Source organism: Suilimivivens sp. (assembly GCF_037359455.1).
Taxonomy (GTDB): domain Bacteria; phylum Bacillota; class Clostridia; order Lachnospirales; family Lachnospiraceae; genus Suilimivivens; species Suilimivivens aceti.
On record NZ_JAXXXI010000051.1, the window covers coordinates 57,672 to 110,322 of the forward strand.

At 44.4% G+C, this 52,651-nt stretch carries 45 protein-coding genes and 1 pseudogene (1 of these 46 running past the window's edge); 9 read left to right on the forward strand and 37 right to left on the reverse strand.

Annotated features, from left to right (window positions below):
* On the forward strand, positions 1-312 hold the 3' end of the coding sequence (locus WJQ40_RS10865; RefSeq protein WP_337540148.1) for a PD-(D/E)XK nuclease family transposase. 768 nt of this gene lie to the left of the window's left edge; 312 of the gene's 1,080 nt are visible here — the last part of the coding sequence; its start codon lies beyond the left edge, outside the window; the stop codon is at positions 310-312.
* 279 nt (positions 313-591) lie between these two features.
* Here the strand turns inward: WJQ40_RS10865 and WJQ40_RS10870 are convergent, their stop codons facing one another.
* Positions 592-3,072, reverse strand: coding sequence for a glycogen/starch/alpha-glucan phosphorylase (locus WJQ40_RS10870; RefSeq protein WP_337540150.1), 2,481 nt, complete (start codon positions 3,070-3,072; stop codon positions 592-594).
* A 183-nt stretch (positions 3,073-3,255) separates the two neighbouring features.
* Positions 3,256-6,411 (reverse strand): isoleucine--tRNA ligase, encoded by a 3,156-nt coding sequence (gene ileS, locus WJQ40_RS10875; RefSeq protein WP_337540154.1) that lies wholly within the window; start codon positions 6,409-6,411, stop codon positions 3,256-3,258.
* 528 nt (positions 6,412-6,939) lie between these two features.
* Here ileS and WJQ40_RS10880 point away from each other — a divergent pair.
* Together WJQ40_RS10880 and WJQ40_RS10885 are read left to right on the forward strand one after the other, a co-directional pair.
* Complete coding sequence (locus WJQ40_RS10880) at positions 6,940-8,187, forward strand: GNAT family N-acetyltransferase (protein ID WP_262575620.1); 1,248 nt, start codon at positions 6,940-6,942, stop codon at positions 8,185-8,187.
* Between the two features lie 25 nt (positions 8,188-8,212).
* The gene (locus WJQ40_RS10885; protein ID WP_337540157.1) at positions 8,213-9,661 is read left to right on the forward strand and encodes a nicotinate phosphoribosyltransferase; all 1,449 of its coding nucleotides are present in this window, start codon (positions 8,213-8,215) and stop codon (positions 9,659-9,661) included.
* A 17-nt stretch (positions 9,662-9,678) separates the two neighbouring features.
* Here WJQ40_RS10885 and WJQ40_RS10890 read toward each other — a convergent pair whose 3' ends face one another.
* The 7 genes from WJQ40_RS10890 to WJQ40_RS10920 form a co-directional block, all read right to left on the reverse strand.
* Positions 9,679-10,185, reverse strand: coding sequence for a M20/M25/M40 family metallo-hydrolase (locus tag WJQ40_RS10890; protein ID WP_337540159.1), 507 nt, complete (start codon positions 10,183-10,185; stop codon positions 9,679-9,681).
* Positions 10,158-10,829, reverse strand: coding sequence for an amidohydrolase (locus WJQ40_RS10895; protein WP_337540161.1), 672 nt, complete (start codon positions 10,827-10,829; stop codon positions 10,158-10,160). The genes WJQ40_RS10890 and WJQ40_RS10895 overlap by 28 nt, the downstream gene beginning before the upstream one ends.
* Positions 10,830-10,854: 25 nt before the next feature.
* Positions 10,855-11,757, reverse strand: coding sequence for an ABC transporter permease (locus tag WJQ40_RS10900; protein ID WP_262575623.1), 903 nt, complete (start codon positions 11,755-11,757; stop codon positions 10,855-10,857).
* A 10-nt stretch (positions 11,758-11,767) separates the two neighbouring features.
* The gene (locus WJQ40_RS10905; protein WP_118797272.1) at positions 11,768-12,715 is read right to left on the reverse strand and encodes an ABC transporter permease; all 948 of its coding nucleotides are present in this window, start codon (positions 12,713-12,715) and stop codon (positions 11,768-11,770) included.
* Positions 12,712-13,737, reverse strand: coding sequence for an ABC transporter ATP-binding protein (locus WJQ40_RS10910; RefSeq protein WP_262575624.1), 1,026 nt, complete (start codon positions 13,735-13,737; stop codon positions 12,712-12,714). Before WJQ40_RS10910 ends, WJQ40_RS10905 begins: the two co-directional genes overlap by 4 nt.
* The gene (locus tag WJQ40_RS10915) at positions 13,727-14,713 is read right to left on the reverse strand and encodes an ABC transporter ATP-binding protein (protein WP_337405228.1); all 987 of its coding nucleotides are present in this window, start codon (positions 14,711-14,713) and stop codon (positions 13,727-13,729) included. The genes WJQ40_RS10910 and WJQ40_RS10915 overlap by 11 nt, the downstream gene beginning before the upstream one ends.
* An 86-nt stretch (positions 14,714-14,799) precedes the next feature.
* Positions 14,800-16,482, reverse strand: coding sequence for an ABC transporter substrate-binding protein (locus WJQ40_RS10920; protein ID WP_337540164.1), 1,683 nt, complete (start codon positions 16,480-16,482; stop codon positions 14,800-14,802).
* A 164-nt stretch (positions 16,483-16,646) separates the two neighbouring features.
* On the opposite strand from WJQ40_RS10920, the gene WJQ40_RS10925 reads away from it, so the two are divergent.
* Entirely contained in the window at positions 16,647-17,255 is a 609-nt protein-coding gene (locus WJQ40_RS10925) for a peptidase C39 (RefSeq protein WP_337405232.1), read from the forward strand.
* Positions 17,256-17,292: 37 nt separating this feature from the next.
* On the opposite strand, the gene spoVT is transcribed toward WJQ40_RS10925, so the two are convergent.
* The 3 genes from spoVT to WJQ40_RS10940 all read right to left on the reverse strand — a co-directional run bounded on the left by spoVT (position 17,293) and on the right by WJQ40_RS10940 (position 19,171).
* On the reverse strand, positions 17,293-17,838 hold the full coding sequence (spoVT, locus tag WJQ40_RS10930; RefSeq protein WP_317246642.1) for a stage V sporulation protein T: 546 nt from the start codon (positions 17,836-17,838) through the stop codon (positions 17,293-17,295).
* Between the two features lie 117 nt (positions 17,839-17,955).
* Complete coding sequence (locus tag WJQ40_RS10935) at positions 17,956-18,735, reverse strand: sulfite exporter TauE/SafE family protein (protein ID WP_337540166.1); 780 nt, start codon at positions 18,733-18,735, stop codon at positions 17,956-17,958.
* 1 nt (position 18,736) lies between these two features.
* A complete protein-coding gene (locus WJQ40_RS10940; RefSeq protein ID WP_337540169.1) occupies positions 18,737-19,171 on the reverse strand; it encodes a helix-turn-helix domain-containing protein in 435 nt (144 codons plus the stop codon).
* A gap of 148 nt (positions 19,172-19,319) precedes the next feature.
* Between WJQ40_RS10940 and WJQ40_RS10945 the strand changes: the two genes are divergently transcribed.
* Positions 19,320-21,098 (forward strand): diguanylate cyclase, encoded by a 1,779-nt coding sequence (locus WJQ40_RS10945; RefSeq protein WP_337540172.1) that lies wholly within the window; start codon positions 19,320-19,322, stop codon positions 21,096-21,098.
* Positions 21,099-21,138: 40 nt separating this feature from the next.
* Here WJQ40_RS10945 and WJQ40_RS10950 read toward each other — a convergent pair whose 3' ends face one another.
* A complete protein-coding gene (locus WJQ40_RS10950; protein WP_337540173.1) occupies positions 21,139-22,269 on the reverse strand; it encodes a type II toxin-antitoxin system HipA family toxin in 1,131 nt (376 codons plus the stop codon).
* Positions 22,259-22,534: a helix-turn-helix domain-containing protein gene (locus WJQ40_RS10955; RefSeq protein WP_337540248.1), complete on the reverse strand. Its 276-nt coding sequence runs from the start codon at positions 22,532-22,534 to the stop codon at positions 22,259-22,261. Before WJQ40_RS10955 ends, WJQ40_RS10950 begins: the two co-directional genes overlap by 11 nt.
* A 231-nt stretch (positions 22,535-22,765) precedes the next feature.
* Between WJQ40_RS10955 and fliB the strand changes: the two genes are divergently transcribed.
* Positions 22,766-23,929 (forward strand): flagellin lysine-N-methylase, encoded by a 1,164-nt coding sequence (gene fliB / locus WJQ40_RS10960; RefSeq protein ID WP_337540174.1) that lies wholly within the window; start codon positions 22,766-22,768, stop codon positions 23,927-23,929.
* Here the strand turns inward: fliB and WJQ40_RS10965 are convergent.
* From WJQ40_RS10965 to WJQ40_RS10990, 6 genes are all read right to left on the reverse strand, one after another.
* Positions 23,924-25,438 (reverse strand): glycoside hydrolase family 32 protein, encoded by a 1,515-nt coding sequence (locus tag WJQ40_RS10965; protein WP_337540176.1) that lies wholly within the window; start codon positions 25,436-25,438, stop codon positions 23,924-23,926. The genes fliB and WJQ40_RS10965 overlap by 6 nt on opposite strands.
* A 1-nt stretch (position 25,439) precedes the next feature.
* Positions 25,440-26,300 carry an alpha/beta hydrolase gene (locus WJQ40_RS10970; protein WP_337540178.1) on the reverse strand — a complete coding sequence of 287 codons (861 nt, stop codon included), beginning with the start codon at positions 26,298-26,300 and terminating at the stop codon, positions 25,440-25,442.
* A gap of 9 nt (positions 26,301-26,309) precedes the next feature.
* Positions 26,310-27,146, reverse strand: coding sequence for a carbohydrate ABC transporter permease (locus WJQ40_RS10975; RefSeq protein ID WP_337540181.1), 837 nt, complete (start codon positions 27,144-27,146; stop codon positions 26,310-26,312).
* Positions 27,139-28,017: a sugar ABC transporter permease gene (locus tag WJQ40_RS10980; RefSeq protein ID WP_118797258.1), complete on the reverse strand. Its 879-nt coding sequence runs from the start codon at positions 28,015-28,017 to the stop codon at positions 27,139-27,141. The genes WJQ40_RS10975 and WJQ40_RS10980 overlap by 8 nt, the downstream gene beginning before the upstream one ends.
* 93 nt (positions 28,018-28,110) lie before the next feature.
* A complete protein-coding gene (locus WJQ40_RS10985; protein WP_262575640.1) occupies positions 28,111-29,448 on the reverse strand; it encodes a sugar ABC transporter substrate-binding protein in 1,338 nt (445 codons plus the stop codon).
* A 271-nt stretch (positions 29,449-29,719) separates the two neighbouring features.
* Complete coding sequence (locus WJQ40_RS10990; RefSeq protein WP_337540185.1) at positions 29,720-30,697, reverse strand: LacI family DNA-binding transcriptional regulator; 978 nt, start codon at positions 30,695-30,697, stop codon at positions 29,720-29,722.
* Positions 30,698-30,882: 185 nt separating this feature from the next.
* Between WJQ40_RS10990 and WJQ40_RS10995 the strand changes: the two genes are divergently transcribed.
* Positions 30,883-31,677, forward strand: coding sequence for a Cof-type HAD-IIB family hydrolase (locus WJQ40_RS10995; RefSeq protein ID WP_337540188.1), 795 nt, complete (start codon positions 30,883-30,885; stop codon positions 31,675-31,677).
* 67 nt (positions 31,678-31,744) lie between these two features.
* Here WJQ40_RS10995 and WJQ40_RS11000 read toward each other — a convergent pair whose 3' ends face one another.
* The 12 genes and pseudogenes from WJQ40_RS11000 to WJQ40_RS11055 form a co-directional block, all read right to left on the reverse strand.
* Positions 31,745-31,951, reverse strand: a complete 207-nt coding sequence (locus tag WJQ40_RS11000) for a type II toxin-antitoxin system Y4mF family antitoxin (RefSeq protein ID WP_337540191.1) — start codon at positions 31,949-31,951, stop codon at positions 31,745-31,747.
* Positions 31,952-32,062: 111 nt separating this feature from the next.
* Positions 32,063-33,985 (reverse strand): beta-L-arabinofuranosidase domain-containing protein, encoded by a 1,923-nt coding sequence (locus WJQ40_RS11005; RefSeq protein WP_337540193.1) that lies wholly within the window; start codon positions 33,983-33,985, stop codon positions 32,063-32,065.
* Between the two features lie 123 nt (positions 33,986-34,108).
* Positions 34,109-34,267 carry a hypothetical protein gene (locus WJQ40_RS11010; RefSeq protein WP_337540196.1) on the reverse strand — a complete coding sequence of 53 codons (159 nt, stop codon included), beginning with the start codon at positions 34,265-34,267 and terminating at the stop codon, positions 34,109-34,111.
* Between the two features lie 46 nt (positions 34,268-34,313).
* The gene (locus WJQ40_RS11015) at positions 34,314-35,141 is read right to left on the reverse strand and encodes a carbohydrate ABC transporter permease (protein ID WP_337540197.1); all 828 of its coding nucleotides are present in this window, start codon (positions 35,139-35,141) and stop codon (positions 34,314-34,316) included.
* On the reverse strand, positions 35,131-36,006 hold the full coding sequence (locus WJQ40_RS11020) for a sugar ABC transporter permease (RefSeq protein ID WP_337540199.1): 876 nt from the start codon (positions 36,004-36,006) through the stop codon (positions 35,131-35,133). Before WJQ40_RS11020 ends, WJQ40_RS11015 begins: the two co-directional genes overlap by 11 nt.
* Before the next feature lie 63 nt (positions 36,007-36,069).
* On the reverse strand, positions 36,070-37,389 hold the full coding sequence (locus tag WJQ40_RS11025) for an extracellular solute-binding protein (protein WP_337540202.1): 1,320 nt from the start codon (positions 37,387-37,389) through the stop codon (positions 36,070-36,072).
* A 23-nt stretch (positions 37,390-37,412) separates the two neighbouring features.
* Positions 37,413-39,524: a hypothetical protein gene (locus tag WJQ40_RS11030; RefSeq protein ID WP_337540205.1), complete on the reverse strand. Its 2,112-nt coding sequence runs from the start codon at positions 39,522-39,524 to the stop codon at positions 37,413-37,415.
* Positions 39,525-39,571: 47 nt separating this feature from the next.
* Positions 39,572-39,919: a hypothetical protein gene (locus WJQ40_RS11035; RefSeq protein WP_337540251.1), complete on the reverse strand. Its 348-nt coding sequence runs from the start codon at positions 39,917-39,919 to the stop codon at positions 39,572-39,574.
* A gap of 27 nt (positions 39,920-39,946) precedes the next feature.
* Positions 39,947-40,432 (reverse strand): annotated as a pseudogene (locus WJQ40_RS11040) (beta-L-arabinofuranosidase domain-containing protein); the annotation flags it as partial.
* Positions 40,433-40,488: 56 nt separating this feature from the next.
* Positions 40,489-41,514 (reverse strand): LacI family DNA-binding transcriptional regulator, encoded by a 1,026-nt coding sequence (locus WJQ40_RS11045; protein WP_337540217.1) that lies wholly within the window; start codon positions 41,512-41,514, stop codon positions 40,489-40,491.
* A 169-nt stretch (positions 41,515-41,683) separates the two neighbouring features.
* Entirely contained in the window at positions 41,684-42,643 is a 960-nt protein-coding gene (locus tag WJQ40_RS11050) for a radical SAM protein (RefSeq protein ID WP_337540228.1), read from the reverse strand.
* A 5-nt stretch (positions 42,644-42,648) separates the two neighbouring features.
* Positions 42,649-44,088 (reverse strand): DUF6056 family protein, encoded by a 1,440-nt coding sequence (locus tag WJQ40_RS11055; protein ID WP_337540230.1) that lies wholly within the window; start codon positions 44,086-44,088, stop codon positions 42,649-42,651.
* 146 nt (positions 44,089-44,234) lie between these two features.
* Between WJQ40_RS11055 and WJQ40_RS11060 the strand changes: the two genes are divergently transcribed.
* The gene (locus WJQ40_RS11060; RefSeq protein ID WP_262575654.1) at positions 44,235-45,146 is read left to right on the forward strand and encodes an alpha/beta hydrolase; all 912 of its coding nucleotides are present in this window, start codon (positions 44,235-44,237) and stop codon (positions 45,144-45,146) included.
* Positions 45,143-47,251 carry a methyl-accepting chemotaxis protein gene (locus WJQ40_RS11065; RefSeq protein ID WP_337540236.1) on the forward strand — a complete coding sequence of 703 codons (2,109 nt, stop codon included), beginning with the start codon at positions 45,143-45,145 and terminating at the stop codon, positions 47,249-47,251. Before WJQ40_RS11060 ends, WJQ40_RS11065 begins: the two co-directional genes overlap by 4 nt.
* A gap of 26 nt (positions 47,252-47,277) precedes the next feature.
* Here WJQ40_RS11065 and WJQ40_RS11070 read toward each other — a convergent pair whose 3' ends face one another.
* From WJQ40_RS11070 to WJQ40_RS11090, 5 genes are all read right to left on the reverse strand, one after another.
* Positions 47,278-47,778, reverse strand: a complete 501-nt coding sequence (locus WJQ40_RS11070) for a tRNA (cytidine(34)-2'-O)-methyltransferase (protein WP_262575656.1) — start codon at positions 47,776-47,778, stop codon at positions 47,278-47,280.
* A complete protein-coding gene (locus WJQ40_RS11075) occupies positions 47,778-49,205 on the reverse strand; it encodes a HAMP domain-containing sensor histidine kinase (RefSeq protein ID WP_118797242.1) in 1,428 nt (475 codons plus the stop codon). Before WJQ40_RS11075 ends, WJQ40_RS11070 begins: the two co-directional genes overlap by 1 nt.
* On the reverse strand, positions 49,205-49,903 hold the full coding sequence (locus WJQ40_RS11080) for a response regulator transcription factor (protein ID WP_118797241.1): 699 nt from the start codon (positions 49,901-49,903) through the stop codon (positions 49,205-49,207). The genes WJQ40_RS11075 and WJQ40_RS11080 overlap by 1 nt, the downstream gene beginning before the upstream one ends.
* A gap of 14 nt (positions 49,904-49,917) precedes the next feature.
* Positions 49,918-52,341 (reverse strand): endonuclease MutS2, encoded by a 2,424-nt coding sequence (locus tag WJQ40_RS11085; protein ID WP_337540240.1) that lies wholly within the window; start codon positions 52,339-52,341, stop codon positions 49,918-49,920.
* 128 nt (positions 52,342-52,469) lie between these two features.
* On the reverse strand, positions 52,470-52,651 hold a 182-nt coding region (locus WJQ40_RS11090; RefSeq protein WP_337540243.1), incomplete at its 5' end, for an AraC family transcriptional regulator.

Sequence of the window (52,651 nt, forward strand, 5' to 3'; positions counted from 1 at the left end):
TTCCCACAGTTTAAACCGATGTACGAGACACTATACCAGATGTGTCGGAATGTGGAGAATGTTATGGGTTTCTTTTCTGAGGAATTACGGGAAATGGACAGGAATACTGTCAGATATATGATCGACGAACTGCAGAAGGAAGTGGACTTACAGAAGGCTGCTATTGCTGAAAATGCCACTATCATTGCTGAAATGAATGCTTCCATTGCTGAAAAGGATTCCACCATCGCTGAAAAGGATTCCGCCATTGCTGCACTGCAGGCCAGGATCCGGGAGCTGGAATCCGGAAATTCTTCTGATCTTCCTTCTTAAGGTGCCTGTTTTGTCCAGTTCATAGGAATTTCCATCATATTTATTCAAAAAAATAATCTTTTTAGAAAATTTACACAATATATCCTTGACAATCTTCGACATTTTGTGCATTATATAATATAGTAATGTTAAAAATATATTTACATTTTGTATATTTTGCGTTATATATATTTGAAAATTCTCATTATGTGGGATCCCAGACTCTATGGGCTCTTCTGCATAACAAGCAAGCCCGGCAGGTACGTTCTGCCGGGCTCATGTCTTTTTTATCTGTCCTGATCATTTCTTAGGAAGTACTACCTTGTCCAGATGCCAGATATCATCTACATATTCCTGAATGGTTCTGTCGGAAGTAAACTTTCCACTGCATGCTACATTGAGGATGGCACTTCTTGCCCAACCCTTTTCATCTCTGTAAGCTGCTTCTACCTTCTTCTGTGCTTCTGCATAAGAACGGAAATCCTTCAGAATAAAGTAAGTATCTGCCTTGGCTGTGCTTAAGGTATTCAGCAGGGAGTTATACAGCGTTCTGAATCTGTCTGGATCCCCAGGTGCATAGGTTCCATTGATCAGCTGCATCAGTACCCTTCTGATGTCAGGGTCATTGTTAAAGATCTCTGTAGGATCATAACCACCATTGTTTTCATAATTGATAACTTCATCAGAAGAAAGTCCGAAGATAAAGGCATTTTCCTTTCCAACCTCTTCTACGATCTCCACATTGGCGCCATCCATGGTTCCCAGTGTCAGTGCTCCGTTCAGCATAAACTTCATATTACCGGTACCGGATGCCTCCTTGCTTGCCGTAGAGATCTGCTCGGATACATCTGCTGCTGCAAAGATGATCTCCGCATTGGATACTCTGTAGTTTTCAATGAAGACTACCTTGATCTTACCGTTGATCGCAGGATCATTGTTAACCACATCTGCAACAGAGTTGATCAGCTTAATAGTCATCTTGGCATTGTAATAGCCTGCTGCTGCCTTCGCACCAAAGATAAAGGTTCTCGGATAGAAGTCCATATCCGGATTATCCTTTAACTGGTTATAAAGATACATAACGTGCAGGATATTCAGAAGCTGACGCTTATACTCATGCAGTCTCTTTACCTGTACATCAAAGATGGAGCGGGGATCAACCTCGATACCATTGTGTTCCAGAATGTACTTCGCAAGACGTACCTTGTTCTGATATTTGATATTCATAAATTCCTGCTGCGACTTTTCATCGTCAGCAAAAACCTTCAGCTTGTTGATCTTCGGAAGGTCTGTGATCCAGTCATCTCCCACATGGGCAGTAACCCAGTCCGCAAGCAGCGGATTTGCATGAAGAAGGAAACGTCTCTGTGTAATACCGTTTGTCTTGTTATTAAACTTCTCAGGCATCATTTCGTAGAAATCCTTCAACTCCTGATGCTTCAGGATCTCTGTGTGCAGTCTTGCCACACCGTTAACAGAGTAGCCTGCTGCAATTGCAAGATGTGCCATCTTTACCTGTCCGTCATAGATGATTGCCATCTTGCGGATCTTTTCCTGATTACCGGGATACATCTCCTGGATCTTCAGGATAAATCTGCGGTTGATCTCCTCAATGATCTGATATACTCTGGGAAGGAGTCTTGAGAACAGCTCGATGGGCCATTTCTCAAGTGCTTCTGACATGATCGTATGGTTGGTATAAGCACAGGTCTTAGTCGTTACTTCCCATGCCTCATCCCACGTCAGATAATACTCATCCATCAGGATTCTCATCAGCTCTGCCACCGCTACCGTAGGATGGGTATCATTTAACTGGAAGGTAACCTTTTCATAGAACTTACGGATATCGTCGTGCTTACGCATATATTTGGAAACTGCTTCCTGCACAGATGCAGAAATAAAGAAATACTGCTGTTTCAGACGAAGCTCCTTACCAGCATAGTGGTTGTCGTTGGGATAAAGAACCTCAACAATGTTTCTTGCCAGATTCTCCTGCTCAACAGCCTTCTGATAATCACCCTTGTCAAAGGAATCCAGCTGGAAGCACTCCACTGCTTCAGCATCCCAGATACGAAGGGTATTTACAATGCCATTACCATAGCCAACGATTGGAAGATCATAAGGAATCGCCTTTACGCTCTGATAGCCTTCCTGTACAAAATTACTTCTTCCATTCTCATCAATGTGGACATTTACATAACCGCCAAACTTGACAATCTTGGCATATTCCGGTCTTCTCAGTTCAAAAGGGTTGCCATCAACAAGCCAGTTATCCGGAACCTCTACCTGATAGCCATCACGGATCTCCTGTTTGAACATACCATAACGATATCTGATACCACAGCCATATGCTGCATAACCAAGTGTTGCAAGTGAATCAAGAAAGCAGGCTGCCAGACGGCCAAGTCCACCGTTTCCAAGAGCTGCATCAGGCTCCTGATCTTCGATCACATTCAGATCCAGTCCCAGTTCATCAAGAGCTTCTTTTACTTCCTTCTGTGCCTGAAGATTGATGATATTATTTCCAAGGGCACGACCCATCAGAAATTCCATTGAAAGGTAATACACTGTCTTTGGATCCTGCTTCTCGTATTCCTCCTGGGTTCTCATCCAGTTATCTACTACCGCATCCTTGATCGCATAGGCCACTGCCTGAAATACCTGCTGGGGTGTTGCCTCTTCCAGTGTCTTTCTGTACAGTGTCTTGATATTGTACAGGACACTTCTCTTAAACAGGTCCTTATCAAAAGTAACTGATACCGGTACCGTCTTTTTTGCCATTTTCTTCTCCTCCACCTAAAATCACTTTTCCACCTTTTTACATACACAATCTGTATTATACTACAATCATATGCAAATCACAAGGGAAACCCCATGTTTCTGGCTCTTCCGTTCCGTAAAATATATGTAAAAATGCTCCTTCCATAGATGATTTTCCATAGAAGAAGCATTTTTCATTTTTATTTACTGCTTTTCAATGCTGATGGTTACCTTTTCACCATTGACATTCCACTCTTTGGAAACAGAAAGTTCCCTGCCGGATACAATATCCTCAGCCAGTACCTTGCCGCAGATCGCATCCTTATTCTTGGCTGCGATCTCAGAAAGCCTATCATTGCCATTTAAGGATACCAGAATATGATCCATAACTTCAAATCCGGATTCCTTACGCATGGTCTGGATCTTGCTGATCAGCTCGTATACAAATCCCTCTTCGATCAGCTCCGGTGTCAGGTTGGTATCAAGGACAACCGTTACATAATTGTCAGCCTCGGTTACAAAGCCTTCCTTCTGTGCCACATCAATGAGCAGATCCTCTTCTGCCAGGGAAATCTCTGTACCGTCTACCGTAAACTTCAGAGCACCCTCGCTCTTTAACTGCTTCATGGCTTCCGTTCCATCGATCTCTTCCAGATACTTTTTGATGCTGCCAAGCTGTTTGCCATACTTAGGGCCTACTGTACGGAGCTGAGGCTTAAAGCTGTAGCTTGTCAGGTCACTGACATCTTCCTTGAAAACTACTTCCTTGACATTCAGCTCATCCTCGATGATCGCCTTGAAATAATCATTCAGCTCATGGGCTGCCTTTACATACATGGTTCCGATCGGCTGACGGTTCTTGATGGCTCCCGCATTTCTTGCGGCACGGCCCATTACTACGATATCAAGAGCCTCTTCCATATTATCTTCCAGCTTCTTGTCGATCATGGCCTCATCTGCCACAGGGAAATCACACAGATGGATACTTTCCGGTGCGTTCTTATCAATGCTGCATACCATGTTCTGATAGATTTCTTCTGTCATGAACGGGATCATGGGTGCTGCACACTTACAGATCTCAACAAGTGCTGTATACAGTGTCATGTAGGCATTGATCTTATCCTGTTCCATGCCCTTTGCCCAGAAACGGTCTCTGCAGCGGCGCACATACCAGTTACTCATCTCATCCACAAAGTTATCCAGTACTCTGGCAGCCTCAGGGATCCTGTAATGATCCAGATGATCATCTACCTCCTTGATCGCTGTATTTAACTTGGACAGCAGCCACTTGTCCATAACAGGGAGCTTATCATACTCCAGTGTATATTTCGTAGCATCAAAGTTATCAATATTTGCATACAGGATAAAGAATGCGTAGGTATTCCAGAGGGTTCCGAGGAATTTACGCTGTCCTTCCATAACAGCCTTGCCGTGGAAACGGTTCGGAAGCCATGGTGCGGAGTTGATATAGAAATACCAGCGGATCGCATCAGCACCGTAGGTCTTCAGGGCATCAAAAGGATCTACTGCATTTCCCTTACTCTTACTCATCTTCTGCCCGTTTTCGTCCTGTACATGTCCGAGAACGATAACATTTTCATACGGAGCCCTATTGAACAGCAGCGTGGATTCTGCCATCAGGGAATAAAACCATCCACGGGTCTGGTCTACTGCTTCTGAAATAAACTGTGCCGGGAACTGTGCTTCAAACAGATCCTTATTTTCAAATGGATAATGATGCTGTGCAAAGGGCATTGCTCCTGAATCAAACCAGCAGTCAATTACTTCCGGTACACGCTTCATGGTCTTACCGCATTCAGGACAGGTGCAGGTGATCTCATCAATGTAAGGTCTGTGAAGCTCTACCGTCTTCGCTGCAGGATTACCGGAAAGCTTAAACAGCTCTTCCCTGGAACCAATGGATTCCTGATGTCCACAGCCTTCGCATTCCCAGATATTTAAAGGAGTTCCCCAGTAACGGTTACGGGATACGCCCCAGTCCTGGATATTTTCAAGCCAGTTGCCAAAACGTCCTTCTCCGATAGATTCCGGAATCCAGTTTACAGTCTTGTTATTGCGCACCAGATCATCACGGACAGCTGTCATCTTGATGAACCAGGATTCTCTTGCATAATAGATCAGCGGAGTATCACATCTCCAGCAGAACGGATAATCATGTTCAAACTTCGGTGCATCGAAGAGCTTGCCTTCCTTATCAAGGTCTGCGAGTACCTTGGGATCCGCATCCTTTACAAACAGTCCTGCATAAGGAGTCTCTGCTGTCAGATCACCCTTGCCGTCTACAAACTGTACAAAAGGAAGATCATATTTACGTCCTACCTGTGCATCGTCCTCACCAAAAGCAGGTGCGATATGAACGATACCGGTACCATCTGTCATGGTTACATAGCTGTCACAGGTTACATAGAAACCTTTCTTATGCTGCTTTTCTGCGCATTCTCCTGCACAGGCAAAAAGCGGCTCGTATTCCTTGTATTCGAGATCCTTTCCTTTATAAGTCTCAAGTACCTCATAAGCAGGCTTACCTTCCTCTGCCAGTCTGCCAAGTACAGTGTCAAGCAGTGCCTCTGCCATATAATAGGTATAGCCGTCTGCTGCCTTTACCTTGCAGTAAGTCTCATCCGGATTTACGCAGAGTGCCACGTTGGAGGGCAGTGTCCACGGAGTTGTTGTCCATGCCAGGAAATAAGCATCCTCGCCCTTTACCTTGAAACGTACTACTGCAGAACGTTCCTTAACTGCTTTATAGCCCTGTGCCACCTCATGGGAGGAAAGAGGGGTTCCACATCTGGGGCAGTAAGGTACGATCTTAAATCCCTTATAAAGAAGACCCTTATCCCAGATCTGCTTCAATGCCCACCATTCAGATTCAATAAAGTCATCATGATAAGTAACATAGGGATCATCCATATCAGCCCAAAAGCCGACGGTTCCAGAAAAGTCTTCCCACATTCCCTTATATTTCCATACACTTTCCTTACATTTCCGGATAAAGGGATCCAGTCCGTATTCTTCAATCTGCTCCTTGCCATCAAGACCAAGCTGCTTCTCTACCTCCAGCTCTACCGGAAGGCCATGGGTATCCCAGCCTGCCTTACGGGGAACCATATATCCCTTCATGGTGCGGTATCTGGGGATCATATCCTTGATAACACGTGTCAGCACATGCCCGATATGGGGCTTTCCGTTGGCAGTCGGAGGACCGTCATAAAAGGTATACGTCGGTCCTTCCTTACGGTTTTCCATACTCTTTTTGAAAATGTCATTGTCTTTCCAGAATTTTTCAACTTCTTTTTCACGGTCGACAAAATTCAAGTCGGTAGATACTTTTTGATACATGATCTTTTCCTTTCCTCGTTTATAATACAGGAAAGAATCCTGCCCAGAGGGCTTTTTTATGTCACCAGAACATTATGAAGTAATTTCCCTGGACATAAAAAAGCCGTCCTGTAAAAGGACGGGATCTTTCCACGTTAACCACCTGTTACACCATACACGCCAGAGCTTTCTGCTCATGGTTTCATATGTTTTCCCTTAACGGAGGATACCGGCAAAACCTACTTTTGAAAAATACTGTTCACTACTGTAAATGTCCAATTTCAGTCTGCAGCTCAGAAGTGATGTTCACTGACCTTCTACTGATACCGGATCACACCTGCCCCGGCTCTCTGTTACGTTCAAAAATCAGCTACTGTCTTCGTCATAGCCATTTGGTCTGTACTTCTTCAAATTACACCATAAAAACAGAATTTGTCAAGAGGCAGACCGCATTTTGTGCCATAAAGCCAAAAATCCCATGGACGGCTTCTTCTTCCTGTTGTAAAATGGAACTGTTTGAAGTTGCAAGCCAAGAAAAGGATAGTTATTATGCAGGATCAAAACAAAACCCCTATTTATCTGGAAACAAACGGTGACTTTCGAATGCGCGAGCTTGACAAGGGAGATCTGGATCAGTTCAATGCCCTGCTGCAGTACGCTTTCCAGGTCACAACCAAGGAACTGTTTGAAACCGGCTGGGCACAGGATGAGATCAAATATGCCAAGCGTCCCATCCTGGAGGAGGCCTATGTCATCGGCTGGTTCTATAAGGACCGGCTGGCTTCCATGATCGTTGTCTACCATATGCAGGTCAATGTCCATGACAACATTATGGACATGGGCGGTATCACCGGTGTGGCAACCTATCCGGAATATGCCGGAAGAGGCCTGATCCACTCCCTCATGCGCCGGGTGCTTGATTATATGAACAAACAACAGATGCCACTCTCCTTTCTCTGTCCCTACTCCATTCCCTTCTACCGGAAAATGGGCTGGGAAATCTGCTCTGACCAGCTCACCTTCAATGTAAAGGATGTACAGCTTCCCAAGGCAAGGCCGGTTCCCGGTATGGTAGAACGTGTCAGTCTGGATTCTGAAGATTATCATAATGTACATTCCTACTTTGCCTTTCAGCAGCACGGCTGTATGATCCGTGACACCCTTTCCTGGGAAGAATACTGGAGATGGGACAATGATGATATGATCGTTGCTGTTTACTACAGCAGGGAGCATAAGCCTCTTGGCTATGTTGCTTACTATATTGCCAACGAGATCTTCCATATTAAGGAAATGGTCTATCTGAACCTGGAAGCCAATTATGGACTCTGGAATTATATCAGTGCGCATTTTTCCATGATCACCCAGGTCAAGGGAAACAATTTCTCCGGCGAACCCATGGCTTATCTGTTTGAGGACAGTGAAATCACAGAAACCATTGCCCCTTATATCATGGGACGCATCAACAACGTAAAGGACTTTCTGAAAGCTTTTCCTTATCAGGTAACCCCGGAAGACTTTAAGATCCATTTTAAGGTCCACGATGAAATGGCTCCCTGGAATGAAGGAGACTACATGGTATCCTGGCATGACGGGGAAACCAGCTGTGAGCAGGTGGAGGATAACCAGTCCATCAATGTCGTAGAATTAAACATCAACACCCTGACTACCATGATGATGGGATACAAAAGACCGACCTATCTGTACGACCACGAAAAGCTCAAAACAGAATATTATATGCTGACCTGGCTGGAACGTCTGATTCCAGTAGAGAAGCCCTACTTTTCAGATTACTTTTAAACCATATCTCAGAAGGGAGAAGCTTATGGACAGACAAAACCTGACCCTGCTCACTGATCTTTATGAGCTCACCATGATGCAGGGCTACTTCAAGCACAAGGATCGCAACGAAACTGTTATCTTTGATGCCTTTTACCGCAACAACCCCTGTGACGGCGGTTATGCCATTGCCGCCGGACTGGAGCAGCTCGTAAAATACATCAAGGATCTTCACTTTTCCGACCACGATATCCGTTATCTTTCCGGTCTTGGTATTTTCGATGCGGATTTTCTCGACTATCTGGCAGATTTCCGTTTCTCGGGTGATATTTATGCCATTCCGGAGGGAACAGTCATTTTCCCGAGAGAGCCTCTTGTCAAGGTGATCGCTCCCATCATGGAGGCCCAGCTTGTAGAAACTGCAATCCTGAATATCATCAATCATCAAAGTCTGATCGCAACCAAGGCAGCAAGGGTCTGCTATGCCGCAAAGGGCGATGGCATTATGGAATTCGGCCTGCGCCGTGCCCAGGGTCCGGATGCCGGTATTTATGGTGCAAGAGCTGCCATGATCGGCGGCTGTATCGGCACCTCCAACGTTCTGTGTGGACAGCTTTTTGATGTTCCTGTGAAAGGTACCCATGCCCACAGCTGGATCATGAGCTTTCCTGATGAATATACCGCTTTTAAAACCTATGCGGATCTGTATCCGACTGCCTGCATCCTGTTAGTGGATACCTACGACACCTTAAAATCCGGTGTTCCAAATGCTATCCGTGTCTTCCAGGAAATGAGAGCTGCCGGTGTTCCTCTTACCTTCTACGGAATCCGGCTGGACAGCGGCGACCTTGCCTATCTCTCAAAGAAAGCCCGCAGGATGCTGGACGAAGCAGGCTTCCCTGATGCTGTGATCTCTGCTTCCAATGACCTTGATGAATATCTGATCGAATCCCTGAAGGCACAGGGTGCGGCTATTACCTCCTGGGGTGTTGGAACCAATCTGATCACCGCCAAGGATAACCCGGCATTCGGCGGTGTTTACAAGCTGGCTGCCGTTATGGGCGAGGATGGCAGTTTTATCCCCAAGATCAAGCTTTCTGAAAACAGTGAAAAAGTAACCAACCCCGGCAATAAGAAGATTTACCGTGTTTACGAAAAGGAAACCGGCAAGATCAAGGCAGATCTGATCTGTCTTGTTGATGAGAGCTTCCGTGAGGATAAGCCGCTCCTTCTCTTCGATCCTTCCGAACCCTGGAAAAAAACAAAGCTCCCTGCCGGAAGCTTTACTTTAAGAGAACTGCTCATTCCTGTATTCAAAGATGGTAAATGCTGCTACGAATCACCCAGGGTTATGGATATCCGTTCCTATTGCATGAAGGAACAGGATACCCTTTGGGATGAGACGAAGCGTTTCGTCAATCCTCATCAGGTCTATGTGGATCTTTCCAGAAAGCTCTACGATACCAAGATCGAGTTGCTTGACCAGATGAGCTGACAATAAAGCTTCAAAGCCTACTTATTTTCCATAAAAAGCGCCATCAGATATTCTGCAGCCGGAAGGAGGATCTCCGGATCCACCTTAAATCCCGGCTGATGGATGGCCGCTCCTACACCGGTACCGATCTTAATATAACACCCCGGCCGCTTCTCTTCATAGAAGGAGAAGTCATCACCACCCATGGAGCTTTCTTCCGGCACAGTCAGAAGGCCCTGTTTTTTTGCTGTTTCTTCTGCAGCCCCCGCCATTGCCGGGTCATTTACGACTGCCGGGGAACCCGGATACCACTGAAATTCCGCTGATGCCCCATAAGCCTTCGCCGTCATTTCCGTGATCTCACGAAGTCTCCTTTCGAAGAGCACCCGGTCTTCCCTGTTCATCGTCCGTACCGTCCCCTCTAATTCTGCTGTTTCCGGTACCACATTCCATGTATTCCCTGCTTCTATCCTTGTCACACTGATCAGTGTCGGATGAAAAGCATCACTGTTTCTTGTCACAACTGTCTGAAACGCCTGTACCATTGCTGCAGCCGCAGGGATCGGATCAATACCGGTATCCGGGGATGTGCACCGTGACATCCTTTTCCGGTGATCTTGATCAGGAAACGATCCGCAGCCGCTGCCACATAGCCTTCCCGGATACCAATAGTTCCTACCGGATTGGTGGGATCGGCATGAAAGCCCCAGATCAGCTCCACATCATCGATCAGATCTGTTTCTGTGATCTTCTCTGCTCCCCTGGCGGATTCCTCCGCCGGCTGGAAAATGATCTTTACTGTGCCGGCAAGCGCCTTCCTGTTCTGTTGCAAAAGCACAGCACAGCCAAGTCCTGCCGTAATATGGAAATCGTGTCCACAGGCATGCATTTTCCCCTTTATTTCAGAGGCATAAGGGACACCACTCTCTTCGAGAATCGGGAGAGCATCAATATCGCAGCGAAGAGCCCGCACAGCTCCCTCCCTTTCTCCACGGATCACAGCGATAAGTCCTGTTTCCAGTTTCGACTCCATGATCTCAATTCCATGCTCTGTCAGGAACTCCCTTATCTTCTCTGTTGTCTGATATTCTTCATAGGACAGCTCCGGATTTCTGTGAAACCAGAAAAAGGCTTCCTGTAATTCATGCCCGAGCTGTAACCCTTCCTTCTCCAGTTCTTTGCCTTCCATACGCATATTTCCTCGCATCACATTTTTATTTACTGTTGGGATCCACTGCATCCCGCAGAGCATCTCCAATAAAGTTAATTGCCATAACCAGGATCACTATGAGGAGTCCCGGCGGAACCCAGAGCCATGGCTGCTTTGTCAGCACAGTCAGTGATTCAGCTCCGTTTAACATATTACCAAGGCTGGCTGTCGGCGGCTGTACACCCATGCCAAGAAAGCTTAAGGCTGCTTCATCCAGCATGGACAACGCCAGCACCGAGGTCGCATAAACAAGGATCGGAGCCACTGTATTTGGCAGGATCTCCGAAAACAGAATATGCTTTAAGGACATGCCTGCCACCAGATTTCCCTTGATAAAATTCGTTTCCCGCAGATTCAGCACATTTCCCCTGACCAGTCTTGCGATCCCCGGCCAGTCTACAAAGCCGAGGATCAGTATAATACTCCAAAGTCCCGGCTTAAAGATCGCTGCCGCTACCAGCACAAGCAAAATATAGGGAAAAGACATCACCATATCTGTAAAGCGCATGATCACCATATCTGCGGCGCCGCCAAAATATCCTGCTATCAGACCGAGTACCACACCGATCACTGTAGAGATCAGTGTTGCCATGATCCCGACAAGCAGCGATATTCTCATGGCATAAAGAAGTCTGCTCAGGACATCCCTTCCGATCTGATCTGTTCCAAGAAGAAACTCCCGGGACGGTGCACCGCTGAAGGACCCTGCGATCTCATTGGGATCATAGGGGGCAAGAACAGGAGCGAAAAGAGCAGCCAGTCCAAGAATGATAAATACAATAAGGCTGATCATACCGAGCTTATGTTTTTTAAATCTACGAAAGACAGTCTGCAGATAGCTTTCACTGGTTATATCCTTCTCCGGCATACCATGTTCTGTCAGATTTTTTTCTTTTTTCTTTTTCATGGCTGCCTCCTTAATCCAGTGAAATAGTAGGATCTACCAGTGCATACAGGATATCCGTCACCAGATTGGCTATGAGGACAACCACTGCCGAAAGCAGGCAGACACCCATGATCACGGGGTAATCCCTTCCAATAATAGCACTCATGGTCATAAGTCCAAGTCCCGGCCAGGAAAATACCTGTTCTATGATAACTGCACCGCCAAACAGCATGGGGATCTCCATGCCAATTACCGTTACGATCGGCACCAGTGCATTTCTCAGTGCATGCTTATAAATAACACGGAATCTTCCGATTCCCTTGGCTCTTGCTGTCCTTAAATAATCCTGCTGCAGGATCTCCAGTACGGCACTTCGGATATAACGGATATTGCTTCCTGCCATGGATGTGGCAAGAACGATCACCGGCATCACCATATGCTTTGCCACATCTGCTGCGCCACCCTTTGTACCAAGTGTGATCATCCCGCTCGAGGGCAGAAGCTTCAGTTTGATTGTAAAAATATAAATAAGGAGCAGTGACAGGAAAAATCCCGGTATGCTGCTTCCAAGGAAGGAAGCAGTCACTACTGCATAATCCCCTTTGGAATACTGGTGGATCGCACTGTAAATACCTGCCGGCACTGCAAGGATCAGGCTCACGACCAGGGAAACTCCCATCAGCAGGAGGGTCGGTCCCAGATGGCTTCTGATCATTTCCAAAACCGGCTGATAAGATTTTACAGAATAACCCATATTCCCGTGAAGAAGCTGTGAAAGCCATACAAAATACTGGATATAAAAGGGTTTGTCCAGTCCCATGGCGATCTTTTTAGCCTCTACTGCAGCTTCCGATACTCTCGGTCCCTTCAGCATTTCAAGAGGACTTCCTGCCAGACACATGATGGCATAGTCTATAATGGTAATTCCAATCAGCACCGGGATAGCAATCAGAATCCGCTTGATTATATATTTGGTCATGCTTCTTCCCTCCTGCCTTCTTCTGTCATAGCAATAGGACACGCTGTCATATGTCCACTGCCTGGTAATGTTTCCTGCATCTCCGGTTCTCTCTGTCTGCAGATATCTGTGGCATAGGGACACCTTGGATGGAACCTGCAGCCCGTAGGAGGTTCAATACTGCTTCCCACCTCTCCCATAAGGATCTTCCTTCCATCCTCCCTTTCATCCGGATCCGGTACCGGAACTGCAGAAAGAAGAGCTCTCGTATAGGGATGTACCGGATGATTGAAAATCTCCTTAGCCTCTCCCATTTCCACGATCTTACCAAGATACATGACTGCGATCCTGTCGCTGACATAATTGACAGCGCCAAGTCCATGACCTACAAACAGAAGGGTCAGTCCAAGCTCCTTCTGCAGGCTGCGCAGCAGGTTCAGGATCTGTGCCTGGATAGATACGTCCAAGGCACTGACTGGCTCATCACAGACGATAAACTCCGGATTCAGCGAAAGTGCCTTGGCTATTCCGATACGCTGCCGCTGTCCTCCCGAAAACTCGTGCGGATATCTTCCAAGGACACTTCTTGGCAGCCCTACCATATCGAGCAGGTTCAGGATATCCTTTTCCACACTGGCTTTCGTTGAGATCCCATGATACAGCATGGGCTGTGCCAGAATCTCATAAATATGCTTCCTTGGATTTAAGGATGAATAAGGATCCTGAAATACCATCTGCAGCTTGGTACGAAAAGGCTTTACATCCTTCCGGTTCATCCTTCCAAGATCGTGATCTTTATAATATACCGTCCCGTCTGTGGGCTTTTCAAGTCCCACAAGCTGCCTTCCTATGGTGGATTTTCCACAGCCTGATTCTCCCACAAGTCCAAGCGTTTCTCCCTGACAGATCTGGAAGCTGACACCGTCCACTGCCTTAACATAGCCAGTAGTATGGGTAATGATCCCGCCTTTAATTGGATAATATTTTTTCAAATTTTCAATCCGAAGCAGAGGCATCTTCTCTTCGCTTTGTTTATGATTCATCCTGGATACCTCCCTCCTTCCTTACAATACATCTCGCCATATGACCGCCGCCAAATTCATAATTTTCCTGTGGCTTGTCACATTCCGGCCTGCGATAGCTGCAGCGATCTGCAAAACGGCAGCCCGGAATATGGTCGTAGCTTTCCGGTACGATACCGGGAATTGCCTTAAGCTGTCGTTCTGCCGTGTCCCGGATCGTAGGTACCGTGTCCATAAGCGCTCTGGTATAAGGATGTTTTGGATGCCTGAAGAGCTCCCGCACGGGTGCCTCCTCAATGATCTGCCCTGCATACATGACGATGACACGGTCTGCCATATGCGCTACCAGTCCGATATCATGGGTGATCAGGATCATGGCCATTTTGTTTTCCTTCTGCAGCTCCTTTAAAAGCTGCATAATCTGCGCCTGTATCGTCACATCCAGGGCTGTCGTCGGCTCATCTGCGATCAGGAGCTTCGGCTTACAGGAAAGCGCCATGGCGATCATGACACGCTGACGCATTCCGCCTGACAGTGTATGGGGATACTTTTTCATGGTGCTCTTTGCATCCGGCATACCAACTCTTGAGAGAAGCTCTTCTGCCTGTTTCCTGGCCTCATCTTTGGAAAGACCTCTGTGGATCTGAAGGCTTTCCATAATCTGGTTCCCTACTGTAAATACAGGATTCAGCGAAGTTAAAGGATCCTGAAAGATCATGGTCATCTGATCTCCTCGGATTTTATCCAGTTCCTTTTCCGTCATAGCTAACAGATCTCTGTCCTCAAACAGTACCTTTCCTTCTGTTACTTTGCCGCCCCTTGACAAAAGGCCCATAACAGACAGATTGGTAACGCTCTTTCCACAACCTGACTCACCAACGATGCAGACCACTTCTCCTTCATCAACATGAAAGCTGACATGATCCACACTGGTCGTTTCCCCGTAGTCTCCTGTAAATACAGTAGTAAGTCCCTCTACCTCCAGTAAATGTGACATGATGTTTCCTCTCTCTTTATATGGATAATACCACAGACCGGTCTCCCGGCCTGCGGTATCTGAATTCCTGCCTTTTCTTTTAACGCTTATTCAACGATATCCCATTCCTGGATATTGTTGAAAAGTCCATATACATTAGCATGTACATTGGTCAGTCTCTTGTTCACTGCGCCCTGTGCACTGATCACATAAGCAGAAAACATCGGTACATCTTCCTGTGTCTGCTTGTCAATGATGGAGTACAGATCTTTAAGACTTGCCTTGTCATCTGTGGAGCCAACCTGTGCCAGTGCATCATCAATTGCGGAATTGCTGTAACCGGTCCAGCTGTCCTCTCCACCAAGAAGCCATGCGATATCTACGGAAGGATCGATCGGCGGATAAGTGTACTGTACTGCAAACAGATCATAATCAGTGCCGCCTGCCATGCTCATCAGTGTAGCAAGGTCAACTGTCTGTACCTCTACCTTGATCCCAACCTGTGCCCACTGTGCTGCCATTACCTGCGCTGCATTCACGAAGGTGCCATCACCGGAATTTACAAAGAAACGCAGTGTCTGTGAGCCATCCCAGCCAGCTTCTGCAAGAAGCTCTTTTGCCTTTTCAGGATCATAGGAAATCGGTGTAATACTGTCATCGAAGTAAGGACTTGCAGATGATACAAAGCCATCGATCACTTCGCCATGTCCCTTCAGCAGATCATCTACGATCTTCTGTCTGTCAATCGCATATACAAGCGCCTGACGTACTCTGGCATCCGGAATGTTCTTTGTCTGGATAAATACAGACTGGTTGGTTACAGGAGAACCGTAAACAACATCCACATTCTCAAGAGCATCAATGCTGTCATTGTCTTCCTGCGGGATATTGGTCATGGTGTGGCTTGTAACATCAATTTCGCCGGACTGCAGACTGGAGTATACCTGGCTGGCATCAAGGATCTTGAAGTTCATCTTGCCAATCTTCGGTGCTCCCTTCCAGTAGTTTTCATTGGCTACATAAGAAATGTAATGGTTAGTATCATAATCAGTTACCATATAAGGACCACTGACAACATCAGGATGATTGAACCAGTCACTTGTAGTCAGCTCGCCTTCAGCAATATTCTCAATAACGCTCTTTGGCATGGTATGGAAATATGCTGCATATGAGCTCATAAAGGTGATCATGCTCATAGGCTCCTTGGTTGTAAACTGTACTGTCTTTTCATCAACAGCAGTCACACCGGAAACCTCTGTAGCTCCTTCCTCTACAAATCCTGTCTCGGAATCTACGCCTTCAAACACTCCATAAACCAGAGTTGCATTGGCTACCAGCGGGCTTGCCAGACGAAGGAAGGAATAGGTCACATCATCAGAGGTGATCGGCGTACCGTCTGACCATACAGCATCTTCATTGATATGAACAATGAAATTTTTGTTATCCTCTGTGGTAATGGAATCTGCCAGCAGATACTCAAAGCTCAGATCCTCTGCAAAGTCAACTAACGGAAGGAACTCCAGATCCACTGCATACTTATTAATAAATGTCTGATCGATAACAAAGGGATTGATACTTCCCAGGGAGTCCGTCACTCCGATATTAACGATCTTTTCTCCGGAAGCCGTTTCTCCTGCAGCTCCTGCTTCTGATGTTCCTTCTACTGTTGCATCATCTGCGCTCCCGGCAGGCATTTCTGTGCTTCCACAGCCAGCAAGACCTAATACCATAGCTGCTGTCAGCACCAGTGCCAGTACTTTGTTTCCTGATTTTGCATGAAACTTTTTCATATTCTCCTCCTGTCTCTATCCATTTCCTAGTATTCTTATATAGATAGTGGCTTAATTATACTTATGCACTTTACAAAAGTCAATAGATGTGCTTAAAATAGAACTTGTGGTTTGCAGTTTTTTATTTTACTATACTTCTTTAAAAAGGTACATAGGCATTTTATATGAAAAATTTATTAAATTATCAGTCATCTGAATATGATTGTGCACCTGTTTCCGTTACAAACGGAATCCGCTATTTATTCGAAAGAGAAGAAATCTATCCGGATATGATCAAAGGGGTCATGATCTACGGTATGGACAGCTACAATGACCAGGGAGAACCCTGCAAATACGGCACCTCTCCTGCCTGTATGGAATTTATGGCGGACTGGCTGACACGCTTTGGCCAGATGCACAATTTCCCGATTTCCTGCCACACCGTTTCCGGCGATAATGTCGCGCTGAAGGAAGGAAGCCCTGTTCTGGATGCTCTTGAAAAAGGCGGTGCCGTTGCCCTGCGTCTTTATCTGGAGGTACCACACTATGTACTTGCAACCGGTGTCGAAGATGACTGTCTTCTGCTGTTTGACCCATTTTATGAGGAGCCGGGACATCCGGAATTTGATGCTGAATATCATACAGAAGGAATTACTTTTATTTTTGACCAGCCAAAGAAGGCCAACCGTAAGGTAGCCCTTTCCCGTCTGAACGGCACAGGAAAGGGCTTCTATGAAATGGGTGACCCCCTTGAACGGAAAGCACTGATCATGTTCAACACGGCAGTCCGGTAATTTTTTCATTTGATCTTCAAAATGCTTCTGAATTGCTTTACTGATCCATCTGCTTCCCAAGAAATCCGGAAGCAGACTGGACCAGTTTTCTTTCTACTTCACCCATCCTTACTCTTTCGTTGGCAGTGATTAATATCACAGCACCGATCACATCCCCCTCACAGATAATGGGACTGATCACTTCTGAGCAGAATTCCTCCATATCCTCCTGGATCAACGGGATAAAGCCTTTCTCATTTCTGGATGCCACCAACGTTTCCCTGTGCTCCAGTTTATCCTCAAGCTCCCGGCTCAGATCCTTGCCCAGAATCGTTTTGAACCCACCAGATACCGCTATGATCTGATCCCTGTCCGTAATAACAGCCACATGTCCGGATACCTGACACAGGCTTTCCGCATACTGCCTTGCAAAGGTATTCATTTCACCGATGGGTGAATATTTCTTCAGGATGATTTCTCCTTCCCTGTCGGTAAATATCTCAAGCGGGTCACTTTCCCGGATCCGCAGTGTTCTTCTGATTTCCTTAGGGATAACGATTCTGCCAAGATCATCGATACGCCTGACAATTCCTGTAGCCTTCATATATAAATGTCCTCCTGTTTTCCAATCACTTTCCATATTTGTACTGTATGGGTAGTATGTGGAAATCGAAGGGAATTATACATTTTTATTCCTGTAATAACCAATCCTGTCAAAGCTCTATCTCGTCAGCATGGAAAACAGCATTACTACGATTCCAAGCATCACAAGGATCACACCTGTCATCCGGTTCAGTGTCTTCGGTGCTGCCTTATTAGCGATCACTGCTGCGATCCTTGCCCATATCAGGGTAAATATGACACATAGGACAAAAACAGTGATATCAGGCATGCCGCCGATCGCAAAGTGGGAAGCAGCACCGGTAAATGCGGTAAAGGCCATAATAAATACGCTCGTCCCTACTGCGGTCTTCAGTTCATAGCCAAGAACACTTGTAAGGATAAGAAGCATCATCATACCGCCGCCAGCTCCTATAAAGCCACAGATAAAGCCAATCGCAATTCCACAGATGACTGACTGCAGTGCCCTCTTTCCTGCAGCTACTCCTTGCATGGCTTCCTTAGTCGTCATAACGGGCTTCACAATGAACTTGATGCCAAGAAGAAATGTCATAAACACAGAGAAATTCCCCATGGTTGTGGAAGGCACCAGGCTGGAGACATAGCTTCCTACTACTGTAAATACGAGAACGCTCACCATCATGATCAGACCATTTTTGATATCCAGATTTTTGTTTTTACCGTAGGTGTAAGCTGACACAGCACTTGCCAGTACATCAGAAGACAGTGCGATCCCCACCGCCATATAAGGATCCATGTGCAAAAAGGTGATCAGCATCGGGCTGATCACTGCTGCCGCACTCATTCCTGCGAAGCCTGTACCAAGACCGGCACCCATTCCTGCAAAAAAGGTAACAACGACTGTTAATAATAATTCCATCTTACTTCTCTCCCTTCAGTAAATCATCAAGATTCTGCTCCATGATCTGCATGACAGCCAGGAAGCCTTTTTTATCTTCTTCCCTTGTATTGACAAATAAACGCTCCAGGAAGTCCTGCTGCAGCTTCCTTCCCTCTTCAGTCAGTGGCTCTGCCTTACTTGTACAGATAAGCTGAAGCTTTCTCCGATCTCCCTCTATAGCTTTTCTCTCCAGATATCCTTCTGTCACAAGCCTGTCCACATTCACGGAGACCAGATTTGCCTTGATCTTCCGGATCTCCACAATATCCCTGGCTGTTTTGTACTGTGGGTTGTTTACCAGAAACATGAGAATATCAAATGCCGTCTGCGGAATCCTCCACCTCTGGCAAAGAGGCTTACAGGCGCTGCTGTAGGCCGTTCCTATTTTTCTTACAAATTCTATGCTGATATCCATCCTCTTCCCTCTTTCTGTACCGTCTTTTCCTATGACGAATTTTGTTCGTTTTTGAATTATTCATCTTTGAACTATTATATGCCGTTCAGAATAGCAGTCAAGTTATTTTTTGTTAATTTTGCTAAAAATGATTTCCAGGAGATACCTCATGACACCTTCAGATAAAAAAATAAGAACACAGAACTGGTTATTGCCCCTTCTTGTTTTTCTCATCTTCAGCATTATACTTTCCTGCATACTCTATAACGAATTTGTTGACAATCAGGCTCACGTCCGTACCCTGGCAGAATTGAATGCCATGACCTATGCAGAGCACATAACCAGTGAGCTGGCTCAGGGAATTGCTGTCACAGATTCCCTGCAGGGGATCCTGATCAGCGAAGGTGATCAAATCCGTAACTTCCATCATGTAGCTGCAAGTTTCATGACCAGTTCCATCCAGAGCATACAGCTTGCTCCAAACGGTGTTGTAACCGATATCTATCCGGAAGCAGGCAACGAGGCCGTTAAGATCGACCTGATCCATGACGAAAAAGGAGGGGAGATTTCCCGATATGGGAGAGACAATGACCTTACGGTCATGCAGGGACCCTTTCCCCTGCTGCAGGGCGGTACCGGTATCGCAATTCAAAATCCGGTCTATCTGGAGGACAGCAACGGTGAAAAATATTTCTGGGGTTTTACAATAGCCATTATCCGTGTCCCTGATATTTTTGCCGATTCCGCCCAGGCACTGACAAATTTCGGTTATGAATACCGTCTGTCCAAAACAGTTTCACCCCTGACACCGGAGTATACGGAAGTTTATTCCTCCGGTGCTGTACTGACAGATCCTGCCATCTACTGTTTTGAGGTTGGCTGCTGCTCCTATAAGCTGGAGGTAATGCCCTCTGACGGCTGGAACAGCGGCAGTCAGTTCCCGATCCTTTTTTTATGTGGATTTTTTATCAATCTACTTCTTTCAAGTCTCACATATGCCATTCTGGTCCTGAAGGAACGCCACGAAACACTAAAAGCACTTTCTGTCACCGATCCACTTACAGGGCTTCTGAACCGTCATGGCTTTGACGAAGCATGGACGCGTGTTCTGAAAGCACATCCTGAAGCTCCCTGTGTCGGAATACAGCTGGATATTGATGACTTCAAATTTATCAATGATATTTATGGCCACACAGCCGGTGATCTTGCCTTACAGGAGCTTGCAGGAAGCCTGCAGAGAGCTTTTCCTGAAAATGCCATCCTCTGCCGAAGTGGCGGCGATGAATTTTCTGTTATCCTTACCGGTACCACCTGTCAGGATTCTGCCAGCCGCATAGAAGCCTTTACATTCATACCAAAATCCTTCAAATATAACGGCATCGACTACCCTTTCCACATTTCCCTTGGATATGCCGGATACCCAAAGGACAGCACAGATCCTTCTGTACTCCTCAAAAATGCAGATATGGCTCTTTACGAGGTAAAGCTTCGCGGCAAGCACAGCTGTCTGCCCTACCGGCAGGGGTTTCATTCGCAAAAACGCCTCCGTCTCGGCTTTGCACTCAGGGATATTTCCCAAAATCTTCCCGGTGCATTTCTGATCTACAAGGCAGACCCTCAGGATGACCACATTCTGTATGCCAACCAGGAGCTGATCCGTTACGCCGGCTGCAAGGATATGGATGAATTCCTCGCCTACTCCGGTCACAGCTTCCGAGGTCTGATCCGTCCGGATGAACAGGCTTTAGTGGAAAAAAGCATTTGGGATCAAATCCATTCTAAGGCAAACGGACCCAATGATTATGTCCAGTTCCATTTTGTCAAAAAGGACGGCTCCTGCCATCCGGTTCTGGATCATGGGCGCATTGTTGAGAATACTTACTTTGGAACTATATTTTATGTACTGATCATGGACTGTGCACTTTTGGATACACATTATAATAATTGATCGTGTATTGCCAGGTGCACAAGCCACTGGGGGAATACCTTTACAGGTATTCCCCCAGTTTTTCATAAACACACTCTCTGATTTCTTCTGCTATTCTCCTGCAGGTCTGGCGGCTCATCCCCGCGCCGGTTCCTACAGCGATCAGTTCTGAAAGTCCCGGATCTTTTCCATTTCCATCGATAGTTGTTGTATGTTCCCCATAATATGTGTTACTGAAAGTCAGATCATATGCCGGAGAAAGCCGCCACAATCTGGCAGACTCCTGATAGAGATAGGCAAAGTTTTTGGAATGATCATCCCTGTTATGGGCAAACACATTAAAACACATCCGGCGGTAAAGATTCTCCACATCCTCTTTCCGGTCTCTGGTCAGTATTTTCGTCAGTTTCATCAGACTGTGATAATCAAGGCTTGGTTCTTTGAAATCAAGCTCCAGAAGAGCTGCTGCCGTCAGCATATGAATCTTTTTCGTACCAGTTCTACTCCTGTCAAACCGTTTCGTTCCAAAATATCCTTTGCAGATATCTGATGGAAACAGCCTGTATTCACTCATATCAATTCCACACGCTTTTGCGCAGCAGGCATAATCATATTCCATTTTCCCAGCATCCGGGCCATCTGTATAGGATGGAAATTTAATGATCCATGATTCCCCATCTATTTCTGTCAGAATCTTTGGTCTTGCTCCGCCGCTGGTTCCTCCAAGATAGTACAGCTCGTCCAGTTTATCCGAATATTCTGTATTTAAAATTTTACGGCATTCCAATGCCAGTTCATCCAGCCTATCCCTGCCCGCTTCAGCAGGAAAGTACTTTTCCGGCTCAAAGGTAAGCGCCCCCATCCCCGAGCTTCCCACGATGGCAAGACGATCAAGTACAGACATTTCACCCGGATCTTTTCCATATTTTCTCATCATGCGGTTTAAAAGCAGCTGTCCCCATGCATCCGGAAGACTGTCCGCAAACACACCAAATAATCCATCAAAATGATCCTTTGCCGGTATAAATACCTGCTTTTTTAAAGGAAGGGAAAAAGGACTGATGGAAAAACCATTTTCGATCCATGCTTCATCATAAGCAAAGGCTGCCTTATGATCCGGTGTCAATGCCAGTGTTCCCACCTTTCTGTCCCCGTACTTCACAGAAAGAATCCTGCTTCTGTCATCCTTCATGAATAACCTCCTCTATACTCCTGTATGGCACCTGTGCAAAGAGATCCCTAAATTCATCTGTCAGCTCCAGTGCCATGGCAATCTTTGTCAGGGAAAGCAGCGATATCTGCCCGCTTCCTTCAAATCGTTTAATGGAGCCATAGCTTACGCCGCTCATAACCGCCAGTTCCTGCTGGGATATAGAACGCCTCTTTCTGATCCTGCGGATCCTTTCAGCTAATTTTTTATCCAGTTCCTCTGCGGTTTCCCATATCAGTTCATTCAGCTCATTCATAGTTTCTCCTGTAGATAACATTTTATCCACTTTTGCTTATAATCCATAATTTTAGATAATATTTTATCTACTTCTATCGTACGTCAAAAGGAGTTCGCCGTCCAGTATTCTTTTCCTTATTTCTTTCCCATTTCTGGGAAAACATGCTACAATGTGCATAGCAGACCAGATTTACTGTCATCCTTACTGTGATGAATTATTTTTCTTTGATTTGAGGTTCTTATGGAAACATTTTATCCGGATTATTATTCAGAATTCATCTGCACAGCAGACAACTGTCCTCTTACCTGCTGCCAGGAATGGAAAATTTATGTAGATGATATTACAAAAGAAAAATGGAAAACACTTACACCTCCGGAATCTGCCGGCGGTCATAAAAAGAATCTCAATTCCTTTACAGAAAAAAAAGAAGGACAACGGGTGATCCGTCTGACTGATGATCACCGCTGCCCTTTTCTTACGAAAAATCTGCTGTGCAGCCTGGTACTTACTTATAATGCTGATATTCTTTCTGAGACCTGTACCACTTTTCCAAGGGAATATCATGATTTTTCTGATCACAGAGAAGCTTCCCTGATGCCATGCTGTCCGGCTGTAATCGACCTGTGGCAGCAGAAAAAACATCTAACCTTCCCGAAGGTTTCTTCTGTCAGCCTAAATCCTGCATTTCTGCTTCGTGAAAAAATAACTGCTCTGATGCAAGGAGATTCCATCCGGCTGCCTGATCCTTCTCTTCCCCTGATGCAGAGCTTCTATATCCTGCAGGAATTATACCGTAAGGAAGAAAAGGGTCAGTCCCTTACTGCCGCCGTGATCGAGGACTGCTTCACACCATCCACACTGTCTGAGCTGCAAAGGGCGATTTATGATCTGCCTGTTTCTGTGACAGACACTATTCTGGAATGCAATGAACTGCTGCAGGATCTGGCTGTCAATTACCTGGAGGAAGGACTGTATGAAGAATATCTGGAGCCGCTGATCACACAGGCAGAACAGCTCAGTGAAATGGCAGAAGACCTTCTTCTTTCCAAATGGGATGCCTTCTGTCTGCAGCTTGAAGCTTTTTATCCACTGCTTCGCAGCTTTCTGGCAAATGAAATGTATTCCGATCTGCTTGCGCCTGATGACACCAGTACCGAACACATGCTGGTTCGTCTGCAGTGGACTGCCATCCAATATGCTGCTATCCGGCAGGCTTTATTTCTGACATATCTGTCAAAAGATAAGGGGATACTTTCCTATGAGTCTGTAAGACAGGCCCTTGTCATCCTTACCCGAATGACCGGATACGAGGAAGAGGATATTTATGAGTATCTGGAAAACAGCTTTGAATCCCTTCTATGGGATTTTGGATATCTGGCATTTATTATGGGGAGCAGTCTATGAAATTTCCATCACTTTTATACTGAGCATTTCTTTTGAGCAAATTCTCCATTCCTGAATATTACAGGACGGCTTTAATTCAAATATTCCATAATATAATCCATTTTCCGTTGTTACTTCACAGATTTCAGCATCTATAAGTATACTCATTTCATGTACATTCCTACCCATAAATGCCTGTTCTCCATTTATTGTCAGGATGCCTGTTTCTGCATCAAACTGAATCTCATTATCATTCACTTCAGCTGCATAGCTTATCCCACCGGCTCCCAATAACTGTATCTGTGTTGCCCGGAAGTCCTCCGGTGTATATTTCAGTTCGCAGGTATTGTCCACGCGGACAAGCTTTCTCGCATTCAGGAAGCTTTCTACCGGCATCATCCGGAGCCGCAGCTCTCCTCCAAGCTGTACTAATGTCAGTTTTCTCGGAAGCCCCATTACTCCCCTGTAATACTTTCCATTATTCTGCGTCCGGAGCCATGGTATCGTAATAACATCCTCCGTTCCAAAGAACGTCTGCGCCGCATAAGGGACTGTCGTCTGATAAGCTTCTCTCCTGATTCCATCTGTCATAAACTGAAATCCATCAAACTCACCAAGGAAATAAAACCCATCAGCACTCCAGAATACCCACTTTGATCCACCGCCCTCAACAGGTATCTCTCTCAGATCCGGGCATTCCCAGGCCTTATCCAGCTCCAGGGTCTGTGTACACACCCAGCTCTGCAGATTTTCAGAACGGAAAATACCAAACTGGTTTCCTTCCAGAAACAGAACCATATAATATGCCTGACTTTTCTCATGCCAGTAAACCTTGGGATCCCGGTTTTCATCAGCAATATGCTCTATGACTGGCGGATTCACCTTCTTCAGCGTATTCCCCTCATCCAGACTATAAGCAAGATTCTGTGTGAACTTTTTCCTTTCACTCCATTTCGTTTTTCCACCTGCCATAGTGTAGAAAAACAGAAGAGCAGAATCCGGCAGCTCCAGCAGCCCCCGTTCATTTATAATGCCACACCCGGAAAACATAGATCCATTCTCATCAGGGAACATAGCCGTATCCAACTGCTCCCAGTGCAGCAGATCCCTGCTGACAGCATGTCCCCAGCATAAATTTCCCCACTGATTCTGAAATGGATTGTACTGGAAAAACAGATGGTACCGGTCATTCGCATATATAAGACCATTTGGATCATTTATCCAACCGGATTCCGGCGAAAAATGGATCTGTGGTTTATGCTGCACGGTATTCACTCTGTCATCCGAAAATCCTACCGCCTCCAGAAAATCCGGCGCATCCTCCACTTCTATCGTCATTTCCTGCCCCTTCCATTTTTCTACGTTTAAGGGCGCATAATATTGAAACCGATATGGAGAATTGCCATTTTCAACAGGAATATCAAACTCAAATATCTTTTCACCTTCTGAACAGACTGTAACCATTTTACATGGTGCATCCATGCTTATTGGGAAAAGAATGTATTTTTTCTCAACAATAAAAGATTTCATTCTACGCATTCTCCACAAATAATTTTTTCTTAAGCCAGCTGATCGCCCTGTCAAACCATCCTGCGTATTCCTCTTTAAAAAAGCCAAGATTGGCATCCTCTGCTTTCAGTGATGAAACACCATGCCAGGTATCTTCACCTATTTCCAGCACAAACGGGACATCAAAGGCAGCAAGCCTGCTTGCAAACTGCAGCGAATTATCCACTGGCACTACCGGATCTGCACATAAATGGAACAGAAAAGCCGGTGGTGTATCTGATGAAACAAACCGCAGAAGATTTATTTTTTCATAGTCCTCTTTCTCTGGCTGCTCTTTTCCCGTTATGTACCGGTTACAGTTTATCATCATTTCAGCCTGTTCCTGATTCAGCACACTATGATTTTCAAAGCCGAAATTCGTAACAGCATAACCCAGGACCATTGCAGCCGGCTTCAGCCACTCTGCCGGTACCTGAAACTTTTCTTTCATAAATTCCTGATTCCACATCACGCCAAGTGATGCAGCAAGATTTCCGCCTGCGGAAAATCCGCACACAACAATCCTTTTCTCATTGATATACAGCCTTTCTGCATTCTGATGAAGAAAGCACATTGCCTGTGCCAGATCATAAAGTGCCCCGGGAAATGCAGCTTTTTCACAGACAGAATAATGAAGCACAAAGGACTGATAACCGGCTGCCATAAAGCGAAGTGCTACCGCCTCTCCTTCTCTTTCCGTAAATCCCGCATATCCACCACCCGGCAGGATAATTACAGCAGGTCTCCGGTCACATCCGATAATTTCATCGTTCTTTTCCATGCAATAGGAAGTTAATGTCACATCTTCTCTGCCTTCCCACAGATTTATCGTGTTTGTATACATATTTTTCACCTAACCCTTCACCGAAGATGATGTCAATCCTTCAACGATATATTTTTGTCCTATCAGAAATACAACTAAAATAGGCAGCAACGCTACTGTTACCCCGGCAAGTACCACAGATTTATTACCGGATCCCATATAACCCTTCATTGCCGCCACACCCAGCGGTACTGTCATCTTTTCCCATTTGCTTACAAATACATAGGGAATAAAGTAATCATTCCATATGGAATTAAAATTCAGAATGATCAGTGTAACAATCGTACTTTTCACCATTGGGATCACGATCTGCCAGCACGTTCTGAAATGACCGGCTCCATCAATCTTAGCCGCCTCAATGATTGCATCCGGAACAGAAGCGATTGACTGTCTCATCAGAAATATTCCGAATGCATTAAACACAGAAATCAGAATAATAGAGCTTAATGTATTAATCAGATTCAGCTTACTCATCATAATATAGACGGGAATGATCGTTGCCTGCACCGGAATCATCATCGACATCAGAAATGCCATAAACCAGAAATTACTGCCTGCAAACTTGATCTTTGCAAATGCATAGGCTGCCATAGAGCAGATAATAATCTGTGCTGTGATCGTAACTCCCGTAACAATTGCACTGTTAAGGAACATTCCTGCAAACGGCAGATCTGATCTGAACAACTGGATATAATTCTCAATCATGAAGCGTTCCGGCAAAATGGCAGGTGGCAGTTTGAACGCTTCTGCCGGTGTGCGCATAGATGAGGAAAACATATACATAAACGGAATAAATACAACAATTCCACCAAGCAGTACCAGTAACGAAATTATGAAATTGGATATTTTCTTTTTCAATTTAATCATAATGCACCCACCTGTTACTTGTTATAAACTGAACACATGTAAGTATCATAATACCAACCACAAAAAACAGTGATATTGCACACGCATATCCCATATCCTGCTTTTGGAAAGCTGTTTCATAAATATACATGGCAATGGTACGTGTTCCATCCATCGGCTCTCCCTTTGTCATGAGCATAGGAATATCAAATGTTTTCAGCTCTGTGATCACATACATGATCAGATTCAGAAGAATCGTTGGGGTTAACTGCGGTATCGTGATATAAAAGGCTGTCTGTACAACTCCGGCTCCATCCAGGGAAGCCGCTTCGAAGTAGTCCTTTGATATATTCTTGATCCCCGCTATGAAGGTCAGCATGGCAAATCCTGTCAGCCTCCATACCTCAATTCCAATAATTGTTTTTAAAGCCACCTTACGATCTGTCAGCCAGCCCACAGCTTCAAACCCGATTTTTTGAATATAGTAATTAAGCAATCCACCATCTGCAGACAGGATATTTGACCAGATAACCGCAATATATACCGGTGCAACGATGAGCGGGAAAAAATAAAACAGCCTGACCAGATAGTTAAATACCGGACTCCTTTTATTAGCAATCAATAGCGCCAGGAAAAGGCCTACTACTATATTTAAAATGACAGAGAAAAAAGCTAGAAAAATAGTGTTTTTTGTAACTGTCCAAAGTCTTCCATCCGTGAATATCTTGGCAAAATTGGAAAATCCTGTCCATTGTGGTGCAGAAAACAGATTATATTTTGTAAAACCCAGACATACCATTGCTATGACAGGGATCAAAACAAAAAACAGAAACAATATGATTGCAGGAAGTATAAATAAATACCCTGTCAGATTTTCTTTTTTCTTCTTCATAAATTTCCTCTTTCATTTCCAGCGCAGCTTTGCTCTGAGGGATCCCGCCTCTGTAAATATCATAGCGGGATCCTTCAGAATCAGACCATCAGACTACTTCAGATCCGCAAACGACTGCTTCAGTTCTGTATCTGCATTTGTTACCGCATCCTGAACAGAACTCGCACCTGAGAATACAGCACTGAACATGGAGTTGGTAATTCTTTCGAGATCAGAATAATTCATAGGAGAAGGAAGTGCTTTTCCGCCCTCCAGTGATTCAAAAAACAGCTTTGCATTCGGACACTGGGATAAATAACCCTCATCCTCACTTAATGAATATCTTACAGGAACGCAGGTGCCACTTGCGCACTTTTCTTTTCCTGTTTCTACCGAAGTCAGCTCTTTCATTAATTCATATGCTTCCTGTGGGTGCTCAGATTTACTGTAAATTCCCACACCGCCTACACCAAATCCAACTTTGGCATCTTCACTATTTGTGGGCATGGGCACAACATCTACATCTTCAAATCCATTTGCCTTATAGCTCGGGAAGGGCCAGATTCCTGTTGCGATCATGGCAACACGCCCTGCTGCAAAGAGGCTGGTCGCATCGGTTGTTGTTTCCGGAACCGGCATACTCTTATCCTCATTAACAAGGCTATTAAGAAATTCAACGGTTTCCGTTGCCTTGGGATCAGAAAGATTGGAATCTGTCCAGTCGTCATTAATGTAATCACTTCCATTTGACATAAACCAGCCCGCAAGCCATGCAGGGGACAGTGATGTGCCAAATCCATACACCTTGGAGTCTCCTTCTCCGGTTGTCAACTGCTTTGCAATGCTTCTGAATTCATCCCATGTCCATCCATCATACGGGATTTCAATTCCAGCCTCCTGAAACATCTTGGTATTCACATGTACAACTGCATCATTACAGTCAGTAGGAAGCTCATACAAGTTCCCATCTATCGTAAATACATCTGTTGTCGAATCCACAAAATCATCCATCATAGCCTGTCCTTCAGGATCAGCCGCAATCAGATCATCCAAAGGAAGCAACACATTATTTTTTACAAGCATCTGAGTTCCCTCAATCGCTACATGGACAACATCCGGTGCCTGACCGGAGCCGATCTGGATCAGAAGCTTATCACAATATTCACCCCATGTACTTCCGGATGTATAGCTTGCATCTACCTTACAGTTCGGATGACTGGTTTCAAATCTGTTGATCGCATTTTCAAAAATTTTCTTTTCTTCTTCATTAGCCATTACTGATACGGAAAGAACAATCTGCTCATCAGAGGAGGCCTGTCCCGATGCAGCTTCACTTGCCACTTCCGTTGTTTCTCCACTTTCCGTATTCTGTCCCTGACCGCTTCCGCATCCACAGAGAGTCGTAAATACCATTACTGATGCAAGTATCATACTTATAATTTTCTTTTTCATACTTTCCCTCTTTTCTTGTGTGATCATTTTGTTTCATCAAATGGCCTTTTGATAAACTGTTTCGTTCTGTATCAAACCGGTTCGATTCTTCTGTTAAAATATTTCCCTTTTATAAAATCCCGGACTATTAAGATCCAAAATTTTATAAGAGAGAATCACATTTCAGCAACATGTTTGACTTTTTCATATCGAACCCGTTCGATATGTACATATCATACAACATATGTTTCTCTGTTGTCAATAGGATTCGTGATTTTCCATTACTATTATTTTATGTAGTTTCTCCTTTTCTCAGGCAGACATCCAGTATTCTCCTGTCATCTGGATTTTCTATTCCTTTAATTCTTTCAATAAGAAGTTTTACTGCTTCTTTTGCAAGCTGCTGAACATCCTGATAAACAGAGGTAATTGTAACAGCTCCCATTCTGGTCACATCAGTACCATCATATCCTATGATCTTTAATTCTTCAGGTATCCTGCGTCCCCGTGCACCTGCTTCCTTCAGATAGGCTACGGCAATCAGATCCGCTCCATATACAGCATCAATATCCGGATAGGCTGTATATATTTTCTGAACAAAAGAATAAAACTCATCAAAGCTCCACCTGTTCCATGGCGCTTCTTCTGTACACACCGTGACACCTGCCTCCAGAAGCTTCTTTTCAAAAGCATAATGATGAAGATGCGCCGGTGTATTTACATTTCTGCTTCCCATGATCTGCAGTACCTTTTTGCATCCGCAGCGCAGCAGTTCCTCTGCAGCAAGGGTTCCACCCTTTTCGTGATCAGACATGACAATCGGGATAGATTCGTTGATATAGCGATCCAGACTGACAATTGGCCTTACAACCCCATTATAATCTTCTATATCCAGGGAATGTGTTCCCATAATAATCCCATCCATCATTTGACGATTCAGCATATCAATGTATTCCTTCTCGCCATTCTCTTCATGAACTGTACTGCAGAGCATGGTTTTATAGCCCTCTTTATAAAGCTCCATTTCCGCATATTTAGCAAATGAGCCAAAAAAGGGATGCGCAATATCCGGCAGGATCAGTCCGACAATATTTGTCTTACTGTGGTATAGATTCCTTGCCAGTTCATTAGGAATATAATTCAGCTCCCGCATTGCTGTTTCCACTTTTTCACGGGTTTTATCTGATACATATCCACTTTTATTTAATACTAAAGATACCGTACTGGTTGAAACATGTGCCAGCCTGGCAACATCACGGATTCCTGCCATGCCATGTACTCCTGTTCATTATTGCGATTTATCTATCATTGTAGCAGATAATGTCCAAAAAGTCAGTAAAATCAGACAGAGACTTCTATATAAATAATTTATGTTTTATCTATTGCCTTCAGTCAAAAAGATAGTTAAAATAATCACAAACAAAAACTACTGAAATTACATGTGAGGAAATTATTATGATCAAATTGATTGCTACTGATATCGATGGTACCGTTGTGAAAGACGGTACCCTGCAGATTGACCCTGAATATATGACAGTTGTTGATAAATTAATCAGAAAGGGAATCCATATCGTTGTCTGCTCTGGCCGGCAGTTTGTCAGTGAACAGAAGCTGTTCGCCCCCATCCGGGACGAGCTGCTTTATATCACAGATGGGGGAACTGTCGTCCGGACCCCGAAGGAAATCCTTCAGGTTTCCATCATGCCGGAGGATGTCTGGAAGGGTATGTGTAAGATGGTTCATGAGGATCTGCCGGATTGTGAATGCTATATCTCCACACCGGATATGGGATACGCAGAAAACGAAAACAGCCGGATGTTCCGCTGGCTGAGGGATTCCTACGGCTATAATATCTGTGCCGTGAAGGATCTGATCAATCACTCCCCGGCAGATGTGATCAAATTCACAGTTTATCACCCCTCTGCCTGTGAGGAAAAATGTACACCGCTTTTCATTCCGGCATGGAAGGACAAATCCCTCCTTGCGCCCTCTGGCAGGGAATGGGTAGACTGTAATCCACTCGGCGTCAGCAAGTGGACGGCGCTTTCCCATCTGCAGGAATATCTGGGAATCCTCCCTGAGGAAACCTGTACCTTCGGGGATAATCTGAATGATATTGAAATGCTGGAAAATGCAGGCTTAAGCTTTGCTGTTTCCAACAGCCGTGAGGAAGTGAGGACAGCTGCGAAGGAGCTCTGTCCTCCTTACTGGGAGAACGGTGTCCTGCAGATGCTGAAGCGGTTCCTGTAGGCTGCGGTTTACCAGCTGGCAATGAAGGTTGATCAGCAAAAAATTTCTTTTTTTGTGTGATCAGCTTTTATATCCGCCGCTCCCTTCTTCCCGGAACTGCCTCACAGTCAAACAGTGCAAGCGCCTGATTCACCTTGTCCATGCGCACTGTTTCCTTGCCCTGCTCCAGATCGCGGACAAACCGGAGACCCAGTCCTGTTCTCACGGCAAATTCCTCCTGCGTTAACCCCAGTTTTTTTCTTTCCTGTTTTACATAATCACCAATTCTGCTCATAATTTTATACTATACCATATCAGGTATAATTTCAATGATTTATGGCATAAATATACCTCATCGGGTATATTATACAAATTTTGCATATTTTTATACCCGATGAGGTGTAATTTAGTTTCCTATCATTTCATGTATCCAGACCAGCATCTCCCCTTCGCCCCGGTTATTCCAGTACGCATACGGTATTGCACGGACAACTGCGTCTTCATAGGTCAATCCGGCGCTGCTGTATAGTTCTCCGTTCCCGGGTATCAGTCTCCTGCCCTGCAATTCCAGCTCAAGGCATTCTGAAAAATAAGTGGATTTTTTCTTCTGCGCAGCTTTACCGCTGAGATAAATGCACTGCAGCTCTGCACCATTATCAACCTCTTCCAGACAATAAACAATGGGGCCTCTTTTTATTGCCACCTTGCCAACATCTGCGCTGACCCTTGGATCTGCATGAAGGAATTCAACTGGCATATCAAACTGGATGCCAAGCTCGCTGTCCCTGCAGATCTCCACACACGCATAGCCCTTGCTTACTGTCAGCTCCTGCTCCTTGCCATCGCAGTATAACCGGAAATTTTCTGCATAGCTAGGAATACGGAAATGCAGCCTGACTTTTTCCTTTACTCCCTGAACCTTAACCTTTATATTTCCCTCCCACGGGAACATGGAATCCATGGTGATCTTTACCGCATCATTATTGACAGGAATGTCCGTCTGGTTTCCAATATACAAATGCGTATAAATATCGGCTCCGTCAGCTCCATAGATATACTGTCCAAGAGATGCCAGTGTCCTTGCGATATTCGGAGGACAGCAGGCAACGCCAAACCATTTCTGACGCCTTGCCTTCACATGCGCCCTTGATGTATGCGGCATACATTGGCGCGGCTTTATCTCCAGCGGATTCACGTAGAAAAAGCTCTTGCCGTCCTGTGCGATCCCCGCCAGGATATTATTATACAATTCCTGCTCCATCACCTCTGCATATCGTGAATCCCGTGTTATATTTGCCATCCGCAGACTGAACAGTGCCATGCCGATGGATGCACACGTCTCTGAGTAATTGCTGTCATTTGGAAGGTCATAATCTGTTGTAAATCTCTCAAGGAAGCCTGATGACCCGATTCCTCCTGTGATATACATCCTCTTCTGTGTAATATTTTCCCACAATGCCACACATGCTTCCATCAGCTCCTTATCCTGATATTCCTCCGCCACATCTGCCATTGCCGAATACATATACACTGCCCTGACTGCATGTCCTTCAGCCGTTTTCTGCTCTCTCACCGGTTCATGGGACTGGGAATACGCAGGATCATAATCCTCAAATTCCGGGAAAATTCTTTTGAAATTCTCCTGCTTCCGCTCCTCGAGGAAATAATTCTTCCCCGCTCCGCGGATATCCAGGAAATACTTCGCCTGTTCCAGGTATTTTTTGTCCTGCGTTACCCGATAGAGCCTGACTAACGCCAGCTCTATCTCCTGGTGTCCTGGATAGCCATGATTCTGTCCCTCCTCCGGTCCGAAGGTTCTGCAGATCAGATCAGCAAGCCTTATCATACTGTCAAGGAACTTTCTTTTCCCGGTTCCTTCATAATAAGCAACTGCCGCCTCTATCATATGTCCTGCTGAATACAGCTCGTGTCCCTCACAGAGATTTCTCCATCTCTGTGAAGGTTCTTTAATGATAAAGTAGGTATCCAGATATCCGTCTTCCTGCTGTGCCTGTACGATCACATCAATGGCATCATCCGCAAGCTTTTCCAGCTTTTCATTCTTCTTTTCTGCCAGTGAATACCCTACTGCCTCCAGCCACTTGGCTACATCTGTATCCTGAAATACTGCACCATAAAACTGACCCTTTTTCAGCCCGGCCGCAATCTTAAAATTCTCAAGGCAATGGCTGGATTCCACTCCCGGGACATTATCATTCATAATATCCCACTGATAGGGAATGATCACATCCTCAACAAGGTCAGTATACTGCTTCCAGAATGGATCGGTAATATCCATCCTGGAAAGCTGAACAGTGTTTAATCTCATGCTCCACCTCTCCTTTGGTATCTCAAAAATATTTATTTTCTATTTCTTCAAAATCAACACTTCCAAACCTGTCCTTCATTGCCCACCAGCTGGAACGGATGCACATATCCGCAGCCACAGGTATCACATGCTCCCATTCCTGTACTGTGGAAGCCATATCTGTGCAGAGTACTGTCCTCCGGAAGTGGTACGTCCCACAGGCATACCCAGGATGCTTTCATTGTCGATCAGCTGGCCTTTTGCATAAATACTGTCATGTACACCACCATTAAACTGAGCCACTATATTTGACCCAAAATACATCAAGACAGTAAAAAGAATTGGAAGATTATCCTTTAACGGCACCTGCGGTCATACCACCAATGATCTTATCCGTCAAAAAAACATATATAATGATTGTGGGAAGGATACAAATAATCATTGCCGCAAATGCATGTCCATAATCTGCAGAAAATGTAGACAGAAACGATTTTATTGCAACCTGAACCGTTCTTGACTTTTCGCTTTGATTTAACAAATTACCAAATAATAACTCATTCCATGAATTTAACACAATAAAAACACATGCCGTTACAATTCCCGGTTTCGTTAATGGCATAATAATTTGCAAAAAAGTTTGATGAATGGTTGCACCATCTATTCTGGCAGAATCCATTAACTCCATTGGCAAGGAAGTCATATATCCTCTTACAATCATAATACTTAACGGAAGATTTATTGCCGCATACACAATAACAAGCCCCCATAAATTATCATATAGCCCCATCTTATTAATCATGATATAATACGGAACCATAAATGCATTAGTGGGTATGAAAATACCAATATAAAAAAGTGCAGATATTTTTGATTTCAATTTAAAATCAAATAATAATACAAATGACGCCATGGATGAAATAACAATGTTTAAAAAAGTGGCAAAAAAAGCAACAAACACTGTATTAAACAAATATTTAAACATTGGCTGACTCTCAAGCACTGCTATATAATTATCAAAATTTAACGTCTTTGGAATCGCAAACGGTTCCTTGAAAATATCCAGATTGGGACGAAATGATGAAATAATCAACCAAACAAAAGGAATAAACATTGCTGCTGCTATTACATATAAAAATATATGGCATGCAATACCTGAAATACTTAATTTATTTTTCATTCTGTCTTTTCTCCCCTTTGTCAAATTGTTTGATTACAATCATTACAACAAGTCCCAGCATAACTGTAACCAAACTTGCAACCATAGATTCTCCATATTTATTCACACTTACCATTTTCCAATAAATATATAAAGACAAATTCATGGTACTGTTTGCCGGGCCTCCCGCCGTCATAAGAGACGGATATTCAAAATTTTTCAGACAAAATGCAATATTTAAAAGTAAATTGGTGATAATTGCCGGCTTCAATAATGGAAGCGATATATAGATATCTTTCTGGAATTTTGTTGCCCCATCTACTTCTGCCGCCTCATAAAGTTCCGGAGAAATAGTTGTCAACTGTGTGAAAAATATAATCATACTAAGTCCCACATACAATGCAAACGGAACCTGAACACAATACTTTGCTGTTTCAAGCGTTCCAAGCCATGATATACAGTACTTTCCCAATCCCAGTTTTGATAATATATTATTTAATAATCCAACATCCACATGAAATATGAAATACCATAAAAATGCAATTGCTGTGGTTGAAATAACATTAGGGATAAAATAAAGTACCCGAAGTTGTTTCCATCCATACGGTTTTCTGTTTAATAGAAGAGCCAGAACAATTGCCAGGGGAATATGTATAAAACAAGCCGTTCCAATCCACAAAATTGTATTCATTACTGCTGTTCTGAATATCTGATCATTACCAACCACATTAATATAGTTCTTGATTCCAATCCATTCCATTTCCCCAAGGCCGTTCCATTTATAAAAGCTTACGACTATTATATAAATAATTGGCACAATAAAAAAAAGTACAGTAACTGTCAAGGCCGGAAATAAATAAAATAAAATCTGTCTTTTTTTAATCATCTGTATCTCCCTGCATTTTGCGTCGGGATATCTATTTTAAGATTTCCCGACGCAAGCAAATCATTATTCATTGTTTGCACTATCAAGTTGTGTAACAAATTCTTCCGCAGTAATTGTATCAAGTGCAAGACCTTCAAGTAATGACGGTAACATTGCATTTGCTTCTGTAGATAAGTTTCTTTGAAGATTTACAACACTGCCGGGTGCAGAACTATTTGCATCAATATAGGATGCCATAAGTTCTCCTGCATTCGCTTTTTCTTCATCCGTCAAATTCAATTTTGCTGACAGGAAAATACCGCCCTCAAGAGTAAGCTGTTTTGTTGCCTCTTCTGATGTTACATATTTCATAAATTCAACGATAGCTTCTGCTTTCTTCGGGTCATCTGTTTTTCCACATGCCCATGGTGTCTGTGCATCTGTAACTAAAAATCCTGATTCAACAACTCCATCTCCAAAAGTAGGTGCATCTGCAATCGCTACATGATCTTTGATAGGTTCACAAGTGCCAATAAACCAGCTTCCATCAATTACCATAGCAGTTTTTTCTGCCACAAAATTACTGGATGCAACTGAATAATCAGCTCCTACGAAATCTGCAGTTGTATAATTCATGCACTTTCTTAACAGCTCGACTGCTTTTACCATATCTTCTGTATTTAATGAACCTCCTGCATTTAGTGTTTCTGTTCCGGTAAATGAAGCAGCAATATATGTAAGCAAATTACATGTATACCATGCATCGTTAGCTGTATATAATGTAAACGGAGCTACACCAATAGCTTCTAATTTATCACATGCAGCAAACATTTCATCCCATGTCTTAGGAAAGCTTTCAATACCTGCCTGTTCAAATAATGAGGTATTATAGTACCATACTGCTCCTGCTTTCTCAAAAGGAATTGATGTAAGCTCTCCATTAATCGTCAGCGTCTCAAGATCTCCGTCACCAAATCTTGCTGCCCAATCCTCATCCATATAGGAGCTAAAATCTAAAAGTTTTCCACTTTCTTGTCTGGACAAATCATTTGGATTAAAATTGTAATGGAAAATATCCGGTGCTGTATCCGTAGAAATCATGGTTTTACATTTTTCCTGGTATGCCGGGAAGTCATTATTAATATCTACATTAATATGAATCTTTCCTTCATTTTCCTGATTAAATTGATCCACTACTTTATACAATGCAGCGCCTCTTGTTTCCTCCTTTCCCCAACTATGATACATCGTTAATTCTACAGCAGCAGGATCCTCAGATGCGGCTGTACCTTTTTCTTCAGTGGTACCTGACGCGCCACTTTCTGTACTTCCACCCGCGCATCCTGCCAAGAGCGATGCTGTCATTGTCATGCATAAAAGCATTGAAATCATTTTCTTTTTCATAGTACCTCTCCTTTAATTGTGTTTTAATAGTTACTCAAGCTCTCGTCTTTTTTGAGTTTGAGGTAGTTACCCAATCCATAGATTCCTGCTGAATAAATCCAGCCCAAGCTCCCCCATATGTCACCTTTATCAATCTGTCCATCATCCACTCCCTGGGGACAAATTCCAAATCCTTCCGGCTGCATTCCATCATCAGTAAATCCCATAGTATCATCAGGATAAGACATAATCTGCTGTGTACCCTTCGCTATCCAATCTGCCATTTGACACATAAAATCATCTTCTGTTTCTTTTCCTATCAGATACAATTCTCCTATATGAAAGAGTGAATAAATGTCTACTACACCTCCACCCCAAATTGAATTAATTCCTCCACATCCTTTCGTTTTAAAATTTTTTTCACATAAAATTGTATTTTCCAAAACCGGTGCATTCCAAATATAATTCCATGTAACAAATTGCTTTGCCGCCATTATACTCCCCTGTAGGTAGCGTTTCTCCCGAGTTGCAATATAAAGATGATACAGGCCGGCCATTGCATATTGTGCGGCTTCCTTATCGACCACATTAGGGTTGTCTAATGTTCCGCCCTGATAATGTTCCAAACTTACAATATGTTCTAAAACATAATCTCCGGCCTTCTTTGCACTTTCCAGATATTGATCTGCATCTTTTCCCTGTCCGGTAAAATAATCATATATGTTAGTTAAAAATATTAACGGAATCGCTGTAGCAGCTTTTCTTCCCTCTATCTTCTGTATCTCAGAAAGCTCTTCATCTCCGCCAACATCAGCCATTAATCCGTTTTGTTGATATGCTCTGTACCAGGAGCCATCTTTATTTTGTTTATTCAGCAAAAACTCTGCAAACTTAGCTACCTTCTCAAGCCACTCCGTATGTCTTATCCCAATGGAATCATAAAAGACAAATGCCTCAAATACATCATTCATTGGTTCAACCATTGTTCTTAAATAATTGCCCTTTTCTCTCTTTCTCGAAATGTAATGAAGTTTAGGTGCTTCTGGGTCTCCACAGGAATAAAAGGGAGTTCCTTTTTCTAAATCATATAATGAAAATACCCATCCATTTTCCGTTGTGCAGTTTTTCAGGAAGAAATTAATAACCTTTTCACCTCTTATGAGCCATTCCTTCCCATATTCTTTAGCCGTATTCCATGCAGCATTAATTTCTCTTCCCGTAAATCCATATTCCAAAATATGCTGATACGAAGCATGGGGAATTGTATTAAAAGATGTACTAAACCCGGATGGATCTGACTGATATCCATACAGCGGGTCAAAATGAAAGAAAAAACCTGCTCCATCTTCACCAAAATCTCTATACGACCTTTTCAAGGATGTGAATCTGTATTCTCTTGCTTTCTCCAAAGAAAACGGCAAATTTACAACAGCCTGTTCCTTCTCTTCAAACCATTCTCCCAAATTCTTAAATTCCTCATACAATGCATCTGTATAAGTGTTGGCCTCATAGTTTTTACTTTCATATAAAAGTGAAATCTCAAAATCCTTTCCATCCAGTGGATAATATGCATAAATTGGTTTTTCTGTTATAGATATGGCAACACTTTTTTCTTCTTCCTTGTATGGCCATCCAAAATGAAAATTGATCCTGTTTTCATCTGTACAATATCCTATATAACCGTTTTCTGTTTTATGGAGATAATGATTTTGACCTTTTTCTCTCATTGGTCTTTCCACATTTCTCGCACAGTTCTTTTTGACAAAAGACAGACCACTCTTTTTTGTTTCATCATATGCGATCACCATATTTGCGCTTAGCCGGTCTTCCATGAAGGTAGTCAGCTTTCCTTCTTTTAGTTTTTGAGGCATTGTATACACCAGCGTTGGAATACAAAAGCGCCAGCCACCATTTCCATCTGCTTCAAATTCTAAACTGTTCTCAATTCGAATTCCTATATTTTCATCTCTGCCACTAATGCTATGACCATTTATTTTTTGACAAATATATGTACTTTTATTTTTCTGTGTTATTTCAAACTGAATATTTATTTGATAATTGCCAATTTCTATTACATTACAACTTTGATCAGCATTTATTGGTATTATCTTCGTTGCATTACCATCCCATGTTACAATTCTTGATTTCAGCTTCATCCTTCTACCCTTTATCATTCCAAAATATTATCAGCTTAAGATTACATTCAAAAAAGCAGCTTATGCCATATTAACATTTCGCCCACTCCCCGGTTATTCCACAAGCAATACGGAATCGCCTTAAGCGTAACTTCCTTTTTCTCGATATGCAGCTCCCCATACAATTTTTCCCTATCAGCAGGACAGCTTTTCATACGAACTCCCTGATATACAAGCGCCGGTGCTTCACCAATTAATTCACTCTGCAGCGGTTCCTCTGTTACCTTTGTGTTCTCTGTGACATATATCTCTGAAAGCAAATTACCATTATCTGCTTCTTCCAGACAATATACGAAAGGTCCTTTTACCAGCGCCGTTTTTCCACTGTCCGCCCGAACATATTCATTCGCTGCCATCCACTTTGCTTTTATATCAAAGTCCACTTCAACCTTAGTGTTTCCTGCTCCTACTTCAACAACTAAATAACCGTTTCCAATTTCCGGCAATATCAGTTTATCATTAATACTAACCTGATAGTTTCCGGCATATTCAGGGATACGCATTTTTATTCTCTGTTTATTCTCACATTCCATGGTAAGGAAAACTTTTCCGGTCTGTAAAAGCTGCGAATTCATTTCAAGTGAGATTTTTTTGTTATGAATATTCGTTACCGCTGTTGATGAAATAAATTGATGTATGTACACTGCATCTTCATCCTGTGCATAAATATATTGTCCCAGAGACGCTAATGTTCTTGCTATATTGGGTGGACAGCATGCCACATTAAACCATTCCTGCCTTTCCGCCTTTACATGATCCATATAAGTATGTTCTGTACAAAACTCCGGTACCATTTCAAGTGGATTCACATAAAAATATCTATCCCCTTCTATGTTAATACCTGCAAGTACCGTATTATACAAAGCTCTCTCTACCGCATCATAATCATATGTCTATTCATTATTTTACCTCTCTTTTTCGTATTTTAAATAACTGAATTTTTTTCCAGGAATTCACATGGCAGTATAACCTTCCTGTTCTCAGGCGTTTTGCCACTGATCAGGTCTAATAATACCTGTCCTGCCTTCTCTCCCATCTTTTCCAGCGGGATATCAACTGTTGTTAACCTTGGTCTGGTAAATCTGCACTCCTGTCTGTTGTCAAATCCGATCACAGAAACATCTTCCGGGATCCGTACACCGTCATTCAGCGCTGCATCCATAAAGCCTACTGCCATCAGATCATTCATGGCAAAGATTGCTGTTGGTTTTTCTTCCAGCTGTTTGAACCTTTCATATGCCTTTACCCCATCTCCAAATTCCCAGGCTCCCGGAAAGATATATTCTTCCTTCAATTCCTTCCCTGCCTTTTCCAGCTGTGTGATAAAGCTTCTCAGACGCTTCTGTGAAGGCAGGGAATCCTCTGCCCCCTTGATCACCCCGATTTTCTCATGTCCATGTTTCACCAGGTACTCTGCAACATCTGCAATAACATCCATATTGTCATAGGTTACATAATAGTTCTTTTTGGATGTGTCATAGCAGTAAACCAGGACGATCGGTATACTCAGCTTGGGGATCAGTTCCATTACATCCCTGTCATGCATCGCAACATAGACAAGTCCGTCAATCTGGGTTTTGTTAAAAAGCTTTATACTTTTACTTATTGCTGACTGATAACTGGCTAATTCAGAATAATGATTTCCTGTCTTCTCAAGAAGACTCATATTATTCAGGATCACCGCATAGCCCTGCTTTTCAACGTAGTTATTGATCCCGTTAATGATCCGTGGTGTCTGAAACGCTGTGATATCTTCTACCATGATTCCAATCGTGTTGCTCTCCTTTGTCCTGAGGCTTTTGGCAAACCGATTGGGACTGTACCCCTCCCTTTCTATGATTTCCATTATTTCTTTTCTTTTTTTCTCACTGACATTCCCAGTTCCGTTGATCGCGTTCGAAACTGTTGCGGCAGTTACACCTGCCAATTGCGCAATTTCCTTCATGTTCATGAGGATTCCTCCATTAGTTAATCGATTTACTAGATCCGCAAAAAAAATTTCTCTCCCATTTAGTTAATCGATTAATCTTGATTACACAATACCATTTGCCAGCAGAATTGTCAATCACCGAGCCCTCATTTCAGATAAGTTTGTTACTTTTCAATAATTAACATTTTCATTAACTGGTAAAATTACCGGGTTCTGTCAGGCTGTATCTTTTCAAAATTCCTTCCCCATCAAATTCCGGAATAAAGCTCTCCTTTGCTGTCTCCCCTTCCTGGATAAAAACATTTTCCATCCCAAGGGAAAGTATATACTCTACGACTGCCTCATACTCTCTTTTTGTCACCCTCCGGCAGAGTTCCCTGCAGTCTTCCCTTTCCTTCAGTCTCTCAAACGGTGTATACTGATTCATCAGGCTTAAAATGACCCTGTCTCCGTAATTCTGATGTATATACGCTATAACCTCTCTGGCATTCCTCTTATGTCCCGGCAGGAGCAGATGCCTTACAATAACCCCCTTCTGCAGCATCCCCTTCTCATCAAATACCGGTTCTCCTGTCAGGCTGAGCATTCTGGCAAGTGCCTTCTTCGCTATCTCCGGGTAATCCGGCGCAAAAGAAAATTTCCGTGCCAGTTCCTCTTCCATATATTTAAAATCAACCAGAAAAATGTCCACTGTCCCCCGGAGGCTTTCGATCAGCTCTTCCTTTTCGTAGCCGCTGCAGTTATAAATCACTGGCAGCATAAGTCCTCTTTCCCTGGCCATTCTTACTGCAGGGATAACCGCCAGTGTAAAATGATCCGGTGTCACCAGATTGATATTTGCTGCTCCCTTACCCTGCAGGGCAAGGAAGATATCAGCAAGCTGTTCTATGCCCACCTCAAAGCCTTTTCTTCCCCTTGCCAGTTCAAAGTTCTGACAATAAATGCAGCGCAGGCTGCAGCCGGCAAAGAAAACAGCCCCGCTTCCCGCTTCTCCGGAAATGCAGGGCTCCTCCCACATATGCAGGGCAGCTCTTGCCACTACCGGCCGGCTCTGTGAAACACAATACCCTGTCTCTCCCTGCTGCCGTCTTGCACCGCATTCTCTGCTGCAAAGATTACAGGGATCATCTGTCAGTTTCTGCAGCTGCATAATACTCACTCCCTGCTTCCATAACGTACATCCCACTCGTCCCGCGGGATTGCCGTTATATTTCCAATATCATAATAGATCTCATAAAAATGGTTAATCCAGTACTCCTTATCATCCGTCAGATCTGAATCATGGGCAACACTGTAGACAGTCCTGAATTCTTCCCGGAACTGTGGGATCACCACAATACCATCCTCATTCTCTCCATGCTCTGCCTCGATCAGCGCTATTCTCTCATTCTCTTCTCTGTAAATTCTTGCAAGATCTACCAGGTTTTCCACATAGGTAAAGAAAAGTATCATGCACAGCACACTGACAAGCCCACAGGTAAGGAGCTGTACCGCCAGCTCCTTTTGTTCCCTTGCCTCCACGATCCCCTGGATACAGGCGATCATCAGAAATACTCCCGCTCCGAAAAACGCCCGGTCTGCCGGTGTCGGGATCAAAGCAAGGACAAAGGAGGTTGCCAGAAAGGCCAGTATGAACAGAACCGTATCATTCGTCCTTATCCTGGCAAAGGTCTTCAGCTTCCCCTGAAGGGACAGCAGGACAAGGATCAGCACCGCCATGATCATAAGCACCAGAAAAAGCTCATGCATATTCACGATGACCTTATAGGTGCGCGACAAAAGGCCCACGATACCTGTGTATTCATCTCCCTCCGACATGGTCGCACTGCGCTTCCTGACTCCGGGCGCCATCACCATTCCAAGAAGCCCGCAGCACATTCCCGCAATCCCTGAAACCATAAAGGGATATACTGTTTTTCTTTTTTCCTTCCGCCTGTCAGTCCAGAAATTCAGACTGTAGAGCAGTACAAGAAACAACCCTCCCCCGGAGGTATTTTCATTGCACCAGCCCGCCAGTACGCCAAGCAGGAACATACCGGCTCCCACAAGGACAGCATGCTTTCTGTCCGGCTGCTGAAGGAGCTTCCGGTATACTGTAATAAACAGCAGAATGATCACGCTGCCCCACAGATAGTTGCAGGCACCACAGATCCACAGCATAGTCTGTCCGAATTCAACAGAAAACAGCCAGAGGAACGAAAGAATCGTAAGCAGCACAAAGCTGTCATATTTTTTCCTTTTTTGGATATTAGCATAAATCAGAAATGCCAGCAGAAGAAACATCAGACTGTTGATCACATTAAATATCTGCTTATCCATGGAAAGAGACAGTCTTACATTGAACTGTCCGATAATCCTTCCACTATTGGATAAATACTCACCATACTGCTGCCTGACCAGATCCAGCAGGGAATGTGCCTTTCTGACATCGATCAGATAAGCATAATCATCTGACAGGTATGGTGTCAGCAGATTATACGTATATATTGTAACAAAGGCAATGCCTGCTATCAGATAAAAAAATAATTTCCTGTTTTTTTCAAAAAATCCTGTCAAAGCAATATCCTCTCTGTTGTCCTGATTTATCTTTTTCATTGTATCAGACCCCTCTCTCCAATGCAATCCTCCCGGTCTTATATTCCCGCCTATAAATTTTTAACTATATATTCTTTCATTTATCTCTTGAAAAAAGCAGATAAAAATTTTAATATGAGTATAGTATTGTTTAGGAGTACAAAAGCATGAGTCAATGGATTACAAACATATTTTACAGACAGCGGAAGGACTTCCAGAAGACCTATGCCGGTCGTGATCAACAGTTCCCGCCTTTACCGGGAATCATATGTCAGGCCGATATCCCCTATGCCGGAGATACTCTTCCTGCCCACCGCCTGGACATTTACTATCCTGAGAAAAGACAGGATGTACTTCTTCCCGTCATGATCAACATCCATGGCGGCGGTCTTTTGCTGGGCAGCAAGGAATTTAACAGACCCTTCTGTGAACGAATCGCCGGGAAGGGCTTTCTGGTATTCAGCATAGACTATCGCCTTGTACCGGACTGCACTGTCTTTGACCAGTTTCAGGATATATTTCTGGCCTTTGATTTTATAAAAGAAAACCTCGCACATTACCAGGGTGATCCGGATCAGGTTTATGCTTCCGGGGACAGCGGTGGAGCCTGCCTTCTCACCTACACTGCTGCCATGCAGAATTGTAAAAGGCTGGCAGAAGCTGCAGGGGTTACTCCCTCTGCATTAAAGCCGGTGGCGATCGGGCTGATCAGTGGCATGTTTTATACCACAAGAAAAGACAAGATCGGTCTGTTCCTTCCTACCTATTTATATGGAAAGCATTATAAAAAGGAAGCTTTTGCTCCTTATGTAAATCCAGAGCACGAAGATATCGTTTCCAGCCTGCCTCCCTGTTTTCTGACTACAAGCCATAATGATAACCTGAGAGACTATACAGTTTCCTTTGCCAGGGCACTGCGCCGGCACCATATACCCCATAAGCTTCTGAACCTTCCGGCAGACCGAAGGCTTACCCATGCTTTCAGCGTCTTTGATCCTTCCCTGCCGGAAAGCGAAGCACTGATCAATGACATGCTGCAGTTCCTGCAGGCCTGCCAGAAAGGAAGAACTTACAAATGAACTACGATGAAAACCTCTTTAAAGAGAAAGCCAACAAAAAGGCCAGACGTATCTGGCTCGTCTTTGCCCTCCTGCTTTCTGCCAATTACGGCTCAGATGCAGCGGGACACCTGTACCCCATGAACCAGTATGTGATCTTTCTGATCCTTTGCTGGGTTCCCTTCCTTGTTGGTGATATTATCCTGAAGATCAAGGGGAAGGCCTCCGATCTTTACCGGCTGGATCTCGTGATCGGCTATGGGATCTTCTATACCTTCGTTCTCTGTACGACGACTTCTCCCATCGCCTTCACTTATATCCTTCCCGTAACCAGCCTGCTCGTGCTGTATAAGAATAAACGCTTTATGGTTGGCTGTGGCATAGCCAATTCCATCAGCGTCATCCTGAGTGCTGTATACCGGGCAGCTGTCCTTGGCTGCACTTCCGCATCCGATATGAAGAATTATCAGCTGCAGGTATCCTGTATCCTTTTATGCTATATCTGCTACATTATGTCCATCCGTCATCTGAACGAATCTGATGGTGCACTGACAGACAGCATCAAAGCCGATCTGCAGCGTGTCATCACAACCGTAGAGAAGGTCAAAACCTCCAGTAATGCTGTTATGGATGGTATTACCGTTGTCAGGGAGCTGGCCGCCGAAAACAAGCACGGATCTGATGTAGTCATGCTAGGCATGAATGAGCTGACACAGAATAACAACATGTTAAAGGATCGCACAGAATCTTCAAAGAGCATGACCTCCGGCATCAGTACCCAGGTACAGCATGTCACCGATATGATAAAGGAAATGGTAGCACTTACGACAGAATCTGAAAAGCACGCACTTACCAGCTCCACAGATCTTGACGGACTCGTAAAAACTGCCGGAACCATGGCAGAGCTTTCTTCAAAGGTAGAACAGATCCTGCAGAGCTTTAAGGAAGAGTTTTCAACTGTGAAGCAGGAAACCGGAAAGATCGACAATATTTCCAGCCAGACAAACCTTCTTGCCCTGAATGCTTCCATTGAGGCTGCAAGAGCAGGAGAAGCAGGAAAAGGGTTCGCCGTTGTTGCAGACCAGATACGGACACTCAGTACGGAAACAAAGGATTCCTCTGCCCAGATCCGTGAAGCACTGATCCGTCTGGATGATATTTCCAGTAAAATGACGGATTCCATGGAGGAAACCATCAGACTGATCCAACTGACCCTTGAAAAGGTAACGCTGACCGGCCAGAATGTAAGTATGATCACCAGGGATTCCACCCAGATCGGCGAGCATATAAAGACGATCGATTCCTCCATGAAGGAGGTTGAAAATTCAAATCTCCAGCTGGTAGACAATATGGAGCAGGTATCCTCCATTATGAAAACAATAACAGACAATATCCGCAGTTCCAGTGAGATCAGCGAGCAGATGCTCAGCAAATATGATGAAAGTGCAAGCAATATCAACCAGATTGAAGATGTTATCCAGGCTCTTATGTGCGAACTCGGTATTGGCGGCTTCATGGGAATTTCCGATGTTAGGCCTGGAATGAAGGTAAGTATCCAGGCTCTTATGGATGGAAAGCCCTGCGAATATCACGGAGAATTTGTAAAGCAGACAACGAATGGTATTCTTATCTCCCTGGAGAAGAAGCCCGCTATCTCCAAGCCTGTTTCCTGCAGGCTGCAGATCACTGTTGGCAATATCATTTACTGCTGGGAAGATGCACAGCTCCAAAAGGACAATGCTTCCGCTGATTATCAGGTCAGCTTAGGTTCAAGACCCCAGATCCTGAACCGCCGGAAATACCCAAGAATTGACATTTCCAATTATTGTATTGTAACCATTAAAGAAACCGGCCTGCAGTATCATGCCAGACTGAATAATATCAGTGCAAATGGCTTTGCCTTCCTTTCCAAGGAACCGGTCTTTGCAGAAGGCAAGGGTACTGATATCTCTGTCACGATCGAGAATTTCGCCCTTCCCTCACATTCCACACTGGAGGGGCACATTATCCGCTGCTCCAATAATAATGGAGTTTACATCGTAGGCTGCCAGATGCCGGAGGATAACTCATATATTAAGGACTTCGTTGAAGCACAGCTCAAAAAAGGAACGCAGGCATTTAAATAATGTCTGCGTCTTCTGTTCTGTTTTCTTTATTCCTCTGTTTTCCAGCTCAATCTGTGTAATTCCCCAGTAAGCTGCATACTTGCAAACCGCTGCTGCCGCAGTGCTTCATAGAGAACGATCGCCACAGAGTTGGACAGATTTAAGGAGCGGATCGCCGGCTCCATCGGTATACGGATACAGGTTTCCTCATGCGCTACAAGGATCTCCTCTGGAATCCCTGCGCTCTCTTTTCCAAACATGATATAATCATCCGGGGCAAAGGACACATCCGAATAAACATGCTTTGCCTTGGTCGTTGCCATCCAGATCCTGGCTCCTGGATGCAGACTCTGAAACTCTTCAAAGTTCATATAACGGGTCACATTCAGATGCTCCCAGTAATCCATACCGGCACGTTTGATTTCCTTCTCTGTCAGCCGGAAGCCAAGCGGCTCGATCAAATGCAGATCTGTTCCCGTAGCAACACAGGTTCTTCCTATGTTTCCCGTATTTGCCGGGATCTCCGGCTGATGTAAAATGATGTGCATTATAATTCTTCCTCTCCATTCTCTGCGACCGGCAGAGAAAAAATGAATTCAGAGCCAACCCCCTCCGTGCTGATCACATTAATATGCTCACCGTGGGCACTGATGATCTCCTTTACGATAGAAAGCCCAAGTCCGGTTCCCTTCTTATCCTTGCCCCTTGACAGATCTGACTTGTAGAAACGGTCAAAGATCATTTTCAGATCATCCTTGGGGATCCCGATACCACTGTCCTTTATCGAAACAAAGATCTTGTTCTTCCTTTCTGTGGTCTCTATTTTAATGACTGAATCCTGATGGCTGAATTTGATCGCATTGTCCAGCAGATTATATAACACCTGCTGGATCTTATCCACATCCCCATTGACAAACAGCTGATCTCCTGTCAGTGTCAGTTCAATCGCTATGGTCTTCTGCTTACAGGTTCCTTCAAAGGATGCTGCCGTATTCCGGATCACCTGATTGATATCAAACAGACTCCGGTTCAGCATCATACCCTTTGTATTCAGGTTATTCAGTGTCAGGAGACTTCCCGTCAGCTTGGTCAGTCTTTCTGTCTCATTCAGGACGATCCTCAGGTACTTCTCATGAAGCTCTGCCGGGATCGTTCCATCCAGCATGGCCTCCAGATAGCCCTTGATGGAAGTCAGAGGTGACCGGAAATCGTGGGAAACATTTGCCACAAACTTTTTCTGGTTGTCCTCGCTTCTGGCGATCTCACTGGCCATATAGTTCAGTGAAGCTGCCAGATAACCCATCTCATCTTCACTGTCAACCTGAAACTCATAGTGCATGTTTCCTGCCGCATACTGTTCGGTTGCTTCCGTGATCTTGCGAAGCGGCAGATATACCATTTCTGTAAAGAAGATCAGGATGATCAATGATAAAAGGAACAGAATCACCAGCATCAGATAGGAAATGTTCAAAAGGCTGTTACAGGATGCTGCGATATTCTGCATGGGATAATGGATCACCACATAGCCCCTTACCTTGTAGGCCGAAGTAATCGGTGCAAATACGCTGAGCTGTTCCTCTGTAAAGCTGTCAAAAAAGTTCCCTACTGTATAGTAGCTGGAGCCTGTCACCGTCGGATCAAACCCAGTGATCACTGTCTCGTTTTCCACATCTACCGGTGTACGTGAATCCAGAACCATACGTCCTGATGGATTGATGATCCAAAGCCTTGCTCCCAGATACGTATCCAGAGCATCGATCTGCTTTTTCACTGTGTCCAGGGATGTGGTATTGTTGTACAGATCAGAGGCATAGGTATTGGCGATCAGCGTTGCTTCTTTATACAGGGCATCTGCCTTCTCCCGCTTCAGATGCTCCATCGTCATATTATTTACAAAAGTCGCTACGACCATAAATCCGAAAAAGCCAAAGATCAGATAGGCCAGCAGAAATTTTAAATACAGCGTCTTTCGCATTATCTTACCTCAAATTTATAGCCGATGCCCCAGATCGTTGCAATCCTCCAGTGTGCATGGTCATTGATTTTTTCTCTCAGTCTCTTGATATGGACATCCACCGTTCTGGTATCTCCGATATATTCATATCCCCAGATCTGATCCAGAAGCTGCTCTCTGGTAAACACATGATTGGGAGAGGACGCAAGGAAGTACAAAAGCTCCAGCTCCTTGGGCGGCATTTCCACCGTTTTTCCCATATAAAGGACAGAATAATTGGTCTGGTTGATCACGAGATCCGGGTATTCCACACATTTTACATCCGGCTCTGCAGGCGCAGCCACCACCGGCTTGTAACGCCGAAGGACTGCCTTTACCCTTGCTACCAGTTCCTTGGAATCAAAGGGCTTTTCCATATAGTCGTCTGCACCAAGCTCAAGGCCCAGTACCTTGTCAAAGATCTCTCCCTTGGCAGAGAGCATGATAATGGGTACCGAAGACTTGGCACGGATCTCCCGGCATACCTGATATCCGTCAATTCCCGGCAGCATCAGATCCAGAAGGATCAGATTCGGCCCAAAGGAATCCGCCAGCATCAGTGCTGTTTCTCCATCCGGTGCGATCATGGTGTCAAAGCACTCCTTTGTCAGATATAATGAAATCAGCTCTGCTATATTACTGTCATCATCAACGATGAGAATTTTCTGTTTTCCTGCCATAGCATCCTCCCTGTTTAATCCTTAAATGTAACAATTGTGACACCTGCGTCACCTTCTCCGTATTCTCCCAGCCGGTAGCTCTTCACATATTTGACTCTCTTTAAATGGTTTTGTACGGCATTCCGGAGAGCACCGGTTCCCTTGCCATGCACTACCCTTACAGAGGGCAGATGTGCCAGATAGGCATCATCCAGATATTTGTCAAGCTCCGGCAGTGCCTCATCCACGGTTTTTCCAAGGAGATTGATCTCGCCGGAAACACTTAAGGACTTGGACATCTTGATACCGCTTGTACCAGTACGGGTGCGCTGCAGCACCGGCTTCTTTTCTTCTGCTTCTTTTTCCTTTGCATACACAAGATCGTTAATATTGACCTGGGAGCGGATCACTCCGCACTGTACAAATACATTTCCTTTATGATCGGGTAGCGATGTAACCGTTCCTGTCATTCCCATGGACAGGATCTTTACCGTATCTCCCTTTTTGATCTTGTCAGCCGTCAGCCTGCCGGATTTTTCCTTTGGTTGGCTCTTTATGACAAGCTTGTCGTTTTTCTCATTGATCTTTCCTCGGATCTTTTCCCTGGATTTTTCAAGATCCTTTAAGGATGCACCCGGTCCTGCCTTCTGGAATACCCGGATTGTTTCATCTGCCACGTCCTTGGCATTCTGCAGAATATCCCTTGCCTCTTCGTTAGCCTCCCTGAGGATCCTGTCTCTGGCACTGTCGATCTTTTCATTCTTTTCCTGCAGACGCTTCTTCAGTGTCCCGATCTCCTCCTTGTAGGAAGCGATCTCAAGACGTTCCCTCTCTATAGTCACCCTGCTCTGCTCCAGATCTGCCAGCAGATCCTCAAAGCTTCTGTCATCACTGCTGAGCTGCTTTCCTGCTTCTTCAATGATCTCGTCGGAAAGCCCCAGCTTTCTGGAAATGGCAAAGGCATTACTCTTACCGGGAATACCGATCAGCAGCCGGTAGGTCGGTGAAAGTGTCTCCACGTTGAACTCACAGCAGGCATTTTCCACCTCCGGCGTGGTCAGGGCATAGACCTTCAGTTCGCTGTAATGGGTCGTTGCCATAGTTCTGATCTTCCGATTATGAAGTCTTTCCAGAATAGCGATCGCAAGAGCAGCACCCTCTGTCGGATCTGTTCCTGCGCAGAGCTCATCGAACAGACACAGGGAATCCTGATCGGCATGCTTCAGAATGGATACGATCCTTGTCATATGGGAGGAAAAGGTACTGAGACTCTGCTCAATACTCTGTTCATCCCCAATATCCGCAAACACATCCTGAAAAACCGAAAGCTCCGAACGATCCAGTGCCGGGATATGCAGTCCTGCCTGTCCCATCAGCGTAAACAGTCCAACGGTCTTCAGAGATACCGTTTTTCCGCCTGTATTTGGTCCTGTAATGATCAGCTGGTCAAAGTCCCTGCCAAGATAAATATCGATGGGGACAACCTTTTTCGGGTGAAGCAGGGGATGTCTGCCCTTCCTGATATGAATGGCATGCTCCCTGTTAAACACCGGTCTTGTGGCATTCTGCTCCAATGCTAGTGCCGCCTTGGCAAAGGTAAAATCAAGGAATGTCATGATCTTCTGATTTTCAAGGATCTCTTCTGTATGCTCTGCAACCTGGCTGCTTAAGTCTGCCAGGATCACTTCGATCTCTTCTTTTTCTGCTGCAGCCAGCTCCTTCAGCTTATTGTTCAGCTCTACCACTGCTGTAGGCTCAATAAAGAAGGTGGAACCCGTAGAGGACTGGTCATGCACCATACCAGGCACCTGACTCTTGTATTCCGCCTTTACGGGAATACAGTATCTGTTATCCCTCATGGTGATCACTGCATCCTGCAGATAACTGCGGCAGGAGCCATTTACCATAGACAGCAGATGGCTGTGGATCCGTTCTCCTGTCACAGCAATGTTTCTCCGGATATGCTTGAGATTTACGCTGGCATCATCCGCAATCTCTTCCTCTGACAGAATACATCTACCGATCTCTGCCGAAAGCTGTGTCAGCGGCTCCAGTCTTTCAAAATGTCCGGCAAGGGAGCTTGCCTGATAATCCCCACTCTCTTCTCCGTCCCGCTCTGTATTTTCTCTCTGCTTTCTTCCATAGGCCTTGATCCTGTTTACGTTTTCCAGCTGTCCTGCTACCTTCAGAAGCTCTGAGGCTGACAGCGTACTTCCTATCTCCAGTGATCTGAGTGCCATGGTCAGGTCCTTATTGCCTCCAAAGGAGGTGGATCCCTTCTGAAAAAACATGGTAAGGGCATCTGCCGTCTGTGTCTGCGCTTCTTCGATCTGTGCGGTCTCTGTCATCGGCTCCAGCTCTGCACACAGCCTTCTTCCGGGATCGGAGGTGGCCTTTTCTGTAAGTCTTGCCCTGACCTTTGTATATTCTAATGTTTCCAGTACTTTCCTGTTTACCATATGCTTCTGTCTCCCGCTGCCCTGTTTACAACGATTTCAGTATAGCATATTTTACTGAAAAAATCCCCCAAAAAAGAATGCTGCAATCCGGTTTTCCGGGCAGAAACATCTTTTCCTAAAATATACCGTTATTTTCTTCTTTTATATTCTCCTACCGTCATACCGGTATATTTCTTAAACTGCCTGCAGAAATAAGATGCGTACTGATATCCCACCTTTTCTGCCAGCACATTGACATTGTCAATCCCCTGATCAATCTTGAGTTTCCGTACTTTTATCCACACTTCCCTGCTTTCACAGGTTCTGTCAT

Bases quoted from the DNA above. Each gene is read 5' to 3' on its own strand.
- WJQ40_RS11000 (WP_337540191.1), bottom strand. From the start codon at position 31,951: ATGAGCAGAATTGGTGATTATGTAAAACAGGAAAGAAAAAAACTGGGG.
- WJQ40_RS11030 (WP_337540205.1), bottom strand. From the start codon at position 39,524: ATGAAGCTGAAATCAAGAATTGTAACATGGGATGGTAATGCAACGAAG.
- WJQ40_RS10980 (WP_118797258.1), bottom strand. From the start codon at position 28,017: ATGAAGAAGAAAAAAGAAAATCTGACAGGGTATTTATTTATACTTCCT.
- spoVT (WP_317246642.1), bottom strand. From the start codon at position 17,838: ATGAAGGCTACAGGAATTGTCAGGCGTATCGATGATCTTGGCAGAATC.
- WJQ40_RS10910 (WP_262575624.1), bottom strand. From the start codon at position 13,737: ATGAATCATAAACAAAGCGAAGAGAAGATGCCTCTGCTTCGGATTGAA.
- WJQ40_RS10870 (WP_337540150.1), bottom strand. From the start codon at position 3,072: ATGGCAAAAAAGACGGTACCGGTATCAGTTACTTTTGATAAGGACCTG.
- WJQ40_RS11020 (WP_337540199.1), bottom strand. From the start codon at position 36,006: ATGATTAAAAAAAGACAGATTTTATTTTATTTATTTCCGGCCTTGACA.
- WJQ40_RS11055 (WP_337540230.1), bottom strand. From the start codon at position 44,088: ATGAAAAAGATAAATCAGGACAACAGAGAGGATATTGCTTTGACAGGA.
- ileS (WP_337540154.1), bottom strand. From the start codon at position 6,411: ATGTATCAAAAAGTATCTACCGACTTGAATTTTGTCGACCGTGAAAAA.
- fliB (WP_337540174.1), top strand. From the start codon at position 22,766: ATGGAAACATTTTATCCGGATTATTATTCAGAATTCATCTGCACAGCA.
- WJQ40_RS10975 (WP_337540181.1), bottom strand. From the start codon at position 27,146: ATGATTAAATTGAAAAAGAAAATATCCAATTTCATAATTTCGTTACTG.
- WJQ40_RS10950 (WP_337540173.1), bottom strand. From the start codon at position 22,269: ATGAAGGATGACAGAAGCAGGATTCTTTCTGTGAAGTACGGGGACAGA.
- WJQ40_RS11005 (WP_337540193.1), bottom strand. From the start codon at position 33,985: ATGAGATTAAACACTGTTCAGCTTTCCAGGATGGATATTACCGATCCA.
- WJQ40_RS10970 (WP_337540178.1), bottom strand. From the start codon at position 26,300: ATGTATACAAACACGATAAATCTGTGGGAAGGCAGAGAAGATGTGACA.
- WJQ40_RS10965 (WP_337540176.1), bottom strand. From the start codon at position 25,438: ATGAAATCTTTTATTGTTGAGAAAAAATACATTCTTTTCCCAATAAGC.
- WJQ40_RS10915 (WP_337405228.1), bottom strand. From the start codon at position 14,713: ATGTCACATTTACTGGAGGTAGAGGGACTTACTACTGTATTTACAGGA.
- WJQ40_RS10985 (WP_262575640.1), bottom strand. From the start codon at position 29,448: ATGAAAAAGAAAATTATAAGTATGATACTTGCATCAGTAATGGTATTT.
- WJQ40_RS11070 (WP_262575656.1), bottom strand. From the start codon at position 47,778: ATGCACATCATTTTACATCAGCCGGAGATCCCGGCAAATACGGGAAAC.
- WJQ40_RS11035 (WP_337540251.1), bottom strand. From the start codon at position 39,919: ATGGCAGCGAATGAATATGTTCGGGCGGACAGTGGAAAAACGGCGCTG.
- WJQ40_RS10925 (WP_337405232.1), top strand. From the start codon at position 16,647: ATGAAAAATTTATTAAATTATCAGTCATCTGAATATGATTGTGCACCT.
- WJQ40_RS10990 (WP_337540185.1), bottom strand. From the start codon at position 30,697: ATGGCAGGAATCCGTGATGTTGCCAGGCTGGCACATGTTTCAACCAGT.
- WJQ40_RS10995 (WP_337540188.1), top strand. From the start codon at position 30,883: ATGATCAAATTGATTGCTACTGATATCGATGGTACCGTTGTGAAAGAC.
- WJQ40_RS10895 (WP_337540161.1), bottom strand. From the start codon at position 10,829: ATGGAAGGCAAAGAACTGGAGAAGGAAGGGTTACAGCTCGGGCATGAA.
- WJQ40_RS10880 (WP_262575620.1), top strand. From the start codon at position 6,940: ATGCAGGATCAAAACAAAACCCCTATTTATCTGGAAACAAACGGTGAC.
- WJQ40_RS11085 (WP_337540240.1), bottom strand. From the start codon at position 52,341: ATGGTAAACAGGAAAGTACTGGAAACATTAGAATATACAAAGGTCAGG.
- WJQ40_RS10900 (WP_262575623.1), bottom strand. From the start codon at position 11,757: ATGAAAAAGAAAAAAGAAAAAAATCTGACAGAACATGGTATGCCGGAG.
- WJQ40_RS11060 (WP_262575654.1), top strand. From the start codon at position 44,235: ATGAGTCAATGGATTACAAACATATTTTACAGACAGCGGAAGGACTTC.
- WJQ40_RS10890 (WP_337540159.1), bottom strand. From the start codon at position 10,185: ATGGTACAGGCGTTTCAGACAGTTGTGACAAGAAACAGTGATGCTTTT.
- WJQ40_RS11080 (WP_118797241.1), bottom strand. From the start codon at position 49,903: ATGGCAGGAAAACAGAAAATTCTCATCGTTGATGATGACAGTAATATA.
- WJQ40_RS11015 (WP_337540197.1), bottom strand. From the start codon at position 35,141: ATGAAAAATAAATTAAGTATTTCAGGTATTGCATGCCATATATTTTTA.
- WJQ40_RS11065 (WP_337540236.1), top strand. From the start codon at position 45,143: ATGAACTACGATGAAAACCTCTTTAAAGAGAAAGCCAACAAAAAGGCC.
- WJQ40_RS10920 (WP_337540164.1), bottom strand. From the start codon at position 16,482: ATGAAAAAGTTTCATGCAAAATCAGGAAACAAAGTACTGGCACTGGTG.
- WJQ40_RS10945 (WP_337540172.1), top strand. From the start codon at position 19,320: ATGACACCTTCAGATAAAAAAATAAGAACACAGAACTGGTTATTGCCC.
- WJQ40_RS10935 (WP_337540166.1), bottom strand. From the start codon at position 18,735: ATGGAATTATTATTAACAGTCGTTGTTACCTTTTTTGCAGGAATGGGT.
- WJQ40_RS11050 (WP_337540228.1), bottom strand. From the start codon at position 42,643: ATGCAGCTGCAGAAACTGACAGATGATCCCTGTAATCTTTGCAGCAGA.
- WJQ40_RS11025 (WP_337540202.1), bottom strand. From the start codon at position 37,389: ATGAAAAAGAAAATGATTTCAATGCTTTTATGCATGACAATGACAGCA.
- WJQ40_RS11045 (WP_337540217.1), bottom strand. From the start codon at position 41,514: ATGAACATGAAGGAAATTGCGCAATTGGCAGGTGTAACTGCCGCAACA.
- WJQ40_RS11075 (WP_118797242.1), bottom strand. From the start codon at position 49,205: ATGCGAAAGACGCTGTATTTAAAATTTCTGCTGGCCTATCTGATCTTT.
- WJQ40_RS10885 (WP_337540157.1), top strand. From the start codon at position 8,213: ATGGACAGACAAAACCTGACCCTGCTCACTGATCTTTATGAGCTCACC.
- WJQ40_RS10905 (WP_118797272.1), bottom strand. From the start codon at position 12,715: ATGACCAAATATATAATCAAGCGGATTCTGATTGCTATCCCGGTGCTG.
- WJQ40_RS10940 (WP_337540169.1), bottom strand. From the start codon at position 19,171: ATGGATATCAGCATAGAATTTGTAAGAAAAATAGGAACGGCCTACAGC.